The sequence below is a fragment of the Serratia sp. CY83965 genome, assembly GCF_052166375.1.
Lineage (GTDB): Bacteria > Pseudomonadota > Gammaproteobacteria > Enterobacterales > Enterobacteriaceae > Serratia > Serratia marcescens.
The window spans coordinates 449023-505665 of sequence record NZ_JBJNOV010000003.1 but is presented as its reverse complement, the minus strand read 5'-3'; the positions used below and the strand labels follow the sequence as shown (position 1 = coordinate 505665).

Below are 56643 nucleotides of genomic sequence, written 5' to 3'. Positions count from 1 at the left end.
TATTACAGCAAACGTTGATTGAGGGAGCTGCTCCCTCTAAAGGGCTTGAGATCTTACAAGCTATGACCCCTTTTTGGATTGAATATTCACTATACGATGAATGTCAGCGCCATATTTATCCTCTGCTTTATGAAAATACTTCGCAGGTAGTATTAACGCTACGCCAGAGAATGAATCTCAGCGCTGTAGCAGGTAAGGCGTCAACCTGGGCAAAAGGCCCCACGCCTGAAACACATTCAGCCTGGAAAACCGCGCTGACAATTGCAGAAAAGCTCGACGACAAAGAAATACGTTTACAGGCACACTACGGATTATGGTTGTATTATCTGCGTACTGGCGAGTTGGATAAAGCGCTTGAGCATGCGCAATCTATGTGCGAGCTAGCACGGTCCATTACCGACGAGGAGGCGATGGCAACCGGGCTGCGTATTCTCGGTGTATCCCTGCATTTTTTGGGCCGTCATGATGTAGGGCGTGATTATCTCCAGCAATCTCTTGATTGGTATGAACATGGTGAATTAAGCCACTCTTTCCGTTTTGGTCTTGATCAAGAGAGCGCCGGTCAGGCCTTTCTGTCTCGTTTACTCTGGTTACAGGGTGAGTATAAGGCCGCGAAACAGATGGCATGGCGCGGTGTTAAAAAAGCCGCTCGTTTGCAGCATGTCTGTTCTCTTTGCTGTGCACTGGCTGAAGGCGCTTGTATGACAGCAGCACTGGATCGTAATCCGCGTTGGGTTATAAAGGTCGCAAACTGGCTGATTCATCTGGCAAAAAGGCATGATTTATATTTCTGGAAGACATACGGCGAGCTGTTTCTTGTTTGGGCCAAACAGTTCAGTCATACCGATGTTAGTCAAACCACACTGTTTAGCTCGTTGCGGGCGATGGGATTAGACTGGCAATATTCCCCCTTGTTGTCAGAAATTGATACCGGGGTATCACTGAGAGCCACCCGCCAGGATCATGAAAACTGGTGCACGCCTGAGCTGATGCGTCTTTCTGCCACTCAATTACCTCCTCAGAAACAACGCCTGCTGTTGGAGAAGGCCCTGGACAAAGCGCGCCAGCAACAGGCTCATGGCTGGGCCCTCCGTATTGCTTATTCATTGGCGACATTGCAGGCTGAAGCTGGGGAAAAATGGGCTGCTAAGCAATTGATACAGGACGCTTTACATGATGTTGAAGACTCAGACAATGCGACGGATGTAAGAAGTGCTATTGCGCTATGTGCCCGAATAGGGGCCTGAATATTTACGTCTTACGGCTATCAACATCCCCATGATCACGAGTCCGCCCCCTGCTGAAGAAATCAGCGCCCAGCTATGAGTTGTCTCCCATAACCAGGTGGCAGTCAGTGAGCCACATGCTCCGCCAATAAACATAACGCACATAAATAATGTATTAAGACGGTTTCTGGCATCCGGACGCAAAGAATAAATCGTGTGCTGATTAGCTATCAGTACACATTGCTCACCCGTATCCAGTAGTAGAATGCCCACCACCATACCCACAATACTGTTCCATCTCCAAAAAACAGTCCAGGCTAGCAGCATGAGTATCACACCAAAAACAACCATTCGGAATGGTCCCTGCCGATCGCTGAAACTTCCCGCCAGAGGCGCACACAGAATACCGATTAACCCCAAAGCAGCTAGGGTGCCGTTATCCCTGCACCGTAATCGTAGCGATGAGCTAACCAGAAAGGGAGCACGGTCCACAGCACGCTGAAGGAGGCAAACAGCATTACTTGTGTAAGAGTTGCACCACGCACCTGCGGCTCGTTTTTCCACAGCAGTCCTAATGAACGTAATACCGCCAGATAGTTAAACTTTGGCGTTGACAACGACTGAGTAGGCAAAATGCGTAAGATGAAAAATATAGCCAGCAATGTCATGATCGCTCCGGATAAAAAGACGCCACGCCAGCCGACATACTGACCAATAAGGCCTCCGATAGCCCGGCCAGCAAGGATACCTGCCAGGACACCGCTCATCACCGTACAAACGGTTTTACCTCGTGCAGAAGTTCTTGAGAGCGAGGCGGCAAGCGGCACTATCTGTTGAGCTACTGTTGCAGCCATCCCGGTAAGGAAGGAGTAGAACACCAACACTGTCGCCGTTGGGGATAACATCATGCCGATCATTGCCAGGAAAAGCACCTGCGCTTGACGCAGGATAAGCCGCTGACGTTCAATATAATCGCCTAGGGGTATCAGAAAGAATAAGCCCACCGCATAGCCTACCTGGGTGACCATGGGGATCAAAGAAACAGCTCCCCATTCATTGGGAAATGATCCGGCAATTAAATTCAGGACAGATTGATTAAAATAAATATTAGCCACAACAATACAACAAATAATCCCCAGCATAAGAATCCTGGTAGAAGAAAGCTCGTGATTGTCCGAACGCATTGACCACTCCTGGCACTAAACTCAATATTGTCTGGAGTATAAGCAAAGGCGACACCCAACTCTTTGACCGCTTTTTTCAGACATCTGAATTCTGATGCACAAGCTCCTGAAAAAGAGATTTGTTACTAATACTGCTCATGTTATTGACTGTGCTTAACTTGAGGAGCAACAAATGGATTTAAAACTGACTGGAAAAGTGGCTCTGGTAACTGGAGCCCGTACCGGAATTGGTTTCAGCATGTGTGAAGAATTGGCCATGAATGGTGTGCATTTAATCATGGTGGCCAGACGAGAACCTGAGCTGATTCTTGCTGCGAAAAAAATTTCAGAGAAATACGGTGTTTCGGTGCTGCCTATTGCCGGGGATGTGACTGATCCCAAACTACCTTCTTTAGTGGTTGAACAAGCGGAAAAGGTTTTTCAGCGTATTGATTTACTGGTGAACAATGCCGGAAGAGCCCATGCGGGCACGCTGTTAACCACTTCGGAAGAAGACTGGCAGATAATGACTGAGACCAAATTCTCCGCCATGCGACGTTTTTGTAAGGTAATCATCCCCGGGATGCAGAGACGAAACTGGGGGCGTATTGTCAATATCTCATCCATTGGCGGTATCTACCCTAATCCGCAACTTACCGTCTCACACGCACTGAGCGCCGCTATCAACAACCTGACCCGTAGTTTAGCACTTAGCGTGGCTCCGGATGGCATTCTGGTCAATGCGATCGGAGTGGGTGCTGTCGCGACGGATAACTGGGCGCAGAACATGCTACCGAATGTTCGCAATCGTCGTCCTGAACTAGCTGACAGAACAGACGAAGAGGTAATGGCATTACTGGGTAAAGAGAAAACGCCTGTGGGCCGCTTTGGACTTCCTGAAGATATTACTGCAATTGCTGCGTTCCTACTTTCTGGGAGGAATCAGTTTGTTACTGGACAGACAATTGAAGCATCAGGCGGAGCAGACAGATTTATGTAATGTCTTCCATTCAACTTAAATAATGTTTGAGGATTGAATTAGTTTAACCTGATATTTGTTCTTCTTTTCAATCACTGCGAAATATGAGGCCGGACATGGGGGGCTGAAACGCTAAGAAGCCCCCGCGTCAATATAACCCAAATATTATAACGTAATAGATCCCGCACCATGAAATTAATCTCACTGGAAAATTCATGGTATTTTTTTAAAAAAATAGAAATAGAGGCAAACCACTATGTCAAAAAAACAAACACTATCAAATACAAACTATAGTTCGCCTGACTGGCTGACTATCCGTGAAGCAGTCGAAGTGATAAATAAAAAAGGACTGAAAATTAAAAAAAAGTGACATTTACAGGTATGCATTACATGGCAGCATTCATCTCTCTATTTACTTTCAGTCGCCAATTACATTACGAAAAATACAGAGGTCGGGCTACAAAGTAAGGCTCAGACCATCTGATACGTCATCAATAAATCGTTTATGCCTTCTTGACAAAAAAGCGTTTATTGAAGGACATAATTTTATTGTTAGCACTACTGGGAAATATATCATTCCCACAGAGAGAGTTATTGACACTCTATTGATTGGATATGAATATGTTCTAGTACAAAAATTACTTGCCCAATCTCTTAAAATACCATTACCTGTAACAGGAGCTATTGATTTTAATCATGGCATAACAGTTAGCTTACAAGGAGAACCATTTCAACTATTCGATAAAATGACATGGGAAGAAAGAATAACACAAAAAATTATGCAACTCCCTAAAAACATTTCACCAGATGTACATGAAGATATATTCTCAAAGAGGATAAATAACTACCTGGGGAAAGAGTATTTCCCGGCTCATATTTTACCTCGGGATGCCTGGTTTGTTATTCGACATGCTGAACTTGATAAAGTCATTGACATCATAACCAATAGCAGAGTGCCCCCATTATCTGCGACGCGAATATCAACACCACTATCTCGTTTTTTCTGGCTGGCCTGTAAAAACAATGAAGTCATCCGTCCATTAATTAGTAAACCGTACAAACTACTATCTATTTTCGAACAATGGGCATCTGACGAAGGCATTACCGACAGGCTCAGTGGTGATACGTTAAAAACTGCACTCGTACGCGGTTCCCCCACATCAATGTCGGATTGACGCAAGTGAATTTTACCAAACCCAAATGTCCGTATTAAGGACTCTAAAATCAGTAATACGGACATAATTAGTTTTTTTGACTCTTTTTTCCTTGTCACCTCAAGGGATATTATATTTCTGCATTACGGGTATAAATACATATCATCAATTACCAAGCATTAGAAATGTAAAAACAAAACAGTACTTAAATGCTCACAGCCCCACATATACATAAAAACCACTCCTTATTCAAGGAGGATTTAGCCGACCTGCATAGGTTCGATCGAATCCAAAATGCGCAAAATAGATTAACCTTATTTTATCCAACCATTAAATACACACATGGGTTCGTAATTACATTCCAATTAATGAATCCAAAACTTACTCACCAATACATTACACATGTAAAAACACGAAAACATACATTGCACAGAAAGACTTAGATTCATTTACAATGAAATAAATGAGTGATTTCATTTCGTTCAACAAATCTATAACTGAGGTACTAAGACCATGATTACTAGATGAACCCGTCCGTAATCCAGATAGTTACTAACGATTTAAAAACTCATCCTTATGATACGAGTAATTACCTTACTCCCTAGAAGACTTGCTTTTAATATTTACGGCATTTTTTCTATACCGGTGCGGTGGGACATTATACCTTTTCCGAAATGCCCTGGTTAATGATTGCTGAGAGTCAAAGCCAAATCGCATCGCGATATTTATCAAAGGTTCATTTGTTGTGATAACAGCCTCTAAAATAAGACATAATTTTTTCTCTCTGATAAAACCTCCCAGGCTCTGCCCTGTTTCAGAAAAAAACAGTCTCTGCAAATGCCATTTTGAATATCCGGACCTGATAGCCACATCATCAATTTTTAGTGGCATCTCTATATTTTTGCTTATCCAGATAATTAAGTCATTTACAAAATCTTTTCTGTTTTTCATAACCGAAACCTTAGAATTACTCTACTAGAAATACATTTTCATCAGGCATATAGTTCAAGAGCTGACAATCCCTAAGTTCTGCATAAATCCTCAATAGAAACCATACTTTTTATTATGGTGTGATGGATATACTCGCAGACAGTCCAGCCACCAATTCAACTCCCTCCGGCAATCTGTCAATATGAATCCGAACCGGGATACGCTGCGCGAGCCGCACCCAGCTAAAGGTTGGCTCGACATTAGGCAGGCCAAGCCCCCCGGTCTCGTCATTGTTATCATCTATTCCGCGCCCGATACTCTCAACATGCCCCGTGATCACCGGCTTAAATCCCATCAGCGTAATGTGTGCAGTATTTCCCGTGCGGATATGTTGCAACTTAGTCTCTTCAAAATAGCCAACCACCCAAAAACTATTGGCATCAATGATGGAAAGTTTAGTTTCTCCCGCTGTGGCATAGTCACCAGGGCGAAGCCGCAAATGTGTGACATAGCCCGTAACCGGAGAGCGAACAATAGCATGCGATAAGTTAAGCTCTGCAAGGTCCAGCGCAGCCAGTGCACCGTGGTAATTAGCCGCAGCGACGCTTGCTGCGCTGGCTGTTTGTTGTAAATCCTCGCTGGAAATCACCCCTTTAATCTGAGAGCGTCGCCTCGCCGCATCCTGGCGCATCAGCATTTCATGACGTTTCGCCTCAACATCAGCCTGGGCGCTGACCACTGCCAACCTCAACCAGTGCGGGTCAATGGAATAGAGCACATCGCCCCGATTAACCCACTGATTATCGCGGACGGCCACATTCAGAACCGGTCCAGAGACATCCGGCGCAATCTGGACCACATCCGCACGAACCCGACCATCGCGGGTCCAGGGAGTTTGCACATAATGTTTCCAGAGAATAAAAGCCAAAAGCGTAGCAACCGCCACAGCGCTGAGCGTCAGCAAATAGCGGCCCAGTAGAGAAAGTAACGATTTCATTTTAAAAACCCCAGTTCGGTCAGTCCCTGCAACAACAGGTAAAAAGTAATAATAAAGATGGAAAAATCGATCATCGGGCGAAACGGCAAGCGACGGTAACCCTTGCTTAGCGAGAAAAGCTGCACGAGTAATAGCGTACAGGTGAGCGCGACGAGGGAAATTAACAGTAGACCGGGTACAAAAACGCCCTCAATATTGAAATCATTGATCATCGGCATGCTCCATTTCCTGAGTGCTTAATGCGCAGTACAGATCAACCAGTTGATTAACATGATGCCGCGATAGTTCATCTGCTACGGACAGGCTACGCTCAGTCAGGCTGACAATCCGTTCAAGTAAGGTGTTAATATCCGTCGAGTGTGTAAGACAAGTGAGAACCTCTTTTATTTCTTTGTCTGCATGCGCATCCCATCGGCGTAATCGCATTACACACAGGCCTATACGCAGGGTGTGCAAAAGATGATTCAATGCCTGTTCTGATGACTGTCCGCTGCGCGGCAAACGCGGCAGTATCAACGCAGCCCGATCGATCATCAGGTTGATCCAGAGAGTTTCATCAGTATTCAACACACCTTTCACGCTGCGGTTAATATCGCGCTGGCATAATTTAAGCAGGCGTTTTATTGCCGCATCTGCCTGCACAGTCTGCAGAAAGCCCATGCTGAATACCGCAAAGCCAGTTGCAGAAAATAATGCGATAGAGGTATTCACCGCCACGGCAAAATCCCCGCTGTAATGAGCACCCAGCTCGCACAAAATAGGCAGCGTCAGTGTGATCCCCATCGCCATAAAAGTAGTGGGCGGCCGTGCCTGGAGCGATCCGGCAAGCAGATATACCGGAGCTAGAACCACTACCAGCACGATAAAATCACTGACTTGCGGTAGGAGAACGAAGCTGTAGATCAGGCTTATCACAACTCCCCAGAGGGAACCAATGATGTATTTCACAATATGCGGGGCAGGCGTATCGAAGCTGCCAAACAGTGTGCAACAAACGCCAAGGATAGATACTGCCGTACCGCCATCAGGCCATGCCGAGAAAATCCACACCATGCAGCCGCTCAAAATGATGGTGAAAGCGCCCAATGCGGTGCGGGCAGCAGTAAGAGGATCGCGGTGGAATACATACCCTTTCACGTCATTCATTTCTGAGTGCGCAGGCATCTGATTCGCGTGATGAATGGCATCCGAAAGACGATAGCACTGCTGCACGAGGACAATGGCCTCTGTCAGGTAGCGCATAAAACTTACATGCAGTGCTTCTACAAACGTCAACTCATGTACGACATAGCGCTGCAGTAATTTTTCACTGCGTTTTTTGAGCGCTTCCCCCTCGCTTTTAAATTTTCCTTCATCTTTGCAGGCCAGCCAGACCTCAACATCATCCATTAAAATTTGCACATCGAAAGGTATCTTCGCTATCAGCGCTAAACGGTCACGTAACTCACAGTTAACAATGACTAATCGCGCAAGCCTGTCATGAAGCCTTTTTCTCGCTTGCCGGACCGGTACAGAGAACGCAAAATCATAAGGGATATGATGGCTGATGCCCTGCAGGAACTGCAATGCCAGTGCCATATGCAGCGGCGAGGAAACAGGATCGGGTTTGCCTGTTAAAGTCTCTGCGATACGCTGTCGCGCCGCGAGCAGCGTCTGCGATAATTTACTGTTGAACTGACCTGAGATGCGCGCGGGCAATACATAGCGATGAATAAGTGCCGCGCAGAAGATACCGATCATGATTTCCTGTACCCGAGTGATAGCGATGTCAAAAATCGCGCCAGGATCGGATACAGCAGGGAAGCCAATCAGACTCGCAGTGTAACCAGCAAGGACAAAACCATAGGCCCGGGGCGTACGTTCCAGCAAGGACAGATAGAGGCAGAATGTAATCCAGCCTGCCAGTATCACGCTGCAAAATACGGGTGAATTCACGAACGTGGGTACAATTAATACCGTCATGCCAGCGCCAATTACCGTTCCCACCAGACGATACAAACTTCTGCTTAGCGATGCTCCGACGGAGGTTTGGGAAACAATATATACGGTGATAATTGCCCAGGAAGGCCGCTCTAGGCCAATTGATAATGCAATATAGTATGCGAGCATCGCAGCGGTAAAACTCTTCGCCGAATAGAGCAGAGCGTTCGCATCATTCAGTAGTGAAGGAGAAGCCATACCGCGAAGACGATGGCATATCGTGTGTAAAAAAATGAAAGTAACTCGCGTTAATTTTTTCATGCCGGAAATTATTACCGGCTTGCATATCCACTTAAATACTCTATTCTGTCAAAAAATACCTAAATGTTGCCAATCTATGTTGCCCCCACTCGCCAATACGCTGTTCGATCCGGATACCACCTCCTGCCCCGCAGTCGCGCGTCATTTGGATTTTGTCGATTACGCGGCCGAAGTGCCTGTGCATACGCACCGCAAAGGGCAATTGATTATTGCCCTCTATGGAGCGGTCATTTGTCGCGCCGAAAATGATATCTGGATCGTGCCGCCTGATTGTGCCGTCTGGATCCCTGGGGGAGTGCCGCACAGCGCAAAAGCTACTTGGAATGCGCATCTCAACTATCTTTTTATCGAGCCTGGAGCCGCCGAGCTGCCGGAGCGATGCTGCACTCTGGCCATTTCTGGTCTGATCAAAGAACTCATTGCCCGTTTAACCCACGAGGGCGTCGGATACCCACCAGAAAGCCATCTAGCCAGACTGACCAGAGTAACACTTGATGAATTAGCCACCATGCCTCAGCAGAAACTGAGCCTCCCTGTGTCGTCGCATCCTAAAATCCGCGCCATGGCCGATGCTCTGGTCAGTCAACCTGATGACCGAAGCACATTCAAAACATGGGCAAAAAGACTGGCGCTTAGCGAGCGTTCTCTCGCGCGTTTAATGCTGCGCGAAACCGGGTTGACGTTCGGACGCTGGCGTCAGCAACTGCAACTGATAATTGCTCTCCGGGAACTGGCCAGCGGCGTTTCGGTTCAGAATGTTGCAGCTAATCTGGGGTATGAATCGGTTAATGCGTTTATCACCATGTTCAAAAAAACCATGGGCAGTACACCAGCACACTATTTTGCCGAACGGAAAACAAGCGCACACTTAACCGATAATTAGCGACATCAAGTTTTCCAAGAAACCAGAGGTGAGTCATAGAGCTGCCATATCCGTCTTCCTGTGCGGGGGATCACACTACAGAATCTTTACCGCATGGAACCTCCAGCCAGGACTTTATTGCCTCAGCCGCCTTAACGATAACAAGAATCAAAGGACGGTATTATATCTGTTGGATCGGTCTATACATGATCGGGAAGCACAATCAATTCAGCATTGTGTTAAGGAAGTAGTTGAGCATATATGTTTCGACCACACAGAACACTTCTATGGCGATGCTTCATAGCGCATTACCACCAGAGTGGTAACGCCCCCCTGACTGAAATTCACAATGAATGTATTTAACCGCATCTTTTTATTGTCCTCATTATCACGCTAAGCCATGACACCATTGCAGCAGCGAAACGCTGAAAACTACACAGCAGCACAACTATCCTTCTCCACATCCTTATACAACTAATAACGTATTATTTATTCACTACAAAACCGTACTAAGGATCTTCCCATCAGTAATAAGGTGCTATCGGCTTTTCCTAAGCTTACTGCTGTGTTCTTTTATTTTCTCTGGACATGCACCAGTCATTCCACAATAGGAGAATACAATGACATCACATCAGTTATTACGTTTAAAACAGGTCGAAGAAAAAACCGGTTTGAAACGCTCTCAAATTTACTTGTATATGAAAAATGGTTCTTTCCCACGTTCAATAAAAATTGGCCCGGCCAGTGTGGCCTGGCTCGAATCGGAAATTGATGAATGGATCAATCTTAAGTTAGCCGGACGTTAGATCAGTTAAAAATGTCCGTTTATTTGCTCAACTTTTCCATATAGCTTGAGGAGATAACAGAATGATTCCATTAATTAATTACACCATCTTAACTGATGCATTGCACGCTCTGAAAGAAGGCAATATTCGTCACTGTGAGTCCCTCGGATTCACGTTCGAAGAAATGAATGCTCTTAATCAGTTATCACTCGATGAACTGTTTGCTGTCAGCCGGGCGGCGGCTCCCTTTGTTTCGGTCAGTGTCCGCCATGATGTTCTGCATCATTTATTGGCGCAGGCCCGACAGGAATACCGACAGCAGCAGCAGATTAACCGGGCTATCCGGCTGGGCGGTTCTATCGCGTTGCTCAACCACTACTTTGGCCTGACGTCTAATGATGTCTGCCTTCAGCGACGGTTGCTGGGTGTCAGCGTGCCATATGGACGTACACCTGAGCCGGATGAAGAGACAGATGCCGAGATCTGGCGGCAATGGCAGAAGTGCCGGGTGGGCAACCTCGAATCGCCTGACGCACTGATTGCCATGATGCAGGTAACGGAAGCCCTGAAGCGTAAGGTCGAAGGGCTATCACTCACCATGGTCTGGAAACGTATCGCACTGTGCGAACAGGACGCTGCCGCTGACAGGAGGACGCCACATGCCGGATGAGATCGACCGCGATCAGGAATTTAATGAGCAGCGACTGGAGGAGATGATTGAACAGAATCGTTTTAAACCTGGGTCAGAACCGTCATTACTCCACTGTCGTGTATGCGGTAAACCCATTCCTGAAAAGCGACGACAGACATTGCCGGGCGTAACCACGTGTACGGAATGTCAGGAAAAACTTGAGCGCCGTAAACGTTAATCATGGCAACAATGACGTGCGAAGATATTATTTCTCTGCACGTCCTTATCATTCTCATTAAATTTAAATGAGTCTCTATTTTCTTTTTTATACTTTTATACTTTTATACTTTTATACTTTTATACTTTTATACTTTTATACTTTTATCCTTCTCATAGCATCTTAAATTTTCCATTTATTAATCTCTCTTCTTTTTATTTTGAGTTTTTCGTTTATATCCTGTGCTAAATATCCGATCCTGAAATTGCCATTACAGCATGGTTGCCCAGATGGACGTTAATTCGTCCGGGCCGGGTATTGCTCTTTAACAAAATGGATCGGGCTGTCACGTAACCACAATTCAGGGTGCCGCTGAATGTTCTCGCTGACCCGTTAAAACCGGAATGCAGAACCGGGATGTGACTGGTTTATTTCATTTACTGTTTTTAATTAAAGGAAATTCCATGAGAAAACCCGTTTATCACGTCTTTGTTACCCAGGAAAGCCAGCCCGATGCTCAGGGCGAAAAAAACACGTACTGGACAAAAGTTGGCGTGGCCTTCGCACATAACGGCAAGCCCGGTCTGAATATCGTTTTGATACCCGGTATTGCCGTCTCCGGCAGACTGGTGCTACTTGAACCGAGAGAAGAAAGTGACATTTCACAGGATGCCTCTGCCGCTTAATCCATTTTCTCTTCTTCTCCCCCGGCGGCGTATTTTTCTATAAGCCGCCGGTCTCTCTGTTACGAGGCCAGCATGCTTTCCACCACTGCCTTTCTGGCACTGGCGGTGCAGTGCGCCGCCAGTATTCACCCGTCCACGTCGCTTGATGTCGCACGGGTCGAATCCGGTTTCCACCCTTACGCCATTGCTGAAATTCTGCCAGACAGCCGGGGCGTGATTTCACATTTCCCCACAAGTCTGCCGGAGGCGATCCGCCTCACCAGACAGCTGGCTGCACAGGGCCGACGCTATTCGGTCGGCCTTATGCAAATCACCAGCATCAATTTCCGCCATTACGGCGTCACGGCCAGCGACCTGCTTAACCCTTGCATCAATCTGTCGGTATTTGAGCGCATTCTCGCCGACTGTTACCGGCGCGGCGGAACACTGAAACGGGCGCTCAGTTGTTACTACTCCGGCAACTTTGAAACCGGCCAGCGGCCGGAATCCGCCTTTAACCAGACCAGCTACGTGCAGCGCATTGGCTATGTCGTCCCGTCCACGCGGAAAGACCGGCTGCGTGCCCCTGACCGGAACGCACAGCCGTCTGTCCGTTATCCCGCCGTTGTGCTGCGCGGCGAGCCTGCCGGTGCCACTGCGCCGATCCTGACTTCCCTGCATTATCCCGGTTCCGTCATTCGCGGCGCTATCCCTGTTATCCCTGATGAGGAGAAATGATCATGCGTAAACGCCGTTACTCCGCTGTTGCTTCCGTGCTGCTGTCTTCCCCGGTGCTGGCGGCGGACAGTGGTTTTAACAAGGCCAATGAAACACTGAGCAATACCTCGACCGGCCTGCTGGGACTGGCCGCCGTCACCATCACGCTGGCGACCATGTGGGTGGGCTACAAGGTGCTGTTCGACGGCAAGAGCCTGCACGACATGCGTAACGTCATCATCGGCGCGATCCTGATTGTCGGTGCATCCGGCTTCGGTGCCTACTGGGCGTCATAAGGGAGACAACGATGGCTACGCTGAATAAAGCGCTTACGCGGCCTGCCGCCATTATGGGTATTCCTCTGGTGCCGTTCGTTCTCGTCAGCGGGGCCATCGTCCTGCTGGCGGTCTATGTCAGCTATTACCTGGCGGTTCTGCTCATTCCTGCCTGGGCGGAAATGAAAAATAAAACCCGAAAGGACATTCATTATTTCAGTCTGCTCTGGCTGGCATTTAAAACCCGTGGACGGCTTTTCACCAACACCCATTTTGGCGCGAATGCCCTGCTGGCAAACCAGTACGATAACGTTGATATCTCGGAGTTTATTCAGAAAATGAAATTAAGCGAGCGTATTACGCTGGATAAATATATTCCGTATTCCTCCCATATTCACCTCTACGTCATCAGAAATCGTCACCGTGATTTGGTTGCCACCTGGGAGCTGGGCGGCACGGTCTTTGAATGTGAAGACGAACATCACCTGACCCTGATGGCTACGCACCTGAATAACGTTATTCGTTCGTATGAGGGTCTGCCGGTAACATTCTATATTCACCGGCTTCGTGAAAAATACCATGATGCTTTTGAAGCCTGTTCGGGTATTCCCTTTTCCGATGACGTGACCCGGCGGTATTACCAGCCGGTAAAAGAAAAACCGTTCTGGCGGCACCGACTGTTTTTCACCGTCTGCTACGCGCCGTTCTCTCAGATTGAGAAGAAAACCATGAAAGCGCAGTCGTACGGTAAACGCCAGGCAGCACTGGATGACGCGCTCAAAATCATGCTGGAATACCGCGAAGCACTGGAATCTTCATTATCCCGCTATATGGCAACGCCGCTGGGGATATATGAAGAAAACGGGCGGGTGTATTCCTCACAACTGGCGTTCTTCCATCGTCTGCTTACCGGCCAGTGGCAGAAAGTGGCCGTAACGCGCTCACCATTTTATGAAACGCTCAGTACGCCAGACGTCTTTTTCACCACCGACACCGGTGAATGCCAGACGGTCAGCGGTTCCCGCTTCTTCCGCAGCCTGGAGATTAAGGATTATTCCCCGGAAACCCATACTGGTATGCTGGATGCGCTGCTGTACGCCGAAAGCGAGTATGTTCTGACGCAGTCCTTTACCTGCATGGCACGGGATGAGACGCAGAATCATATCCGGCTGGCGGAAAAACGACTTAACTCCACGGACGACGACGCGACTTCCCAGCGCGAAGAGCTGATTGTCCTGCGCGACCTGCTCCAGTCCGGGCATGTGTCGTGCGGTAAATTCCACTTTTCCCTGCTGATCTCCTCAGACAGTGCCGGACAGGTGGTGAAGGACACTAACGTTCTGGCCCAGCCCTTCGCCGATCTGGGTATTATGACGACGCTCTCCACCCTGTCACTGCCCGCCGCATATCTGGCGCAACTGCCGGGCGTCTATACGCTGCGTCCCCGACTGGTAGCCGTCAGCAGCCAGAATTTTGCCGATATGGCCTGCCTGCATAACTTCCATCCCCACAAACGCAGCGGCAATCCGTGGGGGGAAGCCATCGCCATCCTCACATCGCCCGGCGGTGGCGGGTATTACCTGAACCTTCACGACAGCCAGGCCGGGCGGGATGACACCGGTGAGAAAACGCCAGGGAATACGGCAATTATCGGGAAAACCGGCTCCGGCAAAACCCTGCTGATGACGGTCGTGCAACAACTGATGCAGAAGTACCGCAACCCGGCGACATTCGCGCCTTCTGCCACCCTCAAACGGCTGACCACGGTGTATTTCGATAAGGACCGGGCGGCGGAGATGGCGATCCGCCAGGCGGGCGGGCGTTATTTCCGCATCCGTACCGGCGAGCCCACCGGATTCAACCCGTTTGCGCTGGAGCCAACCCGCCGGAACATCAGTTTCATCAAACGGCTGGTGCGCATGCTGTGCCGCCGTAACGGTAAGCCGCTCGATCCACGCGATGAGGAACGGATCAGTGCCGCCGTTGACACCATCATGCTGGGCTATCCGCCGGAGTACCGCCGGTTCGGGATCACCCGGCTGCTGGAAGTGCTGCCGGAGCCGCCGACCACAGACGCCCGCACCAACGGGCTGCGTATTCGCCTGAAACAGTGGGCGCAGGGGGGCGAGTTCGGCTGGGTGTTTGATAACGAGGCTGATACTTTCACCATCAGCGATGTCGATAACTTTGGTATCGACGGCACCGAATTTCTGGATGATGACGATATACGCGGCCCCGTGACCTTTTACCTGCTGTATCGCGTGACCAGCCTGCTGGACGGTCGCCGCCTGGTGATGTTTATGGATGAGTTCTGGCGCTGGCTGTCCGATGTCGAATTTTCCCGTTTCTCGCTCAATATGCTGAAAGTTATCCGCAAGCTGAACGGCATATTCGTCCCCGCAACACAGTCACCGGATGAAATCGTCAGACATCCCATCGCCCCGGCGATTATTGAACAGTGCGGCACCCAGATTTTCCTCGCCAACCCGAAGGCCAGTCATGCGGATTACGTGGAAAAAATGAAAGTGCCGGACAGCGTTTATGACACGGTCAGGAATCTGGATCCGGGCGAGCATTACATGGTCATCCTGAAAACACCGTTGCGGGCCGGGGAAACCCGCCCGTTTGTGGCGATGGCAAAAATGGATCTGTCCGGGCTGGGTAAACTCACCCGGCTCCTCAGCGGCAGTGAGGACAACCTGAAAATATTCGATGCCATTTATCAGGACGGCATGCGACCTGATGAATGGAAAGAAACCTTCCTTGAGCGGGCAATCTGATATTCATACGGAGGTCATTGATATGCGTACCAGATACACCTTTCTGGCATTATCGTTATTTTTCCCGACGCAGGCGTTCAGCGCCGGAATACCGGTTTTCGACGCCGTGCAGAATACCGAATCCAGTAACCAGTGGATGCAGAAATTACAGCAATGGGAGGATACAGTTACCCATTATAAAAGTGAACTTGATGCGTATAAAAAACAGTTAGCTACTGCAACCGGCGTGCGGGATATTCAGGGTTTTCTCAGCGATGCCCGAAGCCTGAAAACCGATATTGATAATCTCCGTAAGAGCGGTATTTCACTGGATGATCTGCTGACCACGCAAAACAGCTCATATTCTGCTGAACTGCAAAACCTTTACAATAAATACAAATCATTCAGCGTATGCAGCGAGGAACAGGAAGGAATAAAGTCTCAGGCCCTGGCCGACAGTTGCAAACAGATGATCCTCAATCAGGCAATGGCGATTGAGAATACCACTGACGTTGAAAACAGGATAAACAACACACTCAGCGATATATCAGACTTATCTGACCGTATATCGAATGCGCAGGACTCGAAAGAGTCTCAGGATCTGGCTAACGCCATCGCGGCGAAAAGCGTACAGTTAAATGCGCTGACGAATCAGTGGGAGATGTCTGTCAGACAGGCTGAACAGCGAACGACATTGCTGGAACAGCAAAGACAGAAAGCCTTTGAACAGCAGCAGCTAACGGCTCCTGTTGCTGACCTTAATAATTTATAAGGAGGTTATCCGTGCTCAGATCATTGTTCACCTTATACACACTCTCAGGCGTGATATTACTGTCCGGCTGCCAGGAAACCAAATCCGAAGCCTGGTATAAGCAGCATCCTGACGAAACTTATGTGGTTTATACGCAATGCCTGAAGGATGGTGAGGCAAGCGATAACTGCGAATTTGCCCACCGGGCAGCACTTATGTTTGCACAGGAAGGCCAGCCCGGGGTTAAGGAGAAATTCGAGGCGATATTTCAGCAGGAAGCTGAAAAACGAAATGCAGTGACACAGTAATTTTTCCTCCAGCAAAACAGGGAGTCCTCCCTGTTTTCTATATCCTTTCTTTATATATCAGGTGAGGCACCATGTCCGGTGGCATTTTTGTTGGTATGGACAAAAACATCATGGATGGACTGAATGCCGTACTGGAAGGTCAATCTTCCACTTACGGCACGATGATCAGCGTCATCATCGTCAGCTCTTTTACCCTGTTTATACTGTTTCGCGGTTATCAGACGCTGGCTGGCAAACTCCGGACCCCGGTTGAAGATGTCGCCTGGGATGTGGGCCGCATGTTGCTGATCACCACCTTTGCGTTAAATCTTGATGGCTGGCTGGATATGGCGGTAGCGGCTATCCAGGGACTCAAAGACGGTATCAGCGGCGATGATAACGTCTGGGCGCTGCTCGATACCGTCTGGGAAAAGGCACAGGCGCTGGGGCAAAAGTTATTTAATATGGACACCTCAACTTACGTCAAACTGAATGGTGGCCTTGCCGAAGTCCTGGTATGGGGCGGCTCTATTGTCCTGCTAATGGCAGCCACCTTTGTCAATCTGCTCGCCGAAATCACCATCCTGTTAATGACGACCACCGCGCCGCTCTTTATTTTCTGCCTGCTGTACGGTTTTCTTAAGCCGATGTTCGATAACTGGCTGAGAACAATTTTCGCGGCAATGTTAACGATCATGTTTTCTGCCTTATCCATCCGTATCGCCATTAATTACCTGCATAAGATACTGGATGCTGCAACAAAAACATCCGCTGAAACCAATATGGTAACACTGGCGGCGCAGTGCCTGCTGGCCGGGATTGCGGCGGGTGTGGTGGTCTGGTTCTCCGCGAAGCTCGCCAGCGCACTCAGCGGGGCCGCCGTACAGGCAGTGCTGCAGGGTGCCGCCATGAGTGGCCTGAGCGGACTGGCGAACAAATCCGCCGACCTCGCCGGGCCGGGGGTAAAGGGCGGAGCCCGCCTGGCTGCGAAAGGCGGCATGGCCGCCGCCGCGGCGGCCGGCAGGCTCGCCGGCGCAGGCGCGGGTAAAACCGTGAGCGCCTGGCAGAAACGCGCCGCCGCCATCGAAAGCATGAAACGCCTGAACCGGCAGCGTCACCGTTAATCTTCCCGACCCTTAATTTCCTTTCCCCGTCAAGCCATGGCCTGCGCCACCGGTGCGGCATTCCTGCATCCATACGATAAGGGGTTCCATGAAATTCAGCATCTTCCTTCTGATGCTGTGCGCGCTCACGGGCTGCGCACGGCATCAGGGCAACCTCCCGCCGGTATCCGGCGAACCCGAGCCGGTAAATTCCCCCACCATCATTCAGGAGCTCACTCACCATGTCTGATATTCAGAACATTGTTAATGTTTCCCGCTCTTTTGAATCCATCCTGCTGGAAAAGGAAGAGCGTTCCCGAAAAACCGCCTGGCGGGTGGCCGCTGCCGGACTGATTCTGGCCGCAATGCCGATTGCGGCCATTATTATTCTGCTGCCACTGAAAACCACCGACACTGAATTATGGTCAGTGGATAAACAGACCGGGCGCTATGAATATATGACCCGCGTGAAGGAGCGGGATATTTCGTCTGAAAAGGCACTGGCGCATTCACTGGCAGCACACTATGTCAGACTCCGCGAGGGATATAATTATTTCTCCCTCCAGCGTGATTATGACGACGTGCAGTTATTTAACAGCGACAGTGTGAACCGGGACTATCTGGACGGGTTTAACGGTGACCAGGCACCGGACGTGATTTTTAACAAGGCGGAATATGTTGTTGATATCGACATTATTTCCAATGTGCATGCGCCTGCCACCGGGCCGGATAATCTGGCAACCCTGCGTATCAAGCGCACTATCCGCCGTATTGCTGATAATTCCGTGAAAACGGATGTCTGGAATATCCGCCTCACATACCGCTACGTCCCGCACCGGCAACTGACCGACAGCCAGCGCGAAGTGAACCCGCTGGGCTTTATCGTCACCAGCTACCAGCGCGACAAAGAGTTGAGGGGGGAATGATGCTGAAATACATTCTGCTCCTCACGGGTTTACTGGTGTCATGTGTGGCATGGAGCTCCGCGACACCGCGCGGCAGCGCGTATGACAGCCGGATGCAGAACGTCACGTACAACAGCCAGAACGCCACGGTCGTCAGTACCCGCCCCGGCTACGTCACCATGCTGGTGTTTGACGATGATGAAACCGTTATCGATGCGCAGGCGGGTTTTCCCAGAGGCTGGACCGTGACGAAAAGCGATAACCGGGTGGGCGTCAGCCCGAACCCGATTACCCAGCCGGTCACGGATGCCAGCGGCAACACCGTCAGCCAGGTGTTTCTGCCGACGGCAAAAGACTGGAAAACCAATCTGTTCGTGGTGACCTCGAAGCGCGATTACAGCCTGGAGCTGAACGTGCTGGATAAAGACTCGCCCGTTCAGGCATTTGTTATCCGCTACCGCTATCCCGATGAGCAGAGGAAAAAGTCAGCCGCTGCCAGCGCCACCCGTCAGCAACGACAGCAGGAAACACTGGACCGCAAGCGGATAGCGGCGGCATTCGGGAAGGCTACCACTCCGCGCAACTGGCGCTATACAAAACGGGTGGCAGCAGGCTCAGCCTTCATCGCCCCGGACTTTACCTGGGATGACGGTCGTTTCGCGTATATCGGTTTTTCCCCCACGAAGACCCTGCCTTCCGTTTTCCGGGTGGTTAACGGCCAGGAGCAGGCGGTCACGCCCGGAACGGTTAAACGGGGCAGTTACACCGTGGTGGTGGTTCCGGCATCGACGCAGCTGGTTCTGCGTTACGGCACCTCGGTGGTGGGGGTCGAAAACGACGGATCCGGGCGTATCCCGCTGACCAACAGTGACACTGTTTCACCCTCCGTTACGCTGGAGGCAAAATGACCGACAAATTTTTCCCGGACGAACCGAAAAAAACCACCGCAGAACGTGAAGCAGAAGCCCGCGAACGCGCCCGCGCGGCAATGGCATATCAGGAGTCGGAGCAGAAAACGCCGCCCGGCCAGCCGGAAGTGACCCGTTTCCGTAAGACGTCCGGTCGCCGCACGCTGATCGTCAGCCTGCTGAGTCTGGTCCTGGTCATCGCGCTGGCATCCGGTGGCGATCGTCTTCTCAGCGCCCTGAAAAGGGGTGATGAGAAAGAATCTGACACCGCGCCGCCGCCCTCCTCCGGGGCGGTGCAGCAGGAGCGTAAGAATCTGGGCATGGACAGTAACCCGTTTGGCCTGTTCGGGCCAGGGAGGCAGAAAAGCGCAGACCCGGCCCGTCAGACCGTCACTACCGGACCAGCCCTGCCAGCGGAACCGCCCGCCCTGAACAAGGCTGCAGCGCTTGCAGACGGGCTGAACAGCAGCACAACGGCTGGCGGCAATGCCTACACGTCCCGTAGCGAACCGCGCAACAGCGCGGGAACGTCGGACAGCCTGTCTGCCTCCACGGCGTACACATCCTGTCAGTCGGTACTGGTCAGTGGCGAAGATGGACGCCTGCGCTGCCCGGATACGACAGCACCGGCAGGCAGCAATAACAACGACAATCCGGGCGTTGCCCGCGTCACCGGTGTCAGGCGGCTGGGCCTTGATCCCGATCTCTATATCCCGGTGGATCACTATATTCCGTGTTCGATGATGCGGCGCTTCGTGTCCGATGTTGGCGGTCATATCTCCTGCCTGATCGGTGAAAATGTCTGGAGCGCCAGTAACCATGTGAAACTGATCCCGGCAGGAACGGTCGCCCGTGGTGTCTACCGCACCGGCGCACTGCAACATGGGCGCAGCCGGATGTTTGTGCTGTGGACGGAGCTGCGCACGCCAGAGCCCGGCAGCCTGCAAATCCCGCTCACCGATACGCAGGCCACCGGCCCGCTCGGTGAGGCGGGGATCGCGGGCTGGATCGACAGCCATTTCTGGGAGCGTTTCGGCAACGCCCTGATGCTGAGTACCGTGCAGGACGTGGCGGCAGCGGCATCAGAGGCCGCGCCGGGTAAAGACCGCAATACCGACTATACCGAAAACACCCGTGCCGCCACGGCGGAAATGGCGAAAACGACGCTGGAAAACAGCATCAGTATCCCGCCCACGATGTACCTGAACCAGGGCGATGTGATCGGCATCATGACCGGTACGGATATTGATTTTTCCTCTGTTTATCAACTACGGCTGAAAAAGAAATGGTATGAGCGCTGAAAACCTGTCACTGGATTTTATGAAAAATCAGCTGTTCGGTGATTATCTGCCAGTCGAAGGGCTGACCGAAATCGCGATTAACCGACCGGGGGAACTGCACACCAAAATAAAGGGGGCATGGCAGCGGCATGAATCCCCGGTCACGCTGCGTCAGTGTCATGCTTTTGCCAGAGCGCTGGCGTCCTGGCAGGACGATAATATTGACGATACGTCACCGATACTGTCGGCCACTCTCGAATCCGGCGAACGTATTCAGACGATTATTCCCCCGGCCTGTGAGCGTAATACGGTATCCATTACGCTGCGCAAGCCTTCGTTTGAGCAGAAAACACATCAGTCATGGATTGATGCAGGATTTTATCAGCGTGTGGCTGGTCAGGAGAAAACGGAAAGCCAGGATGATGCACTGGTTCAGTTATATCAAAGCGGGAACATCCCCCGTTTTATGGAAAAGGCGGTGGAATACGGCAAAACGATTTTTATTGTGGGTGAAACCGGCTCCGGCAAAACCACCTATATGAAAACGCTGCTGCATTATATTCCGCTGCATCTCCGGTTGATAACGATTGAGGATAATCCTGAAATCCGTTTTCATCACCACGCCAATTATGTTCATCTTTTTTACCCGGCGGATGCCGGGGACAACGCCATTGTCACGCCCGGCAGACTGATCCGTGCTAATTATCGCATGAACCCTGACCGGATATTGCTGGCGGAAATTCGCGGGCGAGAGGCATGGGACGCGCTGAAAATTATTGGTTCCGGGCATGAGGGATTAATCACCTCCCTGCATGCGGGCAGCCCGGAAGAATGTATTGAAGGGATCATTGACCGCTGCTATGAAAACCCCGACTGCCGGAATATTCCTTTTGATGTGCTGTTACGCAAGGTACTAAAAAGCATTGATGTCATCGTCAGCATTGATATACACGGCGATATTCGCCGGATGCATGATATTTATTTTAAGCCAGTTCATTTAAATGGCATGAAAGAGACATTCAGAAAATAACTCTGGTAAATAACATTACCCTAAATACGCAACCTTTCATTAATCATACTGGTCACTGAAATGAAGAAAGTCATACTCTCCTTATTATTTCTCGGCGTTATGGCGTCATGTTCAACATCCGCAATGGCCGCTGATGCATGCGAAGTGGTTTTATGCATGTACGGTAAAACAACGGGAAACAGCGGCGGCAGTGAATGTCACTCCGCTGAACGGGCATTCTTTAATATCGTGAAAAAGAATAAACACGGCTTTCTTCCTGACCATACGGCTGATGCCAGAAAATCGTTTTTACTTGAATGTGATTCAGCAAACCCGGCAGCTATCAGCCAGATTATCAGTAAATATGGCCGCGTTCGTGGTTAATACTGGCGGACCGGGCGCAAGGGCGTGACGGTTTTCAGGTTTTTACGGCTTCTGTTTTTCGCGGATTAAGGAGCGAAGAAACAGGGGCCGTAAAAATGAGGCAGCGGACAGAAATATTTTCGCGGGTTAAGGAGCGAAAATAATTCAGGCACCGCGCCTCACCTGCAAACAGCCGCGCCCACGCGGATTTTGCAGGCCGGGGGGAGCCGGATAAATTTCGCCGCCCCGGCGAGCGAAAAGCTGTCGCCCACGACAGCGGTTTACCCGGGGGGCACAGCCCCGCACACCGTCGCGGCTAAGTCTCCGGCCCAAAGCCGGTAGCGTGGCGCGACCACCCTCTTTAAAGGTCAGCTTCCCTTTTATTCCCGCTGCGAGGAACAAGCAAAGGGAAGAAAAAGGCGAAAGCGACCGTCTTAAAGGGGGTGGTCGCGCGTAGCGTGCGACGGTGTGCCGCCCTTGACCTTGGGGGATTTGACGCAGCGTTCAGCGAAGACATTGCCCCCATGTTTTCGGCTGTCAGGGCGTACAGCCAGGACAAAGGAAACACGCTGTTGCCCGTCATGCGGGCGTTTCAGGGGACTGACGACCACGGGTCGGCTGGTATCTGAAGGCGCGGATAACGGGCATGAGCGCCGGAGGCGTTCAGTGCTTTTCATCCTTTTATGGGCGTCATCGATGAGCGTCGCGTATGGGCGTGGGGTTTTACGTCCATCGGTGACGCCCATATGATGCGCCCGCCACACCGAAATCAGACCGGAGATCACTGCAATGGAAACTCATCTGATGCAAAGGCTGAATGCCTTTTCGGATGCCTTTTCTGTTTTTCTGCTGTGGCTGCAACACAACCCGGTAATATTGTCCATATTTGCCGGGCTGACGCTGCCATTTATATTTCACCTGCCAATAGAAGAAAGAAAAAATGCCCCCTTCTGGTTAAAATCAGTAGTGGGTGTATCCACCTTCTTTTTCATATTCGGTACTCTGTCACCGCTGACCATTCAGGGGCTGAGTTTTTTCTTTAAAGCGCTCGATAATGACATCCTGCTCAGATTATCACTCTGGATACTGACTGTCGGATTTACGCTTGCCGGTCTGGCTTTTCATATTACTGCCCGAAGGCTGCTGGCCGGAGAAGTCGACAGTCTGAAACACCGGATGATTAAAAAAAGTAAACTGGAAAGAAATGTCAGAACGGATGTTCGTGAAGTCAGGGACATGTTGCCTAACAGCATTGCGTATAATCCGCTGGATTATATTGACCTGAATAACGGTATCTTTATCGGGCTGGACAAAGATGATCAGCCGCAATATATCACCCCCGAAGAATTTCAAACTCAGCACGCAGACCTTATCGGCACCACTGGCTCTGGTAAAGGAGTCAGTGCCTGTGTACTGCTTTATCAGGCAATACTTTCAGGTGAAGGCGTATTTGTCGAAGATCCTAAAAATGATGAGTGGGCACCACATGTTTTGCGGGAAACCTGTCAGAAAGCGGGAAAACAATTTGTTCTTATTAACCTGAATGATCTTAATTTTCAGCTTGATTTACTGGCTGATATTTCTCATGAACAACTGGAGGAGCTGTTTAACGCCGGTTTCAGCCTGGGTAAAAAAGGCGAAGGTGCTGACTTTTACCGTATCGCCGACCGTCGCGCAGCCAGAAATGCGGCAGCTATTTATGAAAAGGGAATGACGTTACGCGACTTATTTAACACTGACTTTGTGAAATCCCTCAGTGAAGATGTGCCTGCTTTTTATGGCGAGCTTGAAGAAATCGCTTTAGTGAATTCCATTAATGCCAATAAGGGATTTTCACTAAAGAAAATATTTGATGAGGGCGGTTGCTGTTACATCATCGGCTCGATGCGTAATCAGAAAATCATATCGGCTCAGCGAATGATTTTAACCCGCCTGATTCAGATAGCCGAAACGCGTGACCGGATAAAAGGCAAACCTCGTCCTGTCGCTATTTTCCTTGATGAACTCAAGTATCACCTGTCCCGCCCTGCACTTGAGGGACTTGGCGCAGCGCGGGACAAAGGTGTACATATCATCATGGCTCACCAGTCGGTAAAAGATCTATATGACTGTCCGGCAGATCTGGAGGGTGATGCCGTTGCCGGTTCGGTGATTGAGAACTGCAAGTTTATGCTTGTTTATCGCCTTCGCGATCCGGACACCGCCGACTGGGTGGCAAGGATGACAGGCTCTATTCTGGTTGACGATGAAATGAGAAAAGTTAAAACAGATATATCCCTGACGGAGAAGATGGAAACGGACAGGATGATCCGCCAGGCTGAACGATATTATATAGACAGCAACATGTTGCTTAACCTCCCCAAATTTGTTGGTTTTGTTTTTACCCAGAACGATCTGGCGAAGGCAACCAAGCTATTCCACATTCCAGCTAATAAGCAATATATCGACCTGTTTTCATTTGAACATAAAAACCCGCCGCATACCGAAAAAGAAAATCAGATTCATAAACCCTCCATTAACCTGTGAGGCTATCAATGCTTATTCATAACGTTGCTGAAAGAAATGAAGCCGCTAAACGGAGAATGCGGGCATTGCTGTATTTTCTCAAGGAGGAAACGTTCTCTGATTTCCAGACCTTAAAAAGAGTTGTTGGCTATAAAGGGAAACATAACCATGCGATGTATAACCTGCTGAATAAAGCGGTTTCAATGGGTCTCCTGAATAAACATGAGTATCCAGTATTGACCGGGAAAAAATCATTGTGGGGGATCACCATGCAGGGACTGGCAATGGTGGTTAGCGCTAATGACAGGGTTTTCCCCGCCTATTTTGAGCCGGGCAAACTCAAAAACTCGACGCTGGAACATCGACTGTTAAACCAGCGGGTAAGGATCGCCCTTGAGGAAAAAGGTGGCACAGGCTGGCTTAACGGCGACCGGGGAGAATTTATGTCGCGATACCCAGGCGTCCGGCACCGACCGGACGGCATTATTACCTTAAGCAGCGGTGCCATCGTTGCAGTGGAAACAGAGCGAACGATGAAAACCCGCGCCCGTTACATCAGCATCATTAACAGTCATCTGACCGCCAGCGACGCCGGACGCTGGCATTACGTGATATATGTTATGCCGGATGATAAAACTAAGGAGTCGCTGGTCAGGCTGTTTGGCAGCATCAGGACGGTGATGAGAAAGAGCGTTCCTGTTCCATTTGATGTGAAGAACCGAGAAATGTTTATCTTCCGCGCCCTCGATGAACTGGAAAATAGTGTCAAGGATAAACAAGGGCCCCCCTCCCCATCTGTCGGTGATGATGAAGGGAGGGAACGCCATGCATGATATTCTGACTCATGGCGACTGCCTTGACGTACTGCGCAATATGCCGGGCAACTCTGTGGACAGCATCGTGACCGACCCGCCTTATGGTATTAAATTCATGGGTAAGACATGGGACTAAGATGTTCCCTCACAAGCCATCTGGGAAGAATGTCTGCGCGTACTCAAGCCCGGTGGTCATCTACTGTCCTTCTCGGGATCCCGAACTCAACACCGGATGGCAGCGCGTATTGAGGATGCGGGCTTTGAAATACGTGACATGATCGTATTTCTCTACGAAACCAGCAACATTGCTCAGGCCCTCATTGAAAGTTTGTCGCCGGATCAGCTCAAATTACTGGACGCGACATTTGGACGTGACGGAATGTTGGGCTGGGTATACGGTTCGGGCTTTCCTAAATCTCACCATGCGTTAAAACCGGCACTGGAGCCGATTACCCTTGCCCGTAAGTCATTCAACTGGTCTATAGAATCGAATCTATGCGCGCATGGTACCGGCGTTCTGAACATCAGTGAATGCAGGATCCCTCTGGCAGAAGGAGAATCACCCTATGATTATCCAAATGGCCCGGGAGGTTCCGATCCTAACCACATGTGGCAAGGCAGAAATAAAGGTGCTGGGGATATCGCCAGGCAAGGAAACCCTGATGGCCGATGGCCTGCCAATCTTATCCATGATGGCAGTGATGCAGTACTTGCCTGGTTCCGGGATAACCCTCAGCAGGTAGAAATTAGCAGCGCCAGTTGGTTCTTTTATTGTGCAAAATCCAGCAAAAAAGACCGTGGTGAGGGTAACAATCATCCATGTGTAAAGCCCACCGAGCTGATGCGTTACCTTTGCCGCCTGGTTACTCCCCCAGGCGGCACTGTACTTGATCCCTTTATGGGGAGTGGAAGTACCGGTAAAGCTGCGGCGATGGAAGGTTTCTGTTTCATCGGTATTGAGCGCGAAGCGGATTATGTGGAAATTGCTCGCAGGCGTATTGCGGCAGCACGTAGCACCATGGCTCGTTCTGGCGATGCAGGAATACACATTGACAATTGAATTCGGGTAAAATGCCTCTAAAAATGTTAGCGAAGATTTGAGCTAACATTTTTATGGCTCAAGGCCATAACCTAACCTAACAGACAGCTTTGTGCCAGAAGCAGATCTTGAACAAAGTAAAGTTACCATTTACCCTGAAAACTTGTTAAGAACTTGGGATGCTGCTCTGTTTGTCGTATTTAAGCCTGTCTTCCCTGAAACGATCCGCATTCTCGACAATCCAGGTCCATAGCGGAATCATACGAACAAGCAGCTCCATCCCCGTATCAGAAAGCTCGTACTCGACTTTCGGAGGAACCTCACCGAAATCATGGCGGATAACCAGTCCGTCACGCTCAAGCTGCCGTAATGTGCGCGTCAGCATACGCTGAGTCACTCCATGCATACGCCTGCCAATCTCGGCATGACGCAGTCTGCCATAAACGCCAAGCGTGTTGACGATACCCAGCGACCAGCGACTTCCTGCATGAGTCAGCACTTCCCGCCGCAAACCATCATCATCGTCTCTCAGACCCTTACATACAGCCTGCGAATACTGAAGAATCTCTTCCCGAACCATCTCACTAGCTCCCAGTATCATGCATGTACCTTCTTTTTTAGCCTGTTATGAATTGCTAGAGTGGCTCAACAATTCCTGTAAGGCCAGATTATGAACAAAACTGCTCTTAACACTACGTCTGAAAATATCCTCGTGCTCGGTGCCGGTGAGCTGGGCCTCCCCGTTCTGCGAAATCTTGCCCTTCGGGCAAAAGATGTGGAGGGAACGAAAATCAGCGTGTTGCTGCGCGAAAGCACCGTAACGTCAGATGAACCTGGAAAACAATTCGTTATCACGGAAATCAGAAACCTCGGTATCAATATAGTCACGGGCGATCTCGTCATGAGTTCTGTCGACGATTTGGCCAGCCTCTTTGCGCAATTTGACACAGTCGTTGGCTGCACGGGGTACGCGGCCGGCATAAATACACCGATGAAACTGGCGCAGGCGGCCCTGCAGGCGCGGATTCCACGCTATTTCCCATGGCAGTTTGGTGCCGATTTTGATGCCATCGGACGCGGCAGTCCACAAGACATCTTCGACGCGCAGATTGACGTGCGTGACTTACTACGCAGCCAGCATGAAACTGAGTGGGTCATCATTTCGACCGGCATCTTTATGAGCTATTTGTTCGAACCAGACTTCGGTGTGGTCGATCTGCAGAACGATACTGTTCACGCACTCGGCAGTATTGACAACACCATGACACTGACAACTCCCGATGATATCGGGATGCTGACGGCAGCGATCGTATTTAAAACTCCTCGCATCCGGAATGAAATTGTGTATATCGCCGGTGATACACTGACCTACGCAGAGGTAGCAGATAAGCTGCAATCAGCGCTTGGCCGTCCTTTCAGCTGCACGGAATGGAGCGAACAATATCTGATGGATAAACTCGCGCTCAACCCGCAAGACATGATGTCTAAGTATCGTGCCGTTTTTGCACAGGGGCGGGGAGTTGCATGGGATAAAAAGCAGACATTCAATGAACGCCATAACATTCCGGTTACCGACGTGGCAGCCTGGATAAATGCAAACCTGACCCCGGGCAGCTCATTATAAACGTATTTAAGCTGCTGTAATAAATACCAGAGTCTTTTTCCTACCTACCCGAATATGGTGAAGAGAAAGACTCTGTTCCCCCTGTTGGCACTGATAGCAAAGCGGTTACGCTGTGTGAGCTGAAAACCGGCTCTCCGGTAAACCGGGGAATACGGCTGATTCCGCTCTTAGCAACGCTCCATCATGCCTTGACGGCACAGAAAGACCCACGCTGGCACTGGTACAATACAGCGTTGTGAATGCTTCTCCCGCGAGTGTCGGGCAAGTGCTCTGAACTCCTGGAGAGGGCAGGATACTCTCCGTCGTTCCGTCCGGACGATAACGTACAACACGGCTTCCTCCCCATTCGGCATTCCAGACATAGCCCATTGCGTCCACGCAGGAGCCGTCAGGCGCCCCCTTTCCTTCTGTTGCAGTGAACACGCGCTGGTTATTCATAGAGGGGTAATCACAGCACATTATACGGCCCTGCATCGAGTCACAGTAATACATCGTGCTGCCGTCCGGACTGAAACAGATGCTGTTCGGGATGGCCACCTCAGGCAGGGGTAGCGTCTCAATGCTGAGTGTCGCTGCATTTAGCCTGTGAAATCTTCCTATGACTTTCGCGGGGTATCCGTCATCCATGGTCCCGAAGACGAAATTACCCTCGCGGTCGCACCGACCATCCCCTGTCCGTGTTCCCGGTCCTCCCGGTGACGCCACAACCGGCGTAAAGATACCCGTATTCAGATCGCAGAAGGCGAATCGGGACGCCAGTCCCATCAGTAAAACGTCAGAATGTTCAGTAAGTGCAAACGATCCGAGGCGCTCAGGCAGGGACCAGCGCATCACAACACTGGTGTCTTCTTCAAGGGCAAGCAGCTCGCTGCCTTCAATGTCAGTCCAGTAAATCCTGCGTGTCCTCTCGCACCAGATTGGGCACTCTCCCAGCAAATTTCTGGCATCAGCAGCCACTGAAAACATGTTATTTCTCCCGCATATAAAAGTTTCGCATCGCGCCTGACCAAAAGCGTAAGGCCATCTGCACTATGGCAGACGGCAGTAACAAGCTATTCCCACCCTGTCAGGGCAAAAAACGCGCTGAAAGTTTGTCACCAAAAAGCATGATGGCGAGTCCTGCCAGCATGACCAGCATGCCCCCCAGTTTGAGCAGCGAAACCGGTCGCCGTACAGCACCCAGCAGACCGAAATGGTCAATCATCTGCGACGAGAGTAACTGCCCAACGATTGCCAGCCCGAGCAGGGCTGAAAAACCGATTTTCGGTGCCAGCACCACGTAGCTGAACAACGCACAGGCACCGATCAGGCCGCCCGCCAGACTCCATGCTGGCTGCGAAGGAATAGCAGCGAGAGAGCTAAATAACCCTCCACGTAGCAGCGAGTAAATCCCGAGGCTCAACGCCCCGGCCGTAAAGGAAAAGAACGCGGCGGTGACCGGATCGCCCCCGAGTCCTTTTGCGAGCTGACTGTTCAGGGTCGTCTGCAAAGTAATACCAAGACCCGCTGCAAAAGCTATTACGTAATAAATCGCGCTCATGCTGTTATTCCCTGTCAGCTTGCCTGTACCAGCGGCAGGAATTTCTCCGCAAAGATGTCCGGCTCATACCCGGCGGCGGCGAAAAGGTGTTCGCGTGATTCATCGATGGCAGCACGAAGACGCTCGCTGTCCACGCCCAGAACTTTGCCGTTCTGCTTGACGATGCGCCCGCCAATCATGACGGTATCGATGTTGCTGCGTTCAGTTGCATGCACCACCGTCCCGAAGGCATTCCCGTTCGGATAGAGATTGAGATCAGCAGCGTTAATCAGGATCAGGTCGGCCTGTTTGCCTGGCGTCAGGCTACCCACTTTATCCTGTAGTCCAGCACAGGTCGCACCATCGACGGTTGCCGACTTCAGCAGCTGCGCTGCCGGGAGCGTTGTCAGAGAATGCCCTGAATCACAGCAGTGCTGCTTATGCATACCCATTACTCGCTGCAGATAGAACGCCACGCGCATTTCCATAAACATATCTGTGCTGTAAGACGTTTCGTTATCCACGCTCAGGCCAGGATTGATGCCATGGCGCTGCGCGGCCTCAATGGCAAACATCCCGCTTTCAATGCCATAGTGCGAATCTGAGCGCGGACAGACGTTCACCCGTACGCCGGCTTCACGCAGGATTTCCCAGCCCTCATCAGGCAGTGCTGTGCAGTGGTTGAAGATATTGTCCGGGCCCAGCAGGCCCTGCTGATGCAGTGATTTAAGCTCTGAAGCCATTTCAGCGCCAAAGAATTCGGTCACGATTGGCAGCCCGAGCCGGCGGGCCTCGGCCCACAATTCCGGCTCCAGCTGGGCCATGACGCCCAGAGAAACCAGTCCCTCAGGATTGTCTTTGAAATATTTTTCCTGCAGACGCTGCCAGTTACCCGGCCAGTGCGCTTTATCCCATTCGCCTGCTACCGGCGCGCCGGAAGCATGAATAGCGCGAATTCCGGCATCAAGCAGGGCTTCAACGGCGGCGTCTGCATGTGCTGCGGTACGGCTGTTGTGCGAGTTATCAATCATGGTAGTGATACCCGCATCAATCGCGCCCAGCGCCGTCAGGAGATTACCGACATAGATATCTGCGGGCCGATAGTATTTCGCAAACGAGAAGTGCGTGGCATTGCTATAGTCGTCCAGACAGGTGGCGTTGGGGTTGATGCGGCGCAGCTGGCCTTCCCAGGCGTGACGATGAGAATCGACCATCCCCGGCATAGCAATCATATTTGTGGCATCAATGACGTGAGCACCCTCGGCGTTCAGGTCCTTACCGATGGCGGTGATGGTTGACCCTGTGACAAGAATATCGCCACGTTCATAGTTACCAACATTCTCATCCATACTCAGTATGGTTGCACCGCGGATCAGCGTTACCGGCGCATTTGCCGTCTGATTGTTAACAATATTTCTGCTGTAATCGGTCATTTGAATTGTCTCTTTCAGGTTCAGAAGGAAAACAATACGCCTCCTATTTAAGCTGAAAAAGATGACTAACGTGTTTTCATCATTCAGAATTTGCGAATAATGATGGTTATCACCGTCACATGCTATTCAGGAGCGCAATCAGGTGGATCGAATTCAGGCTATGCAGGTTTTTATAAGGGTGGCTGAGGCCGGAAGCTTTGTCCGGGCAGCGGAAACACTGTCCCTGCCTTCTTCTACTGTTACCAGCACCATCAAAAACCTGGAGAAATATCTGCAGGTGCGTCTGCTGAACCGGACCACAAGACGGGTCAGCCTTACTCCGGAAGGTATGCAGTATCTGGCGCAGTGCCGGGAAATTCTGGCCTTAATTGAGCATACGGAAGCCAGTCTGGCCGATTCGAACAGGCGCCCCCGTGGCCGTTTACGCGTTGATATGCCCGGCGGTATAGCGCACTTCCTCGTGATGCCAAACCTGAAAGAGTTCTACAGCCGTTATCCTGATATTTACCTGATGATCGGCGTCAGCGACCGGCAGGTTGACCTGGTTCAGGAGGGCGTGGACTGCGTGATCAGAACCGGAGAGTTACTTAACTCCACGCTTGTAGCCCGTTCGCTCGGAGAATTTCGCTGGATCACCTGCGCCTCTCCCGATTATCTCAGGGAGTACGGTATTCCGCAGTCACCTGAAGATTTATCTCATCACCGGGCTATTCATTATTTTTCCGGACAAAGCCGGCGTACAGACGAATTGCGTTTTGTAAAGGGAACAGAAACGCTGTCCGTACCCGTCAGGGGGCAGGCAGCCGTCAACGAGACGGGACTCTATATAAAAATGTGCCTCGAAGGATTCGGGCTGGCGCAGCTTGCTGAGAACGTTGTGGCAGAACACCTTCAGAAAGGAACGCTGGTTGAAGTCCTGGCCGACTGGCAGCCGTCGTCTGTTCCTGTCGCATTGCTTTATCCCCATCAGCGTTTTCTTTCACCCGCCGTACGTGCATTTGCAGACTGGATAGATGAAATATTCAGTTGATACGTCTGTCACAGCTCCCCGTTGCACACTAAAAGTCAGTCATAAGGCTTGCTTATTATATTATTACTGACCGCGATCGCCCTGAGCGGCCTTTTCACCGAAAAGTCCGCTCATCGGGATAGTACAGATGGCTCCGGTACCATTAAGACGCTTCAGAACCTCGATGGAAAGTGATCTTACCCAGCAATAGTGGACACGAGACTAAGTGAGTAAACTCTTAACCAGAGGTGACTCATATGGCAAAACCAACGGCGACCAAAAAGCCCCGTAAACAACACACGCCGGAGTTCCGCCAGGAAGCCATCAAGCTTGCTGAACATATCGGCGTGGCCGCTGCAGCTCGCGAGCTCAGCCTGTACGAATCGCAGCTCTACAACTGGCGCAGCAAGCAGAAAAATCAGGCAACGTCCTCTGAGCGCGAGAGTGAACAGGCAGCTGAAATTGCTCGCCTCAAACGCCAGCTGGCTGAAAAGGACGAGGAGCTGGCCATTCTCCAAAAGGCCGCGACATACTTCGCGAAGCGCCTGAAATGAAGTATGTCTTCATCGAAAACCATCAGGCTGAGTTCAGTATTAAAGGCATGTGCCGGGTGCTGCGTGTGGCCCGCAGCGGCTGGTATGCCTGGCGGAGCCGTTGCACAGTTATCAGTGCACGCCAGCGCTTCCGACAGAACTGCGACAGCCTGGTCTGTAGCGCCTTCAGCCTGGCTAAACAGCGCTACGGAGCACCCCGCCTGGCAGAAGAGCTGCGTGCGCAGGGCCTGACATACAACGTGAAAACGATAGCCTCCAGCCTGCGGCGTCAGGGTCTGCGGGCAAAAGCTTCACGCCGGTTCAGTCCGGTAAGCTACCGTGAACACGGTCTGCCGGTCTCAGAAAACCTGCTGAAGCAGGATTTTAACGCCAGCGGCCCGAACCAGAAGTGGTCGGGAGACATCACATACTTACGTACGGCTGAAGGCTGGCTGTACCTGGCCGTGGTCATCGACCTCTAGTCGCGGGCCATTATCGGCTGGTCGATGTCATCGCGGATGACGGCAAACCTGGCCTGCGATGCGCTTCAGATGGCGTTATGGCGGCGCAGGCGGCCAAAATACGTTATCGTTCATACGGATCGGGGCGGGCAATACTGCTCAGCGGACTATCAGGCGCTACTGAAGCGGCATAATCTGCACGGGAGCATGAGCGCCAGGGGGAACTGCTATGATAACGCCTGCGCGGAGAGCTTCTTCCACTCGCTGAAGGTGGAATGCATCCATGGAGAACGTTTTACCAGCCGTGAAATGATGCGGGCAACGGTGTTTAATTATATAGAGTGTGATTACAATCGCTGGCGTCGTCACAGTGCCTGCGGCGGCCTCAGCCCGGAACAGTTCGAAAACCAGACCCTCGCTTAGGGACGTGTCCACTTCACGTGGGTAAGATCAAAGCATCCGCCGCAGAGGATCAGCTGGTACCCTGTTGTGTAAACCCATTCAGCCCGGCTGCTGTACAGGTTCCAGGTGCGCATCTCGTCCGGCAGCCATTCCGGTGCAGGCTCCTGCAACTGAGATTGCTGTGGTCATCAGTAATGGCACCGTCCAACCTCCGGACAACTCCTGTACTTTACCCAGCAACAGCGGTCCCATCGCCGCCATCAGATAACCGATACTCTGCGCCATACCTGACAGCGCGGCAGCATCACCAGCGTTTGTAGTGCGCAACCCGATGAAGGTCAGACCCAGCATCATGCTGGCACCCGAGCCGAAGCCGAGGAGTGCAGCCCACAGCATCGCCAGATTTGGCAAATAAAGGATGCCAATAAAGGACACTGCGGTTAACAGGCTGACGCCAGCAGCGGCTAATTTCTGATCGTTAAGACGACGCAGCGTGGCTGCCAGAATCAAGCCGGGAATGGCGGTGGTAAGCTGAAGGATACCATGTACCTCACCAGCCTGAGCTGAGGAGAGCCCACTGCCTGTCAGAATGGCTGGCAGCCAGCCGACCGCAACATAAAACGGCATCGCATTCAGGCCCATAAACAAGGTGACCTGCCACGCCAGAGACGAGCGCCAGACCGCAACGGTCGCTGCTTTTTTCTCACCTGCTACTGGCAGTTGATGCTTTTTCTTAAACTGCGGCAACCATAAAAGCAACGCAAGGAGCGGTGCAATAACCAACATGGCTAACGCGATGTTCCAGCCCCAGCTCTGCGTCAGAGGAATGACAATGGCAGAGCCAATGGCGCCAGCGGCGCCCATGGTGATGGAATATGCTCCCGTCACGGAAGCCACGTTGCCGGAAAAGTCACGCTTGATCAGGCCAGGCAGCAGGACATTGCCCAGGGCAATCCCGATACCAATTAACACTGTTCCGCCATAAAGCGCCCAGACGCTGTCTGTTGAGCGAAGCAGAATCCCCGCTGAAATCACGACCAGGGCACCAAAAAGGGTGCGTTCCAGGCCGTACTTGCGGGAAATCGATGCGCTCATTGGAGAAAAGGCGCCAAAGGCCAGTAAAGGCAGCGAGTTAAGCAGCCCAACGGCCGTGATACTTAGGTCAAAATCATGGCGAATAGACTCTAAAACGGGTGCGATAGCGGTAAAAGGAACACGCAGGTTAATGGCGATAAAAAGGATGCCGGTCACTAGTAGGATTGAAGACCACTTGTTCGTAGTGTGGGACATAAGTTTTGCTTTCTCTGAAAAAAGAAAGACTTTAAAGGACGCATGAGTTACAGAATATAGATAACCTGACAACATATAGCTAAATCATGCCAGTTAATAAAAAATCCGTGACCTCGCCGGAAGAGTTTAATGCCGATGATTTCAGTCAGGCCGCTATCGCCCTGCATGTATCATCGTCAGGCGAGTATGCCGGGCAGAGTCCGCACGCTCATCGCAAGGGGCAACTTATTCTCTCTTTGCGCGGTGCAGTGCGCTGTGAGGTTGAGGATGCGCTGTGGCTTGTTCCACCGGGACATGCCGTCTGGGTTCCGGGAGAAATCCCCCACCGTTGCCGGATCACGAAGAATGCAGACACGTGCTTTTTATTCATCGAGCCCGGCACGGCAGCGATGCCAGAAGTCTGCTGTACCATAGCGATTACACCTCTGGTCCGCGAGCTTGTTCTGTATCTTGCAGAGCAGGAACATGCTTATTCGCCTGACAGTAAGACCGCAAGGCTGGCAGCGGTGCTGCTGGAACATATACCGGATGTGCCGGTTAAAACGCTCCACCTGCCGAGATCCGACCATCCTAAAATCCGGACTATGGCTGAGGCACTTTTTAATGATCCTGATGACCGGAGGACGTTAAAACAGTGGGCTGCTCATCTTGCTACCAGCGAACGATCTCTGGCCAGGCTGATAAAAGAGGCGACAGGAATGAGCTTTGGTCGCTGGCGTCAGCAACTGCATTTGATGATTGCCCTGAGCCATCTGTCTGAAGGTCAGCCCGTGCAGTGCGTAGCCGGAACGCTGGGATATGATTCGGTCAGTGCGTTTATTACGATGTTCAGAAAAGCGCTGGGTAAATCACCGACGCAATATTTTTCTTCCCTGGATTAGTACACAAGCACAGAAGGCGGATTTATTCAAAGAACACCAGCGTCCGCTTTTCGCTCGTTGCCGACCGTCATGCTGAATCGTGTTATAACAAAGAACACGGCCAGATCAAGTCTGAGCCTATACATCTAAAGTGATGAGCGGGCTCTTTGCCGCCCGCCCCCGCAGCCTGCGAATTTTTCCTGACACACAGTGCCACGAAAAATTCGTAGGGAGGTTATACCTTTAACACCACCACGACTCTGCCCACAAGAATATATTGTCAAAGCCACATTCCTTTGCGGCTTCTTGCCCCTGCCCTCAGGCTTTATCCATCAAATAACGATGTGCTTTTGATGCCGCACTGGCGGCTTTGAAAATATAGCGTTTGTCGTTTTTCAGTGCTTTCAGCCAGGAAGCGATATAGCTTTCGTGCTGAACCTCTCCGAGAATCCCCAGATCCGCCATAAGGAACGCGCTTCCCAGCTCGGCGATCAACTCCTCATAAGCATAATCCTCACTACCAAATTTTCCTTTAATCTCGCGATTCAGGCGGCTTTTACCACCACTCCAGTGCACCAGTTCATGCAGTCCAGTGGCGTAGAAATTGGCTGCATCTGAAAACAGATAGCGCTCTGGTAGCCAGACTTCATCAGTTGAGGGTCTGAAAAAGGCGTTTTGTCCTTTCTCAATAATGTTTGCGCCGCTCTTCTGGAACAGATTTTCAGCCTTCGGCAATGGGTCAAAGGTTGCTTCCGGGCTGACTGTTTCAGTTGTCAGAGGCAAGCCGTCAATTTGCTGAACGTTAAACACGGTGAAAGTTTTCAGCATCGGGATCTGGTCGATTCCACCATATTCGTTTTCTTTCTCTAAGGTTGTATAGAAAATGGCTGTCGTGCCGTGCTCGCCTTTGCGAACCTGCCCACCTACTGCCTGTGCTTGTTTGTAGGTCATCCAGCGTGAATCACCGAAGCCCTGTTTTGACGCACTGCACCACAGCAGCATGATATTCATTCCGCTATACGAGATACCGGTTGCGAAGTTGCAAGGCAACCCAGACATGCCCGGCACCCGTTGCCACGGGCAAGACCATGGTTTTACACCGACTTCAAGCGCTGCAATGATGTTGTCGGTGACGGTCTGATAAATATCTGTTCTGGTTTGAGAAAACTTCGTTTTTGAGGAGCCTGACTGCTCCAGCGGGGATAAGCTGGTCGCCGCTGCGGTGTTAGGGGCGCTAGTCTGGGTGGTATGCAGGGAAATGGTCATGTTTTTTCTCCGTCAGTGGTGTGATTTTCGTCTTCGTATCGCCTGACGATTCGCTTTCCCGGCATCGTTCCGTCCCGCAAGGGCGCAGAATGCGTGCCATTTACCCTTGCGGGACGGGTTGTGTTGGGAAACGATTAACCGGAAGCTGATACGGGAACGAAAATCACGCTGGAGAAAAACTGCTCCTGCATAGGCGGGCGTAGCGCCCCTTGTTCCAGAGTGGTGAAAGGGGGTTGGGGGTTGGGGTTGGGGGTTGGGGTTTGGGTTTGGGGTTTCCTGATAGAATCACATAGTGGGTGATAATATGTTTATCAACCGAGTTAGGCATTCATGTTCGCTGGAGATGGTTTTTTCTGTAAAGTCTCGCTCCGCCATTCTGATTCATATATATGATAGCTAAATTAAAATTTATTCAGAAAAATCAATCCAAACAACAAGTCGGCATAAAAATAATATAAAAAATGAATTAATTAATAATTAACAGTCACTCCAAGCCAGTAAAAATTAAAATCCCTCTCCTAGATTGATCTCCCGACTAGCCATATCATTATATATAAGCACCTCCCATGTGCTAGGCAGTTGTGGTTACAACATTAAGGCGATTGCAGTTATATTTCCGGCCTTGTTGTGTCAGCCTAAGCTGACGCGAGCCCTAATGAACTTCGCTGGCTTATGTCTCGTTACTTGTACGAACTCAGAGTTCGATAATTTTTCAGGTTTAGTACGCCTGGACCTTACCTATTTTGTCATTACTTACGACTAGTTGAGCAATCGCAGGAGACTTACTGATTTTGAGTCCTTAACAGCTACATCGTTTCCGGCTGGTTTAAATACTACTTATCGTGAGGCAGAATAGAGCAAATGGTTCTGGCCATTTTATTGTCCAGCACCGCCGATGCAAGTTTTACTGGCCGCTTTTTAAGGAGTTCTATTACCTAGGGCCCCGCCTGTTCACCTTTTGAGCTTGCGTTTTGCAAAAAATTTATTAACCATACATCCATATTTAATTTAAAAAAATTACAATAAAATATTAGGGAGGAGCAATCTAATTGCCCCCATGAATACTTCAAAAACCCAAATCTTATAAGCCAAGTTTATCTTTAATCCACAACCAAATTTTATTAAACACGCTCTGCTTGGAGTAAATGCGATTATAATGGTCAATTCGGGCTTGTTGCTCTCTATACCTTCCCTCTTGGATTTGCTTTTCAGTCCAAGCGCCGCACCATACTATCTTACCCTTTCTAATATAATAGTGAGATTTACATTCTTTTTGCCAATTACCTACAGAGGGATGTAAAGTTGGCCCCTGCTCAGTTTTAACAATACTCCACTCGTTGACATCTATTGGGGTTCTAATCTTTGCTCCGCATCCACATGCACATAAATGAGATGCCGTACCAAATCTTTCCGAGTAATAAAGGGTATTTGGCTCAAGATCTCTAGGCATACTATCAACTTCAACTAGCTTTATAGTAAAAGTTTTCATGATATTGACTCAGATACAATTTTCAAATCAGATATGTTGAATAATGTATGGTAAAAGTCTTCTTCACTCGAGTAAAATCCTTTATATTGCTTGAATTTTATAACTGCCAAGCAGGCATTCAATGCATTGAGCTCGCCGATTTGAATATTAGTGCGATATAAATTATCCCTTTGTTTAGATAAGTCAGAAAGATTTTTATCCAACACTTCTTGGGCGCTCCCCTCCGGATAGTAAGTAGTTCTTATCATTCCGCTTAAGGTTCCTGATTTCTTAGATAAGCCCATGCCAACATCAATGTAAGGTATTCCTAAACTAATTAATGCTTCAAATATCTCTGCTCTTGACTCCCCATTATCTACACAGACAAAAGCAAAAGTCACTCCCTGTAGTAACTCTAATGATTCTGTACCAATCTTCTGTGTTTTAAGGAAAACTCCATGTCTGAAATTATCATATCGCTCCTGATATACAGTGCTTTTCTTTTTCTTAAACTCGGTATTTTCCGTTTTCCCAGGAGACCTGAAAGCATTATGAATGAAGAAATCGTCGAAATCGAACCCCCTTATTTCCTTGACTGGAGTCTTGACCAAAAAATCAAGAATATAAGAACCAGTGCCCCCTAGCCCTATAATTGCTACAATTTCACTTTTAAATTTATTCGACAACTCAACTATTTCGGCTCTGCTCGTTAAAGTATCTTGGAATTTAAAAACGCTATTTTCTTCTATATCAATTTTATGATTAAAGGTATAAGGATCAACATTGTATAATTCCATAGCTGGTCCAGATATTATTGATGTATAGCTTTCAATTTTTTTAAAAAAATTTTCAAAGTTGCCAGGTACCCCTTTTACATAGGGTTTATTTGAAAATTGTCTTTGAACTATTAAATCTGTACAATTTTCGCTTAATGTTAATGTAGCAGGACGGTCTGCTAAATTCGGGATCAACATGCCGTTTACATCACAAGGAGATTCTCCGGTAAAAAAAACCTGATGATCTTCTTGCATAACAGTTTCTGCGTCTTTATATACGATTTTGCATATAAATGCAGCGTACAATAATTCCTTACTTTCATTTAAGTAAGGAATATCTCTAATTATCAGATAATTACTATCGAAGCTTACCGCATAACCTTTTTCAACTAACAAGTTTAAGTCTTGATTATGACTGACCAGTTTCTGAAACATTGAATTCCATCCCGTTTTTTACATTAATGATAGCGCCTTTAGTGAGAATGCCTTCAGGCTTTACCCCTGGACCTTTTTTATATTTAACAGAATACGTTATTTCAGGGTGGGTAGCGTAATCAGGCACTTCCAATGTGACTACCTCTTCATAACTAATTTCTTTTTTGTACCACTTATGTAAAATTCCTTCTACAAAAATATCAAATGATAAGTCAGGCTTCTTTTTAGTATAAAAGCGTTCAACACTGGGTTGGGTAATATCTATAAGCCTATCATCATTAACTATTTGATCAGCCTCATCCTTATACTCTAAAAATAGATCGAAATCGCTTGAGTTTTTTTTGATAAGTTTCTTTATATCCCCCCCCCTGATTGCCCTCGGCCAAACCAAGTTGAGACCATCAACAGTAAAATTATAACTAGCATCGCCTTCTATGATATAAATATCGCTAGGGCTGGAAATATCTATTTTTTCATTAGGCCTTAATTCTTCCAGCTCTAAATTTTTTACCTGCTGATAAACCCTATAATTTTCAACTGGGTGCACACCAAAAACATCAGCCAACTCTCCACCTGTAACTTTGGCATCGTCAAAGGTGAAATCACTAAATTCAAATTTATCATCGGAAATTTTAACAACGTAGTTATTGTTACTCATTTTTCACCTATCTTTTTTAGGAGGAATCATCATTGACTTTTTAAATCGAATTCATGTTTCAATTTATTACCGAAAATTACGACAGTCAAGTAAACATGAAATAATTAAGATTATTTTTATAAGCAATTGTTTTTTAACAATTATTTTTGAAGAATGAAGATTAAAAATCGAATTTCGATTAGTATTTACATCTTGCTGACAAATAATTTTTCTAAGAGAGGATTTAGGTGGGGGTTCGGGCTGCTAAAAATAGACTGCCCTACTCAGTGATAACTTCCTGCATGCCCGGCAGATGCTCATGCCAAATTTTTGCGATCAGATAGCCCATAAGTTCACGTTTTATCGTTGGTTTTAAAGCTTTTTTCGATGACATCTTTCAGTGCCCCATATTCACGACCAAGCTCGGCAAACATCCTTTTGAGACGACGGTTTTCATCCTCAAGGCCTTTCATCTTTTTGATATCAGAGGCTTCCATCCCACTGTACTTAGCTTCCCAGTTGTAGTTCGAGGCCACAGATATGCCTGCTTCACAGCAGAAATACTTGACAGCACGTACGGCTTTGACGTACTTCAAAACGGCGATGATCTGGTGTTCCGTGAATAGGGTTCAACGCATAGCGATGTCCTCAGGGAACATAATCCGGCTGTCGGAAGATCTCTAAAAGTGGATGATTCGTTTTGCAGGGATGCTTAAGGAGGTGCTCATATCATTATATATAACTTGCCATAATAAAATGACACATGCCGTAATAAACGGCATGAAAAAATTAAACTAGTATCTTCTTAAAAACATTTCATGCTGTTCACCAGGATATTTTGGTGTAAGCAAAATATCATTTTCATCACCTAAATACTTATACTCTGTGGAAGAGAATATAAATTGAAAATTAAACTTTTGAGATAACTTCTTCAAATTAAAAATGAAATTATTGATATCTTCGTAATGTATCTCATGCTGTTTAGGCGTATCGAATATTGCAAACATGAACGATTTATTTTCTAATTCAAGCATGCTTTCAATTAATGCACTACGATAAGCAAGTATAGCTCTTACTTTTGTACTTCCTTTGAGTTGCTCTAAAGTTTCAAAACCTAGAACAGGGCTAAAATCTTGCTCAAATGATATATTAAAATCTATGTTTGGGGTTTTTAAAACTTTTAGCCAACTGATGTACTTTTCTCTCAATGTAGATTTAACCCGCGTTAGCCGTGGTATTGACTGTCTATTTTTACCTAACCCCTCCAGTTTATCTAGCGCATTTTCCCGCTTATTAAGCATTTCGACATACTTATCCTCCAAAATTGATATTTTATGTAACTCACTTTTTTCTAACTGTAATTTAAACAACATAGATGTTATTGAAGAAATTGCATCAATTACTGATGAGAGGTCCTCTTCTTCTATGATTCCATTTCTCATAGAGTTGAGGTCTTCGACAGTTTTATTAACATAAGCTATTTCTTGTGTGATTTGATCATATCGTCCTCCATCCAAATTCAAGCTTCTTTCAATATCCTTGATTTGATCTTTAAGATATAAGAGATGTTTTGCATAACTTTCCGAACTACGCGAAAACATTTTACAATCAAGAGACGGACATATTTCTTCAAAAGAACGAAATATTCTTTTAGCTTCTTCGTTAAGGTTTAACGTATTGATCTCTGTATTAATTTCTTTCATTATCTGAACTAATGAAGACTCTCTTCTAGCGATAAAACTCAGTTCTTCGTTTAAATCCCTCAAGTTTTCTTTTTGTCTTCTTATAATTTCATCAATGCTATGAAGGGAATCATTCTTCAATGACTTACTATTTTTCAATACTGAAAGTTCATTTTTTAGATCTATAATTGAATTATCGATAGATTCTATATCTTTATCTTTATTAGCCTCTTTAGCTATTTCAATATCTCTTCTTTGTATAGCTAACGAGTTATCTAGGTATTTAATTTCCTCCATTATATTAATGGATTTTTTCTTAACATCGAAGGAATGTTTTTCGGGCAAAAAGAATACAATTCTAAGCATTTCAGAGAATTGATCTTTTATAAAATTATTTGGTGAATAATAAAACTTTGAATATCCGAAATCCTGATCTAAATAAAAAATTGGTAAAATAGTTGCTAAATACGGGTATGATTGCTTATTTTGGGTTGTAAGAAGAGATGGATATGCTAGTGATAGCTTTTCTAGGATATATTTAGAGTAATCCGCTTGATTATAAAACATTGATTTTTTGCTATTACATACTAATGATAAAATGAACTCAGTATGTTCAAAATCTCTTGTCGCCCTAAAATTATCATTTCCTATGGTAAAAGTAAGGGTGGCCGATTTGCATAGTTTATAAATATCCTCTCTGAACTTACATGGATACCCTAAGCAATAGGAGATAGATTGTAATAATGGAGTTTTGCCACATCCATTTGGGCCATAAAGCTCAGTTATATGCTCCCCAAAAATAAGCTCATCTGATTCAAGACCTGAAAAATCTCTTCCATTTATTTTGAGACTTAATAATTTCATAAAATTTCACCGTCCAATTTTGAATCAACGCAGTAATTCCTGTATGCTCTATCTATCAAGGCTAGATTATAAGACAAATCACTTTCATATATAAACACTTCGTCAATAACTTTCTTCCCCAATTTCGTAATGTTTAACTTGTTATTTCTTTCGTCTATTATAATTAGACATACTGACTCAAGGAAATTCAAAGCGGTAACGGTTCGTATCCTAAGATTTGCTGACCATCCTAATAATTGTGATGATCCTTTAAAACCTAGCATGACATCCTCTAAAAGTTTCCCTACCAAACCTCCAACTTCATTTACTCTTGGTTTCACTCTATTTTTAGATATTAAAAGTATTATCATGGCTATTAAAGGAAGTTGAAAAAGAGCTTCGTTATTAAGGCCAACACTTTCTTGTCTTTCAATATTTTTTATATCTATTCTAATATCTTTTTGAGATATACTATCGAAAAATTCATCGTAATTCATTTTGAACGCTCTACAAGTCTCGCAAAGAGGCTTCCAGTCAAAGCTTCTTTATCTAAAGAATTAAGTAAATTATTTTCAAATAACGAATCATGTAATTCATTAACAACCGATCTTAAGCCTGAGAGAAATAAAACACCATGCATAAATGTCAGCTTATCTAATGTTGAATTTATTTCACTATCTATAGTAATGTAATCTAAGTCAGAAATTACATGTCTGTTTTTTCTTAACCACTGATCCCATTTTATTTTACACCTTGCAAAAAAATCAATTTGACTTTCACTAGCTCCAGCCTTTCTTAACAATCTCTCAATCACAGATGCTGATTTCAATGCATGCTCATCCCCATTATAAAGAAACTCATAATAAGCATTTTTGGAGATACTCAGTACATCCAATAAATCATCTATGTCTATTCCAGACAGATCCTTAATATTGCCCCTTGAGCAATCGTTGATTTTTACGCTTGACTTATTATTAACAAGAGCTAAAAGAGAAAGTAATATCTCCTTAGCTTCAATATGTGATAAATCTATTTCGCTGTATTTAAAAATTTTTTCCTTTGCAAGAATCTCAAATGTTTCATGTTTGCTTTTTATATATTCAACATCGGTTTTAAATTTTAATTTCTTGAGGTTTTCTTTTATTTCTTCAATTTCGAGATTTTTCTTCCCGTCTCTGATAGAAATGAAGCAGTTATTAAACGAATCAATAATCAGTTTACAATGTACACTGGAAAACGCATCGGTTTTAATATCATCAATGACATTCTCAATATCTTCGTCAATATGGGTATTTGTAAGAAAAATGACTTCCTTACAGGTATCTTCAAAATTTATAGTGTGTTGTAATAGTTTACCGACAAAACTATCTCTAATCATCTCATCTGTTTGAGGGTTTTTTTTAGTTTTTCTTTTTAATATTCCAAATACTTCTCGAAGTTTCCATATTTCACGTAATTTCTCCTTAGTTTTGACTTGCACAAAGGTATAATGGATATCATTAGCGACAACTCTCTCGACCACAAAATCGTCGTGAAATTCACAAAACACACGTTTTACATCTTTACCTTCTAAAATTGATAAACACGCGATACTGGCCGCTCGAATTTGAGCGTTATATCGTTCTAATGTGTCTCTGCCTGCTTGTTCTCTCGGTTTAACCTCATGTAACTCAGCCATAACATTCCACATTGGTCCAAAAAAACATATAGATAATGTAAATGCTGAAATCATTTTTTGAAACAAAAAATTCAGAAAATCAATCACAAACATCTTAATTCAACACTGTTTTTTTATCCAGTTAAAAATGCAAATTATCCATGCTTCAAGATCTGTCAATTCATTTTATGCGAATGTCCGAACTTAATTTCACAGAAAAGGGAACTCTTAGACAATCCACTGTAGAGTTGATTTGGTTGAATTAGCCTTACTCCGTACGTTGAATGTGGTTAAGCGCATGATCAAAATGGGGTCACTTTGGTGGTCTTGACAACTCGAGAATTATGGATCACTATTTTTATCAGCCAGTTACTGGCGAAGGCGATCCCAGTCAGAGGAGCCATATTTAGAGAAGCCCGCTTAAGGAAACTTAAGCGGGCTTTTTGCTGTTGGGCGGTCATAATCGGTGATCCCTACGCCCTCCCTACCCGACACCGTTCAGCCATCCGTTGAACGGGTCAGTTTCTCCCATTGTGCAATTTCCTGACCTAACGCCTCGAGCTTTTGCCGCACCAAACTTAATGCGTCACTGCCTAACAACAGATGCGTGGGTGGGGTCTGGCTCTCGATCAATGCCAGTATGGCGTGAGCCGCCTTCACAGGATCGCCGAGTTGCTTGCCGCTTTTTTCCTGGCGCGCCTGACGAACAGGTTCAAATAACGCGTCATAGTCCGGGAGACGGCGAGGGCTGCGTACCATTGAACGCCCGGCCCAGTCCGTTCGAAACGAACCGGGCGCCACTGCGGTCACGCGTATGTTGAACGGGGTAAGCTCCTGACTTAACGCTTCTGATATCCCTTCCAGTGCAAATTTGCTGCCGCAGTAATAGCTGATACCGGGCAAGGTAATGAAACTGCCCATTGAGGTGATATTGATAATGTGGCCGCGACGGCGCTGGCGCATGCCCGGCAGCGCGGCTTTGATCATCGCCACCGCGCCAAACACATTGACGTCAAACTGGCGGCGCAGCTCTGCGAGCGGAGATTCTTCCAGAATGCCTTCATGACCGTAACCGGCATTGTTCACCAGCACATCTATCGGACCGACGGCGGACTCAATCTCTCCAACCACCTCATCAATACGCTCAACGTCCGTGACATCAAGCAGATAGCCAAAAGCCCGCTGCGTATCGAGCGCGCCGAAAGCCTGTAGCGCTTCGCTGTTGCGCACCGTCCCTATAACCCGATGCCCCACGGCGAGGGCTTCCCGCGCCAGCGCCTGACCAAAGCCACTGCTGACGCCGGTAATTAAAATCGTTTTTGCAGATGCCATAAAAAGAACTCCCATGAACCATGAAGGTTGCATGGTATTCTCTGCTCTGCCGCATTTTTAGGCCGTATCTTCTCTTTTTCTTGCCTGATTTTATGAGGTGGTGGGATGTCCGACATGATTGCCCTGATGAATAGACTTGCGGTGCAAGAGGGATACAACCTCACTGCCCTACCTGACGTGCGAATTTTGCGTTCCGATCGCCCGCTTGCCAGAACGCCGGTGCTGTACGATCCGGGGATCGTGATTGTCTGCCAGGGCAGCAAACGCGGCTATTTCGGTCAACAGACCTATTTATATGATGAGCAGCACTACCTGGCGGTTTCGGTGCCGGTGCCGTTTGTGATGGAAACCGACGCGTCGGCAGCGCATCCGCTGCTGGCGATTTACATGCATCTGGATTTTCAGCTTGCCGCTGAACTGATGTTGCAGATTGAACAGCATGGCGCCCCGCATCTTCCCGCCGCGCCGCAAAGCATGATGTCGAGCCCCATGGACGGCGCGGTAAAAATGGCCGTACTTCGCTTACTTGACGTCCTGGCCAACCCGCTTGAGGCGGCAATCCTCGGTCCGGCGCGGGTACGTGAACTCTATTTCCGCGTGCTGACAGGCGCACAGGGCAACGCAATGCGTGCCGCGCTAGCCTTACAGGGCCAGTTTGGCAAAATCGGTAAAGCGTTGCAGCACATCCACGCCACTTACGCGGAGCCGTTAACGCTGACGCAGCTGGCGATGATGGCCGGCATGAGCGTGCCGACCTTTCATAGCCATTTCAAAGCAATAACGCAGATGCCGCCGATGCAGTATGTGAAATCGGTACGCCTGCACCAGGCACGGATGCTGATGGTGCGCCAACAAATCACCGCCGCCGCCGCGAGTTACGCCGTTGGCTATGAAAGCCCATCGCAATTTAATCGCGAATTCAAGCGTCTGTTTGGCCTGCCACCGGCAGAGGAGATAAAACGCATGCAGCGTCACTTCGCCATTCCGCCCGCGCAGCCTGCGTCGGAATTTGTTTCATCGCACTGAGGCTTATTCAGTATGGCGAACGCGACCTTGAGGTATAGAGTACTAACGTTTTTGGTGACCGATACCAGCAGCTTAGCTATCAAGCAACGCGCGCCCTTTTGCAGTTCACCAGCCGCAAGGAAGTGGAAGAATTGCATACCCTTTGCCGAGGACGGTTGCGTCTTTATCAAAGTACGCGCCGCCGATACCGAATCGCTGGAGAATTTCCTGATGGAGATCCAGAGCTTTGAGGGCGTACGCTCTGTGCGCAGCGACATCTCGCTTTCCACGTTTCTGGCGCGCGGGCCTTCGCCGGATTAAGGCGCACTGCTCTTCTGGCGTGAGGTGAAAAACGTCAACACTCCGGCGCAAAGCAGCAGCATGCTACTGATGGCAAAGGCGCTCTGCCAGCCGAGATGGTCAAACACCATGCCTCCTGTCGTTGAACCAAGCGCAATCGAGAGCTGAATCACCGCAACCATCAGTCCGCCTCCGGCTTCCGCATTGTCGGGAAGCGTGCGGGCAATCCATGTCCACCATCCCGTTGGGGCGGCGGTGGCCAGCATGCCCCAGAGACCTAACAGCAGCGAGACAGCCCAAACGTGATGCCCGGTAAGAATCAGGGCGACGGCAATGACGGCCATCAGCCCAGGGATAACCATCAACGTTAGGTAGAATTTCCTGTTGAGGAATGCCGAGACAACCAGCGTGCCAATAAAACCGGCCATGCCGATAATCAGTAAAATCAACGACAAGCCAGAGGAATCAACACGCGTCACCGTCTCCAGGAATGGGCGCACATAGGTAAATAGCGCAAACTGCCCCATAAAGAACAGGCCACAGGCCAGCATGCCAAGAGAGACAACAGGACGAGCGAACAGGCGGAGTACGGTTCCACGTGATGCAGGAGCTTTATTGCCGTTCATACCAGGCAAACTAACGCACTGCCAGATAAAGGCCACCACCGCGATAGGAACCAGGCACAAGAAAGCGCCTCGCCATCCGACAGTGGCGCCAAGGTAGCTCCCCAGCGGGGCTGCCACTACCGTCGCCAGCGCATTGCCGGCGTTGAAAATAGCCAGGGCACGCGCGACTTGATGTTGTGGCACCAGACGAATCGCCGTTGCCGCAGACATCGACCAGAATCCCCCGATCGCAATACCTATCATCGCGCGACCGGCCATATACACCAGATAACTGGAGGCCAGTGCGATAACGAGCCCCGACACGGCCATCAGAAACGTCATCCCCAGTAACAGGGACTTGCGATCCCTGTTTCCAGCCAGCGCCGAAAGCGTCAGGCTGGTCAGGACGGCCAGCGCGCCGGAGATGGCAATCCCCTGTCCTGCCAGTCCCTCCGTCACGCCTAAATCACGGGCAATCGGCGTAAGCAGGCTGACGGGCATAAATTCCGATGCAATCAGCACAAAGACGCACAGGGTCATGGCAAAAATGCCGCTCCAGTGAGCGTGCTGATTATTCGGTGATGGTGTTTGGCTAAGTATAGACATAGTCAGATTTCACAAAAGTCAGAATAAAGCCACCGCGTAGACAGGTGGCTTTTAATGTTGTCAGTAGAGGGTTTATTTCAGATTGGCTTTGAAAAATTGTTCGAACTTAGCGAAAGGTATTTTTCCGGCAACGTTATCGTACAGGTCCACATGATTTGCACCGGGGACAATCACCAGCTCTTTGTCTTTACTGCCGACCGCCTTATAAGCATCTTCGGCAAAATAGCGTGAATGCGCTTTCTCGCCGGTCACGATAAGCGTCGGGATGGTGATTTCACTGGCGTAGCTCAGCAGCGGCATATTCATAAACGACAGCGGCATCGTTGCCGTCCACGCTCCCGTAGAGTTAACGGAACGCGCGTGGAAACCGCGCGGCATGCGGTAGTAATCAAAGAACTCCTTCAGCACCGGATGCGGATCGGCCGGCAGGGTTTCTGGCAGAATGCGCTGACCCGCGCTGACCTTGCCATTTCTGTCGACGTTAATATCATGAGCGCCGTGAGCGAACGTTCCACTTTCCGCATCCTTCCAGCGCTGTTCATTCAGATACTGCAGAACGGCACGACGGTCAGCGGTGGAGTAACGGTCTTTGCCATCTCCCACGCCATGGCCCATCGCCCGACTCATATCGTACATTACGCTTGTTGCCACTGCTTTAACGCGGGTATCCATCGCGGCGTCGTTTAACGCCATGCCACCCCAGCCGCAAATGCCGAGCAGCCCGATACGGTTGCGGTCCACCTCTTTTTGCAGCCCTAAGAAATCCACCGCCGCGCTGAAATCTTCCGTATTGATATCCGGTGAGGCGACGTTTCGCGGATAGCCGCCGCTTTCCCCCGTGTAAGAGGGATCAAACGCCAGGGTAATAAACCCTTGTTCCGCCAGCGTCTGCGCATACAGTCCGCTGGATTGCTCTTTCACCGCGCCAAAAGGCCCACTGACCGCAATCGCCGCCAGCTTGCGATCGCCGCGATCTTTGGGCAGGTAAAGATCGCCCACTAAGGTGATGCCATATCGATTCTGGAACGAGACTTTACGATGATCGACTTTCTGGCTCTCGGCGAACGTTTTATCCCATTTATCTGTCATGGATACAGGGGCGTTCGGATTGGTTGAATCAGCATAACTCATTGTCGTGACTCCACTTAATGATGCGAATAACAGCATGGCCGGCATCGCGGTTTTTAGCGTTCGGGTGAAGGTTTTCATAAAAATCCCCATGAGAAACAAGAGAGATACAGGTTTCCTACGGACAACGCTGCGGTGCTTTGTTTTGATGGGGTCATTATAGTGAGCAGAATTAGTGCTGATTAGAGGGGTATTACTGCTAAGATTGATACCATATTGTTATAAATTAATGCTGAGTTTGCTGTCGTTCAGGAGGGATTATTCAATGGCGAAAAGGGAGAACTACAACGAGTTGTACCTATTTATGCAGGTGGTACGGGAAGGCAGTTTTACCGCGGCGGCTCAACGGCTGGGGCTTGCTCAATCAGGGGTCAGCCGTTCCGTTCGTGAGCTTGAGGAAAGGCTGGGTGTCCAGCTACTGGTGCGCACCACGCGTAAACTGTCGCTGACGCAAGCGGGCGAGCAGCTCTACCAGAAGACGGCATCTGGATTTGATACGCTAGATCTAGGGCTTGCCGCGCTGGCACATTATCGCGAGACCCCTTCCGGCACGGTTCGTATCAATGCCAGCCAGCACGCGATTGATAAATGCCTGCTGCCAAAGCTTGCGATATTTAAACAGCGCTATCCTGATATCAGGCTGGAACTCATAAACGAGAGCAGGTTCGTCGATATTATCGAAGAAAGATTCGATGCGGGCGTTCGCCTGGGGCCCGAAGTAAGCACTGGCATGGTTGCTGTACGCATTACGCCCGATATGGAGATGGCCATTGTGGGTACCCCTGAGCATTTTCGTCGCTACGGTTTTCCGCAAACCCCGGCGGATTTAACAACGCATCCCTGTATCGCCTATCAGTTTGCCGACGGCAGCGTGTACCAGTGGGAACTCAATCAGGATGATAAAAAAATTACTCATCGGCCTGAAGGACAATGGGCCTTATCTGACAGTTATATGGAAGCAGAAGCCGCCCGGCTGGGCTTGGGGCTGGCCTATGTTCCTGTCGAACTGGTCACAGATGATCTGGAACGCGGGGCGCTTATCAGAGTTTTACAGCGTTACAGCCTGCGAATGGAGGGGTTGTTTCTCTATTACCCTCATCGCAATGTATCCCCCGCTCTGCGAATGGTCATTGAAACATTGAAAATCTGAGCGTTTAGCGATGACCGAGCCTTCACTGTGCAGAATGGTGTTAGGTCGTATTTTTGCACTTTCAATCCTAAGGGCTGCTATACGAAGAGCGGACGTCCCATCCAGCGAAAGAACGTAAAAAAACCGCCTCGCGGCGGTTTAGTTATCCAGTTAGGAAGTTGCGCTTGCAAGCCGTGCTGCAAATCCAATGAAGAACATACCTACCAGCGCGTTTCCGGTGGCAGATAACCTACGGTTGCCTTTCAGACGACTGAGCAGATAAGAGCCGCAGAAAACGAGGAAGCCGAAATAAACGAGAGTAATCGCGAACATCACTGCAGCAAGAATGATAAACGCCATCCAGGAGTGCTCAGCCTGAACATTGATGAACTGGGCGAAGAAAGAGATATAGAACAGCAGCGTCTTTGGATTCAATAGCGTAACCAGCATTCCGCGCCCGATGATCCCCTTAGCATCAGCTGAAGATTTCTTTTCCTCACTCGTTTCGACCGCTGGCTTAAAGATAGCGCGTATCGTCTGGACTCCGAGATAGAACAGATAAGCAGCACCTGCGTATTTGATGGCGTTAAACAAGGCTGGTGTTGAGCTGATAACTGCCGCCAGCCCGCACCAGGCCAAAAGAACCAGGATAACGTCGCTCAGGAGGATGGAAAATATTGCAGCAAAGCCTCGCTTGATGCCGCTGGTAATGCTCGTTTTAATCACGAACAGGGTTTCAGGGCCTGGCACAAGGACTATCAGCGTCGCACCAAGCAGGTACGTCCAGAAATTCACGACACCAAAATCAGCAAACATTTTCACTCCAGTTCTCTCGTTTTCAACGAGGCCATTCTAACTAAAGTTACGTTAATGGAAACACATCGCCACGGCTTTCAATTCACAATCAATGTCTGCTCCTGGTACAAAGCCGGCCGTCAGATTGCTAACCCTACCAATCCCCACAAACACCAAAAGGCCCGCCCCCAGGCAGGCCTTTATCCCTCCGCAATGTCTCAGGCCCCATCCTGCTCCGCAACCCGCGCCATCAATGCCCCCAGCAACGCCAGGTCGACCAGCAACGCCAGCGCGAAACAGGCTCCCTTTATCCCCGGTGCGGCATAGGTTTGCACCAGCGAAGCGGCAATCACTACGGCCACGATAGTCACCACCGTCGTCAGCCTGCACGCCACGGCGAACGCCGCTTTCTCCCCCACTGTCGTGCGGTAGGCGACGCCCTGCCCCAGGCCGCCGAGGGCGATGCCCAGCAGCAGGGCCGGCCAATCATGGCCGCCGAACAGCATCAGCAGCGTCAATAGCCACCCCACCGCTGCCAGTAAAAAGCCGTAGCGAAGAATCGCCAGCGCAGGCCGGTTCCGCAGCGGCCGTAGACGGGCCAGTGCGGCGCCGCCGAGAAACGCCAGCGCCAATGCCGTTAGCAGCATCAGGGTCGCGCCGATGCCCAGCAGATTTTCGGTCTTCAGCAGCAAGGCGCCTGCCGCGGCCGGCACGCTGAGCGCCAGGGCGCTCGCCGCCGCTCCCGTGTGTGCCATGGCGCCCAGGGCACCGTTGTTGATATAAAGGCTCATCGTTCACTCCCGACATGATGGAAATGATGAAATAAATTCATTTCCCTGTTCACATGTCAGTAGCCTATCTCTTGTATAATCGCTCAGACAAACTCATAGTTTTCAGCCTTGGATGAGAATAATTCAGCCATGAGAAAAACCCGTTTGCCGCCGCTGGGCGCGCTGCGCGCTTTCCACGCCGTGGCCGGCTGCCGCAGCTTTAAACATGCCGCCGAGGAGCTGGGCGTCAGCGCGACGGCAGTCAGCCACCAGATCAAGCTGCTGGAGTCGGTGCTGGAATGCCGGGTGTGCGAGCGCAGCGCGCAGGGCGTCAGCCTGACCGAGACCGGCGAGATCCTGTATGCCGGCACCCAGCGCGCCTTTGCCGCGCTGGCGCAGTCCGTCGCCCAAATCACCCGCGCCCAGCAGCCGCCGGCGCTGACCGTCACCACCACCTCCAACTTTCTCACCCACTGGCTGGTGCCTCGCCTGGCGGATTTCAAGGCGGAGTTTCCCGCCATCGATCTGCGCCTGCACACCAGCGTCGAGCGCGTCGATCTCAGCCAGCGCACCGTGGACGTCGCCATCCGCTACCGCGAAATGCCGGAAAGCGATCTGCACTGCACCCTGCTGCATGAGGATCGTTTTATCGTGGTGGCCAGCCCGGCGCTGGCGCTGGAGCGCATCGAAGATTTGCAGCGGGTGACGCTGTTTCACGTGGAGCATCGGCAGGTGCCCGCCGACTCGCCGACCTGGGAGAACTGGCGACGGCGCTACGGGCCGGAAGGATTGAACGTGGAAGCCGGGCTGACCTTCAGTGACGAAACCCATGCGCTGCAGGCGGCGGTGGCGGGCCAGGGGGTGGTGATCGCCAGCCGGCTGCTGGCGCGCGATTTGTTGCAGCGCGGCGTGCTGGCCGCGCCGTTCGAGATGTCGTTGCCCGGCGCCAACTACTATCTGATGGCCACCGAAGAAACTGCGCAGCGCCCCGATATCATTGCGCTACGCGAGTGGTTGCTGCGGCAAATGGCGGCGGGCTAACGGCTCTCGGGGGCGATCTCCCCCAGGCGGATCGCCACGCTGATCGCCTGCGCGGTGGTGGCGGCGCCAAGGCGTTGGCGAATGCGGCGCAGGTGGTTTTCCACCGTGCGTTCAGACAGGCCGAGCATCGCGGCGATATCCGCCTGCCGCCGGCCAATGGCGGTCCAGCTAAGCACCTCGCGCTCGCGCGCCGACAGCCGGCTCCCCCCCTCACCGGCTGCCGGTTCGAACAGCCGCCGCGCCGCCAGAAAGGCCGCCGAACCCACGAGCGACAGCGCCAGCCGCACCGGCGGCGAGGTGTCGATGCGCTCGCCCCCCAGGCTGACGGCGCCCTCCAGGCCGGCGGGGCCGAACACCGGGATCTGCACGCCGTGCAGACCGGCGCCGCGCGGCGTGCGCACAATCCGGTAACGCTCGCCCTGCCGCGCCCGGGTCTTGGTCCAGAAGAACGGCTCGCTGGCCCGCAGCATGTGCCGGGTCACCGGGCAGTGCCGCACGTAGGTCAGCGCATCGACCGCCTCCCCCTCGCCGAACCAGTCGCCTTCGACCCAATAGATATGCTCGATCCCCGCTTCCGCCATGGCGGAAGCGGAAAACAGCACAAAGCGATCGAAACCGAACGGCGCGGCGAAGGCGCGAACCCGCCCCTGAATGGCGGACAGGGTTCGCTCGTGGTCCATCGCCAGCGCCGTCTGGAAAGCGCGCTGCGCGATCTCGTCGCTCATCGCGTGGCGACGTCGGCCAGCAGCGTCTCTGCCGCCAGTTTGCCGAGGTTGTTGGAAGCCAGCGGGCTGTCGCCGGTCAGCAGGCGCCGATCTTTATGCACCTTGCCGGTGATGTCGGCGTTGACGATCTTCACGCCCCGCTCGCGCAGGCGTTCACCCACCAGCCAGGGCATCGGGCCGGGGATATAGCCGATATCGATGTTGGCGCCGGTATCGAGCGAGTCCGGGAACACGCACATCTCATAGCCGCGATACAGGAAATCCTCTTTGTTCTCGCCGATGCCCGCCGCCAGCAAACCGGCCGGCCCGTGGCACAGCGAAATCACGTAGCGATCGTTGTCATGCGCCCAGTGCAGGGTCTTTTTCACCTCTTCGCTGAACGGGATATCATTGAGCACGCCGTGGCCGCCGGGAATGAAAACGCCGAGGTAGTTGCCGCCATCCAGATCCTTCACCACTTCCGTCAACTTTTTCGGCTGCTTGAGCTGGCTGCGGTACTTCTCGTAGGTGGCCTTGACTGCTTCATCTTCATGCGGGAACGCCCACATCTCCAGCTTCACCGGATCGCCGGACGGCGTGGCGATGTCGATCTCGAAACCGGCCAGATCCAGGTGATACATCGGCAACAGCATCTCGACCGGGTGGTTGCCGGTAGAGAAGAACTTGCCGTTTTGCATCAGCAGGTAGCGCTCCTGCGAGGCGATCATCAGCACCTTCCACTTGCCGCCGCGATAGGCGTTCGGGTAGCTGGCGCCCGTGAAGTCGGTTTTGGACGAGGTGTACTGGCTGAGGGAGTAAGGCGATGGGAAGAACGCGTTGTCTTCCGCCACATCCGGGGTGGGATTACGATCGTTGAACACTGAATCAGTCATGATTATCTCCATATTCACCGTTGCATTTCTCTTTCAGCTTAAATAACCGCCAGCGGGGCCGCAATGAGGGATATCCCTCAATCACCCTCGCGCTGGCGGCGCTCAAGCATGATGCCGTAGCGCGACAATGAACGTTTCTTCGCTGACGCCGGCATATTCGTACCGGCACTTTCTCACCGGTACCTGGAAGTAGCGCTCCAGGATATCCTCTTGCAGCAAGGCGTTTTTATCGCCAAACATGCACTGTCGCTTATTTATCAGCAGGCACTTGTCGGAGATGCGATCGGCATAATGCAGAAAATGCGTATTCAGCACGATCGTCATCTGCCGCTCTTTGGCGAGGCGCCAGAGCATCTCGATCATTTTAGCCTGATTGTAAAAATCCAGGTTCGATTCCGGTTCGTCGAGGATCATGACGTCGGGATCCGCCGCCAGCGCCTTGGCGAAATAACACATCTGCAGTTCCCCGCCGCTGATCTGGTTGATATTTTTCTGCGCCAGCGGCGCGATCTCCAGCGCATGCAACACCGCCTGCGCCTTGGCGACATCTTGCCGCCGCGGCCTGGCGAACCACCCCGCCTGGCGGGCACAGCCGAAAGTGACAAAATCGAGTACCCCATAAGCGAAATGCGGCGTTTTCGCCTGCGGCACATAGGCCAACCGGGCGGGCCGATTGTCGACCAGGCCGATCTTGCACCCGCCAGACAGGGGCCGGCACAGGCCCGCGATGTGTCTCAGCAACGTGGTTTTACCGGCGCCGTTCGGCCCGAGCACGCTGAGGATCTCGCCCCGCGCCAGATGAAAACTGACGTTGTCGAGAAGGGGTTCTCGCCCCTTGAAACCCAGGGTCAGCTGGTTAACTGTGATCATGTTTGCTGCTCGTAATAAAAAGGAGAGCGAAAAGCGGCGCGCCGATCAGCGCGGTCAGGATGCCGATCGGGATTTCAGCATAGGTGGCCCCTCTGGCGATATTGTCGATCACCAGCAAAAACAGCGCCCCGCTCAGCGCCGAAGCGGGGATCAGGCGGCCGTGGTTATACCCCAACACGCTTCTCACCAAATGCGGGATCACCAAGCCGACCCACCCCACCACGCCGGCCAAGCTCACCGAGGCGGAAACCAGCAGAGAGGCGGCGATCAGCAACAGGATCTTCAGCCGAGGCGGATTCAGGCCGGCGATGCGCGCCTCGTCGTCCCCAAGAGAGAGAATGTTCATATTCCACCTGAGCCGGTAGATAGTCAGGTAACACGCCGCAAACAGCGGGATCAGCCAATAAACCTGCGCTTTCGCTACCGAAGCGAAACTGCCCATCAGCCAGAAGACGATCGCCGGCAAGGTATCCTGCGGATCGGCGACATATTTTATGACCGAGACAAACGCGATAAACAGCGACGCGATAATCATGCCGGACAAAATCGTGGTGAGTGCATCCTGCCGGCGTTTGAGGCGGCAGATGCCCAGCACCAGCAGCAAGCTCACCACGCCGAAAAGAAACGACAGCAGGGAACTCAGGGCAAAAGGCAAACTCAACAAAATGCCCAGCGCAGCGCCAAAAGCGGAGGCGGAAGAGGTGCCCAGCACGTCCGGGCTGGCCAGCGCGTTTTTCAGCACCGCCTGAAAGGTCGCGCCGGCAACCGCCAACCCGCCGCCCACCAGCATCACCGCCACCACCCGCGGCGCGCGCAGGTTAAAAATCACCGAATAGCGGGCCTGGTTTTCCCCCGGCATGTTCCCCCGCCATACAATCTGCACCACGTCATGGGCCGACAAGGCATAGCGGCCGGCAAACAGTGATGCGAAGGCGACCACACAAAGCGAAATAAACAATCCCGCCATGATCGCCACATATTTTCCTCTGCCCGGCATCCCCAAG

At 50.1% G+C, this 56643-nt stretch carries 57 protein-coding genes and 3 pseudogenes (1 of these 60 only partly in view); 32 read left to right on the top strand and 28 right to left on the bottom strand.

Annotation, left to right across the window (positions count from 1 at the left end):
- Positions 1 to 1247, top strand: the end of a protein-coding gene (locus tag ACJ8PL_RS10395) for a winged helix-turn-helix domain-containing protein (protein ID WP_047740687.1). Its footprint begins 1528 nt before the window's first position; only the last 1247 of its 2775 coding nucleotides appear in the window; its start codon lies off the left edge, out of view; it ends in the stop codon at positions 1245 to 1247.
- Here ACJ8PL_RS10395 and ACJ8PL_RS10390 read toward each other — a convergent pair.
- Together ACJ8PL_RS10390 and ACJ8PL_RS10385 are read right to left on the bottom strand one after the other, a co-directional pair.
- Positions 1224 to 1718: an MFS transporter gene (locus tag ACJ8PL_RS10390; RefSeq protein WP_323808333.1), complete on the bottom strand. Its 495-nt coding sequence runs from the start codon at positions 1716 to 1718 to the stop codon at positions 1224 to 1226. The genes ACJ8PL_RS10395 and ACJ8PL_RS10390 overlap by 24 nt on opposite strands.
- A complete protein-coding gene (locus ACJ8PL_RS10385) occupies positions 1652 to 2410 on the bottom strand; it encodes an MFS transporter (protein ID WP_227505319.1) in 759 nt (252 codons plus the stop codon). Before ACJ8PL_RS10385 ends, ACJ8PL_RS10390 begins: the two co-directional genes overlap by 67 nt.
- Before the next feature lie 172 nt (positions 2411 to 2582).
- On the opposite strand from ACJ8PL_RS10385, the gene ACJ8PL_RS10380 reads away from it, so the two are divergent.
- Both ACJ8PL_RS10380 and ACJ8PL_RS10375 read left to right on the top strand, forming a co-directional pair.
- Positions 2583 to 3389, top strand: coding sequence for an SDR family NAD(P)-dependent oxidoreductase (locus ACJ8PL_RS10380; protein ID WP_099817082.1), 807 nt, complete (start codon positions 2583 to 2585; stop codon positions 3387 to 3389).
- Between the two features lie 235 nt (positions 3390 to 3624).
- Positions 3625 to 4543 (top strand): annotated as a pseudogene (locus tag ACJ8PL_RS10375) (hypothetical protein).
- Positions 4544 to 5116: 573 nt separating this feature from the next.
- Here the strand turns inward: ACJ8PL_RS10375 and ACJ8PL_RS10370 are convergent.
- The 4 genes from ACJ8PL_RS10370 to ACJ8PL_RS10355 form a co-directional block, all read right to left on the bottom strand.
- Positions 5117 to 5473 carry a helix-turn-helix domain-containing protein gene (locus tag ACJ8PL_RS10370; protein WP_040206012.1) on the bottom strand — a complete coding sequence of 119 codons (357 nt, stop codon included), beginning with the start codon at positions 5471 to 5473 and terminating at the stop codon, positions 5117 to 5119.
- Positions 5474 to 5585: 112 nt separating this feature from the next.
- The gene (locus ACJ8PL_RS10365; RefSeq protein WP_012539941.1) at positions 5586 to 6449 is read right to left on the bottom strand and encodes an efflux RND transporter periplasmic adaptor subunit; all 864 of its coding nucleotides are present in this window, start codon (positions 6447 to 6449) and stop codon (positions 5586 to 5588) included.
- Entirely contained in the window at positions 6446 to 6661 is a 216-nt protein-coding gene (locus ACJ8PL_RS10360; RefSeq protein ID WP_004899298.1) for a DUF1656 domain-containing protein, read from the bottom strand. Before ACJ8PL_RS10360 ends, ACJ8PL_RS10365 begins: the two co-directional genes overlap by 4 nt.
- Positions 6651 to 8690 (bottom strand): FUSC family protein, encoded by a 2040-nt coding sequence (locus tag ACJ8PL_RS10355; protein ID WP_047740681.1) that lies wholly within the window; start codon positions 8688 to 8690, stop codon positions 6651 to 6653. The genes ACJ8PL_RS10360 and ACJ8PL_RS10355 overlap by 11 nt, the downstream gene beginning before the upstream one ends.
- 76 nt (positions 8691 to 8766) lie before the next feature.
- Between ACJ8PL_RS10355 and ACJ8PL_RS10350 the strand changes: the two genes are divergently transcribed.
- The 21 genes from ACJ8PL_RS10350 (at position 8767) to ACJ8PL_RS10250 (ending at position 26587) form a co-directional block, all read left to right on the top strand.
- Positions 8767 to 9573 (top strand): AraC family transcriptional regulator, encoded by an 807-nt coding sequence (locus ACJ8PL_RS10350; protein WP_040206914.1) that lies wholly within the window; start codon positions 8767 to 8769, stop codon positions 9571 to 9573.
- A 599-nt stretch (positions 9574 to 10172) separates the two neighbouring features.
- Positions 10173 to 10358: an AlpA family transcriptional regulator gene (locus ACJ8PL_RS10345; protein ID WP_032936812.1), complete on the top strand. Its 186-nt coding sequence runs from the start codon at positions 10173 to 10175 to the stop codon at positions 10356 to 10358.
- Positions 10359 to 10419: 61 nt separating this feature from the next.
- Positions 10420 to 11007, top strand: a complete 588-nt coding sequence (locus ACJ8PL_RS10340) for a DUF2857 domain-containing protein (RefSeq protein ID WP_047740678.1) — start codon at positions 10420 to 10422, stop codon at positions 11005 to 11007.
- Complete coding sequence (locus ACJ8PL_RS10335) at positions 10997 to 11206, top strand: TraR/DksA family transcriptional regulator (RefSeq protein WP_047740676.1); 210 nt, start codon at positions 10997 to 10999, stop codon at positions 11204 to 11206. The genes ACJ8PL_RS10340 and ACJ8PL_RS10335 overlap by 11 nt, the downstream gene beginning before the upstream one ends.
- 443 nt (positions 11207 to 11649) lie before the next feature.
- Positions 11650 to 11871 (top strand): hypothetical protein, encoded by a 222-nt coding sequence (locus ACJ8PL_RS10330; RefSeq protein ID WP_040206867.1) that lies wholly within the window; start codon positions 11650 to 11652, stop codon positions 11869 to 11871.
- A 72-nt stretch (positions 11872 to 11943) separates the two neighbouring features.
- Complete coding sequence (locus tag ACJ8PL_RS10325; protein WP_047740672.1) at positions 11944 to 12588, top strand: lytic transglycosylase domain-containing protein; 645 nt, start codon at positions 11944 to 11946, stop codon at positions 12586 to 12588.
- Complete coding sequence (locus ACJ8PL_RS10320) at positions 12585 to 12863, top strand: TrbC/VirB2 family protein (RefSeq protein WP_047740671.1); 279 nt, start codon at positions 12585 to 12587, stop codon at positions 12861 to 12863. The genes ACJ8PL_RS10325 and ACJ8PL_RS10320 overlap by 4 nt, the downstream gene beginning before the upstream one ends.
- Positions 12864 to 12874: 11 nt before the next feature.
- Positions 12875 to 15622 (top strand): VirB3 family type IV secretion system protein, encoded by a 2748-nt coding sequence (locus ACJ8PL_RS10315; RefSeq protein WP_047740669.1) that lies wholly within the window; start codon positions 12875 to 12877, stop codon positions 15620 to 15622.
- Between the two features lie 22 nt (positions 15623 to 15644).
- Complete coding sequence (locus ACJ8PL_RS10310) at positions 15645 to 16373, top strand: type IV secretion system protein (RefSeq protein WP_047740824.1); 729 nt, start codon at positions 15645 to 15647, stop codon at positions 16371 to 16373.
- 11 nt (positions 16374 to 16384) lie between these two features.
- Complete coding sequence (locus tag ACJ8PL_RS10305; protein WP_047740666.1) at positions 16385 to 16660, top strand: EexN family lipoprotein; 276 nt, start codon at positions 16385 to 16387, stop codon at positions 16658 to 16660.
- A 71-nt stretch (positions 16661 to 16731) separates the two neighbouring features.
- Entirely contained in the window at positions 16732 to 17763 is a 1032-nt protein-coding gene (locus ACJ8PL_RS10300) for a type IV secretion system protein (RefSeq protein WP_047740665.1), read from the top strand.
- Between the two features lie 88 nt (positions 17764 to 17851).
- Positions 17852 to 17992: a hypothetical protein gene (locus ACJ8PL_RS10295; protein WP_047740663.1), complete on the top strand. Its 141-nt coding sequence runs from the start codon at positions 17852 to 17854 to the stop codon at positions 17990 to 17992.
- A complete protein-coding gene (locus ACJ8PL_RS10290) occupies positions 17985 to 18668 on the top strand; it encodes a virB8 family protein (protein WP_047740661.1) in 684 nt (227 codons plus the stop codon). The genes ACJ8PL_RS10295 and ACJ8PL_RS10290 overlap by 8 nt, the downstream gene beginning before the upstream one ends.
- The gene (virB9, locus tag ACJ8PL_RS10285; RefSeq protein WP_187143591.1) at positions 18665 to 19555 is read left to right on the top strand and encodes a P-type conjugative transfer protein VirB9; all 891 of its coding nucleotides are present in this window, start codon (positions 18665 to 18667) and stop codon (positions 19553 to 19555) included. Before ACJ8PL_RS10290 ends, virB9 begins: the two co-directional genes overlap by 4 nt.
- Entirely contained in the window at positions 19552 to 20856 is a 1305-nt protein-coding gene (gene virB10, locus ACJ8PL_RS10280) for a VirB10/TraB/TrbI family type IV secretion system protein (protein WP_047740658.1), read from the top strand. Before virB9 ends, virB10 begins: the two co-directional genes overlap by 4 nt.
- The gene (gene virB11, locus ACJ8PL_RS10275; protein WP_047740656.1) at positions 20846 to 21865 is read left to right on the top strand and encodes a P-type DNA transfer ATPase VirB11; all 1020 of its coding nucleotides are present in this window, start codon (positions 20846 to 20848) and stop codon (positions 21863 to 21865) included. Before virB10 ends, virB11 begins: the two co-directional genes overlap by 11 nt.
- A 60-nt stretch (positions 21866 to 21925) precedes the next feature.
- Complete coding sequence (locus ACJ8PL_RS10270) at positions 21926 to 22228, top strand: TrbM/KikA/MpfK family conjugal transfer protein (RefSeq protein WP_071844520.1); 303 nt, start codon at positions 21926 to 21928, stop codon at positions 22226 to 22228.
- Between the two features lie 768 nt (positions 22229 to 22996).
- Positions 22997 to 24733, top strand: coding sequence for a type IV secretory system conjugative DNA transfer family protein (locus tag ACJ8PL_RS10265; RefSeq protein ID WP_099817080.1), 1737 nt, complete (start codon positions 22997 to 22999; stop codon positions 24731 to 24733).
- An 8-nt stretch (positions 24734 to 24741) separates the two neighbouring features.
- Positions 24742 to 25545 carry a MobC family replication-relaxation protein gene (gene mobC / locus ACJ8PL_RS10260; RefSeq protein WP_047740652.1) on the top strand — a complete coding sequence of 268 codons (804 nt, stop codon included), beginning with the start codon at positions 24742 to 24744 and terminating at the stop codon, positions 25543 to 25545.
- On the top strand, positions 25538 to 25663 hold the full coding sequence (locus ACJ8PL_RS10255; protein ID WP_256376340.1) for a hypothetical protein: 126 nt from the start codon (positions 25538 to 25540) through the stop codon (positions 25661 to 25663). The genes mobC and ACJ8PL_RS10255 overlap by 8 nt, the downstream gene beginning before the upstream one ends.
- Before the next feature lie 18 nt (positions 25664 to 25681).
- On the top strand, positions 25682 to 26587 hold the full coding sequence (locus tag ACJ8PL_RS10250; RefSeq protein WP_224251940.1) for a DNA-methyltransferase: 906 nt from the start codon (positions 25682 to 25684) through the stop codon (positions 26585 to 26587).
- Positions 26588 to 26732: 145 nt separating this feature from the next.
- Here the strand turns inward: ACJ8PL_RS10250 and ACJ8PL_RS10245 are convergent, their stop codons facing one another.
- Entirely contained in the window at positions 26733 to 27167 is a 435-nt protein-coding gene (locus tag ACJ8PL_RS10245) for a winged helix-turn-helix transcriptional regulator (protein ID WP_197769050.1), read from the bottom strand.
- 69 nt (positions 27168 to 27236) lie between these two features.
- Between ACJ8PL_RS10245 and ACJ8PL_RS10240 the strand changes: the two genes are divergently transcribed.
- Complete coding sequence (locus tag ACJ8PL_RS10240) at positions 27237 to 28190, top strand: aromatic alcohol reductase (RefSeq protein ID WP_047740651.1); 954 nt, start codon at positions 27237 to 27239, stop codon at positions 28188 to 28190.
- A gap of 105 nt (positions 28191 to 28295) precedes the next feature.
- On the opposite strand, the gene ACJ8PL_RS10235 is transcribed toward ACJ8PL_RS10240, so the two are convergent.
- From ACJ8PL_RS10235 to ACJ8PL_RS10225, 3 genes are all read right to left on the bottom strand, one after another.
- Complete coding sequence (locus ACJ8PL_RS10235; RefSeq protein ID WP_047740649.1) at positions 28296 to 29156, bottom strand: SMP-30/gluconolactonase/LRE family protein; 861 nt, start codon at positions 29154 to 29156, stop codon at positions 28296 to 28298.
- Positions 29157 to 29256: 100 nt separating this feature from the next.
- Positions 29257 to 29730 carry a DMT family transporter gene (locus ACJ8PL_RS10230; protein WP_012539997.1) on the bottom strand — a complete coding sequence of 158 codons (474 nt, stop codon included), beginning with the start codon at positions 29728 to 29730 and terminating at the stop codon, positions 29257 to 29259.
- 14 nt (positions 29731 to 29744) lie between these two features.
- Positions 29745 to 31142 carry an amidohydrolase family protein gene (locus ACJ8PL_RS10225; RefSeq protein ID WP_047740647.1) on the bottom strand — a complete coding sequence of 466 codons (1398 nt, stop codon included), beginning with the start codon at positions 31140 to 31142 and terminating at the stop codon, positions 29745 to 29747.
- Between the two features lie 142 nt (positions 31143 to 31284).
- Between ACJ8PL_RS10225 and ACJ8PL_RS10220 the strand changes: the two genes are divergently transcribed.
- Positions 31285 to 32172, top strand: a complete 888-nt coding sequence (locus ACJ8PL_RS10220) for a LysR family transcriptional regulator (RefSeq protein WP_047740646.1) — start codon at positions 31285 to 31287, stop codon at positions 32170 to 32172.
- 236 nt (positions 32173 to 32408) lie between these two features.
- Positions 32409 to 33568 (top strand): annotated as a pseudogene (locus tag ACJ8PL_RS10215) (IS3 family transposase).
- A 78-nt stretch (positions 33569 to 33646) separates the two neighbouring features.
- Here the strand turns inward: ACJ8PL_RS10215 and ACJ8PL_RS10210 are convergent.
- Entirely contained in the window at positions 33647 to 34837 is a 1191-nt protein-coding gene (locus ACJ8PL_RS10210; RefSeq protein ID WP_442531170.1) for a CynX/NimT family MFS transporter, read from the bottom strand.
- Between the two features lie 86 nt (positions 34838 to 34923).
- Between ACJ8PL_RS10210 and ACJ8PL_RS10205 the strand changes: the two genes are divergently transcribed.
- Positions 34924 to 35718: an AraC family transcriptional regulator gene (locus ACJ8PL_RS10205; protein WP_047740638.1), complete on the top strand. Its 795-nt coding sequence runs from the start codon at positions 34924 to 34926 to the stop codon at positions 35716 to 35718.
- 297 nt (positions 35719 to 36015) lie between these two features.
- Here the strand turns inward: ACJ8PL_RS10205 and ACJ8PL_RS10200 are convergent, their stop codons facing one another.
- From ACJ8PL_RS10200 to ACJ8PL_RS10160, 9 genes and pseudogenes are all read right to left on the bottom strand, one after another.
- A complete protein-coding gene (locus ACJ8PL_RS10200) occupies positions 36016 to 36963 on the bottom strand; it encodes an ArdC family protein (protein ID WP_047740636.1) in 948 nt (315 codons plus the stop codon).
- A gap of 1081 nt (positions 36964 to 38044) precedes the next feature.
- Positions 38045 to 38452: a DUF6527 family protein gene (locus ACJ8PL_RS10195; RefSeq protein WP_071844519.1), complete on the bottom strand. Its 408-nt coding sequence runs from the start codon at positions 38450 to 38452 to the stop codon at positions 38045 to 38047.
- Positions 38449 to 39642: a ThiF family adenylyltransferase gene (locus tag ACJ8PL_RS10190; RefSeq protein ID WP_047740634.1), complete on the bottom strand. Its 1194-nt coding sequence runs from the start codon at positions 39640 to 39642 to the stop codon at positions 38449 to 38451. The genes ACJ8PL_RS10195 and ACJ8PL_RS10190 overlap by 4 nt, the downstream gene beginning before the upstream one ends.
- Positions 39617 to 40300 carry a multiubiquitin domain-containing protein gene (locus ACJ8PL_RS10185; RefSeq protein WP_080962815.1) on the bottom strand — a complete coding sequence of 228 codons (684 nt, stop codon included), beginning with the start codon at positions 40298 to 40300 and terminating at the stop codon, positions 39617 to 39619. Before ACJ8PL_RS10185 ends, ACJ8PL_RS10190 begins: the two co-directional genes overlap by 26 nt.
- A gap of 249 nt (positions 40301 to 40549) precedes the next feature.
- Positions 40550 to 40887: pseudogene (locus ACJ8PL_RS10180) on the bottom strand (transposase); the annotation flags it as partial.
- Between the two features lie 186 nt (positions 40888 to 41073).
- Positions 41074 to 42825, bottom strand: a complete 1752-nt coding sequence (locus tag ACJ8PL_RS10175) for a hypothetical protein (RefSeq protein ID WP_047740633.1) — start codon at positions 42823 to 42825, stop codon at positions 41074 to 41076.
- Positions 42822 to 43301 carry a hypothetical protein gene (locus ACJ8PL_RS10170; protein ID WP_039356835.1) on the bottom strand — a complete coding sequence of 160 codons (480 nt, stop codon included), beginning with the start codon at positions 43299 to 43301 and terminating at the stop codon, positions 42822 to 42824. The genes ACJ8PL_RS10175 and ACJ8PL_RS10170 overlap by 4 nt, the downstream gene beginning before the upstream one ends.
- Positions 43298 to 44575, bottom strand: a complete 1278-nt coding sequence (locus tag ACJ8PL_RS10165; RefSeq protein ID WP_227505318.1) for a dsDNA nuclease domain-containing protein — start codon at positions 44573 to 44575, stop codon at positions 43298 to 43300. The genes ACJ8PL_RS10170 and ACJ8PL_RS10165 overlap by 4 nt, the downstream gene beginning before the upstream one ends.
- Positions 44576 to 44959: 384 nt before the next feature.
- Positions 44960 to 45793: an oxidoreductase gene (locus ACJ8PL_RS10160; protein WP_079452258.1), complete on the bottom strand. Its 834-nt coding sequence runs from the start codon at positions 45791 to 45793 to the stop codon at positions 44960 to 44962.
- Between the two features lie 105 nt (positions 45794 to 45898).
- Between ACJ8PL_RS10160 and ACJ8PL_RS10155 the strand changes: the two genes are divergently transcribed.
- Positions 45899 to 46819: an AraC family transcriptional regulator gene (locus ACJ8PL_RS10155; RefSeq protein ID WP_234212963.1), complete on the top strand. Its 921-nt coding sequence runs from the start codon at positions 45899 to 45901 to the stop codon at positions 46817 to 46819.
- A 12-nt stretch (positions 46820 to 46831) separates the two neighbouring features.
- Positions 46832 to 47119, top strand: a complete 288-nt coding sequence (locus ACJ8PL_RS10150; RefSeq protein WP_234212964.1) for an Lrp/AsnC ligand binding domain-containing protein — start codon at positions 46832 to 46834, stop codon at positions 47117 to 47119.
- On the opposite strand, the gene ACJ8PL_RS10145 is transcribed toward ACJ8PL_RS10150, so the two are convergent.
- Both ACJ8PL_RS10145 and ACJ8PL_RS10140 read right to left on the bottom strand, forming a co-directional pair.
- Positions 47116 to 48243: an MFS transporter gene (locus ACJ8PL_RS10145; protein ID WP_123867417.1), complete on the bottom strand. Its 1128-nt coding sequence runs from the start codon at positions 48241 to 48243 to the stop codon at positions 47116 to 47118. The genes ACJ8PL_RS10150 and ACJ8PL_RS10145 overlap by 4 nt on opposite strands.
- Positions 48244 to 48381: 138 nt before the next feature.
- Positions 48382 to 49440, bottom strand: coding sequence for an alpha/beta hydrolase (locus ACJ8PL_RS10140; protein ID WP_123867415.1), 1059 nt, complete (start codon positions 49438 to 49440; stop codon positions 48382 to 48384).
- A gap of 262 nt (positions 49441 to 49702) precedes the next feature.
- On the opposite strand from ACJ8PL_RS10140, the gene ACJ8PL_RS10135 reads away from it, so the two are divergent.
- Positions 49703 to 50587: a LysR family transcriptional regulator gene (locus tag ACJ8PL_RS10135; protein WP_016927075.1), complete on the top strand. Its 885-nt coding sequence runs from the start codon at positions 49703 to 49705 to the stop codon at positions 50585 to 50587.
- 150 nt (positions 50588 to 50737) lie between these two features.
- Here the strand turns inward: ACJ8PL_RS10135 and leuE are convergent, their stop codons facing one another.
- Together leuE and ACJ8PL_RS10125 are read right to left on the bottom strand one after the other, a co-directional pair.
- Complete coding sequence (gene leuE / locus ACJ8PL_RS10130; RefSeq protein ID WP_016927074.1) at positions 50738 to 51382, bottom strand: leucine efflux protein LeuE; 645 nt, start codon at positions 51380 to 51382, stop codon at positions 50738 to 50740.
- A gap of 197 nt (positions 51383 to 51579) precedes the next feature.
- Entirely contained in the window at positions 51580 to 52152 is a 573-nt protein-coding gene (locus ACJ8PL_RS10125) for a hypothetical protein (RefSeq protein ID WP_079452242.1), read from the bottom strand.
- Positions 52153 to 52281: 129 nt separating this feature from the next.
- On the opposite strand from ACJ8PL_RS10125, the gene ACJ8PL_RS10120 reads away from it, so the two are divergent.
- Positions 52282 to 53172, top strand: coding sequence for a LysR substrate-binding domain-containing protein (locus ACJ8PL_RS10120; RefSeq protein WP_016927072.1), 891 nt, complete (start codon positions 52282 to 52284; stop codon positions 53170 to 53172).
- On the opposite strand, the gene ACJ8PL_RS10115 is transcribed toward ACJ8PL_RS10120, so the two are convergent.
- From ACJ8PL_RS10115 to ACJ8PL_RS10100, 4 genes are all read right to left on the bottom strand, one after another.
- Positions 53169 to 53897: a PA1136 family autoinducer-binding transcriptional regulator gene (locus tag ACJ8PL_RS10115; RefSeq protein ID WP_016927071.1), complete on the bottom strand. Its 729-nt coding sequence runs from the start codon at positions 53895 to 53897 to the stop codon at positions 53169 to 53171. The genes ACJ8PL_RS10120 and ACJ8PL_RS10115 overlap by 4 nt on opposite strands.
- Positions 53894 to 54769 carry a glyoxalase III HchA gene (gene hchA, locus ACJ8PL_RS10110; protein WP_442531149.1) on the bottom strand — a complete coding sequence of 292 codons (876 nt, stop codon included), beginning with the start codon at positions 54767 to 54769 and terminating at the stop codon, positions 53894 to 53896. Before hchA ends, ACJ8PL_RS10115 begins: the two co-directional genes overlap by 4 nt.
- 102 nt (positions 54770 to 54871) lie before the next feature.
- Positions 54872 to 55639, bottom strand: a complete 768-nt coding sequence (locus ACJ8PL_RS10105) for an ABC transporter ATP-binding protein (protein ID WP_079449926.1) — start codon at positions 55637 to 55639, stop codon at positions 54872 to 54874.
- Positions 55626 to 56636 (bottom strand): FecCD family ABC transporter permease, encoded by a 1011-nt coding sequence (locus ACJ8PL_RS10100; protein WP_079452241.1) that lies wholly within the window; start codon positions 56634 to 56636, stop codon positions 55626 to 55628. The genes ACJ8PL_RS10105 and ACJ8PL_RS10100 overlap by 14 nt, the downstream gene beginning before the upstream one ends.
- Positions 56637 to 56643: the final 7 nt, after the last annotated feature.

Coding starts and splice junctions, on each gene's coding strand:
- ACJ8PL_RS10385 (WP_227505319.1), bottom strand. CDS start 2,410: ATGCGTTCGGACAATCACGAGCTTTCTTCTACCAGGATTCTTATGCTG.
- ACJ8PL_RS10380 (WP_099817082.1), top strand. CDS start 2,583: ATGGATTTAAAACTGACTGGAAAAGTGGCTCTGGTAACTGGAGCCCGT.
- ACJ8PL_RS10370 (WP_040206012.1), bottom strand. CDS start 5,473: ATGAAAAACAGAAAAGATTTTGTAAATGACTTAATTATCTGGATAAGC.
- ACJ8PL_RS10365 (WP_012539941.1), bottom strand. CDS start 6,449: ATGAAATCGTTACTTTCTCTACTGGGCCGCTATTTGCTGACGCTCAGC.
- ACJ8PL_RS10360 (WP_004899298.1), bottom strand. CDS start 6,661: ATGATCAATGATTTCAATATTGAGGGCGTTTTTGTACCCGGTCTACTG.
- ACJ8PL_RS10355 (WP_047740681.1), bottom strand. CDS start 8,690: ATGAAAAAATTAACGCGAGTTACTTTCATTTTTTTACACACGATATGC.
- ACJ8PL_RS10350 (WP_040206914.1), top strand. CDS start 8,767: ATGTTGCCCCCACTCGCCAATACGCTGTTCGATCCGGATACCACCTCC.
- ACJ8PL_RS10345 (WP_032936812.1), top strand. CDS start 10,173: ATGACATCACATCAGTTATTACGTTTAAAACAGGTCGAAGAAAAAACC.
- ACJ8PL_RS10340 (WP_047740678.1), top strand. CDS start 10,420: ATGATTCCATTAATTAATTACACCATCTTAACTGATGCATTGCACGCT.
- ACJ8PL_RS10335 (WP_047740676.1), top strand. CDS start 10,997: ATGCCGGATGAGATCGACCGCGATCAGGAATTTAATGAGCAGCGACTG.
- ACJ8PL_RS10330 (WP_040206867.1), top strand. CDS start 11,650: ATGAGAAAACCCGTTTATCACGTCTTTGTTACCCAGGAAAGCCAGCCC.
- ACJ8PL_RS10325 (WP_047740672.1), top strand. CDS start 11,944: ATGCTTTCCACCACTGCCTTTCTGGCACTGGCGGTGCAGTGCGCCGCC.
- ACJ8PL_RS10320 (WP_047740671.1), top strand. CDS start 12,585: ATGATCATGCGTAAACGCCGTTACTCCGCTGTTGCTTCCGTGCTGCTG.
- ACJ8PL_RS10315 (WP_047740669.1), top strand. CDS start 12,875: ATGGCTACGCTGAATAAAGCGCTTACGCGGCCTGCCGCCATTATGGGT.
- ACJ8PL_RS10310 (WP_047740824.1), top strand. CDS start 15,645: ATGCGTACCAGATACACCTTTCTGGCATTATCGTTATTTTTCCCGACG.
- ACJ8PL_RS10300 (WP_047740665.1), top strand. CDS start 16,732: ATGTCCGGTGGCATTTTTGTTGGTATGGACAAAAACATCATGGATGGA.
- ACJ8PL_RS10295 (WP_047740663.1), top strand. CDS start 17,852: ATGAAATTCAGCATCTTCCTTCTGATGCTGTGCGCGCTCACGGGCTGC.
- ACJ8PL_RS10290 (WP_047740661.1), top strand. CDS start 17,985: ATGTCTGATATTCAGAACATTGTTAATGTTTCCCGCTCTTTTGAATCC.
- virB9 (WP_187143591.1), top strand. CDS start 18,665: ATGATGCTGAAATACATTCTGCTCCTCACGGGTTTACTGGTGTCATGT.
- virB10 (WP_047740658.1), top strand. CDS start 19,552: ATGACCGACAAATTTTTCCCGGACGAACCGAAAAAAACCACCGCAGAA.
- virB11 (WP_047740656.1), top strand. CDS start 20,846: ATGAGCGCTGAAAACCTGTCACTGGATTTTATGAAAAATCAGCTGTTC.
- ACJ8PL_RS10270 (WP_071844520.1), top strand. CDS start 21,926: ATGAAGAAAGTCATACTCTCCTTATTATTTCTCGGCGTTATGGCGTCA.
- ACJ8PL_RS10265 (WP_099817080.1), top strand. CDS start 22,997: ATGGAAACTCATCTGATGCAAAGGCTGAATGCCTTTTCGGATGCCTTT.
- mobC (WP_047740652.1), top strand. CDS start 24,742: ATGCTTATTCATAACGTTGCTGAAAGAAATGAAGCCGCTAAACGGAGA.
- ACJ8PL_RS10255 (WP_256376340.1), top strand. CDS start 25,538: ATGCATGATATTCTGACTCATGGCGACTGCCTTGACGTACTGCGCAAT.
- ACJ8PL_RS10245 (WP_197769050.1), bottom strand. CDS start 27,167: ATGATACTGGGAGCTAGTGAGATGGTTCGGGAAGAGATTCTTCAGTAT.
- ACJ8PL_RS10240 (WP_047740651.1), top strand. CDS start 27,237: ATGAACAAAACTGCTCTTAACACTACGTCTGAAAATATCCTCGTGCTC.
- ACJ8PL_RS10235 (WP_047740649.1), bottom strand. CDS start 29,156: ATGTTTTCAGTGGCTGCTGATGCCAGAAATTTGCTGGGAGAGTGCCCA.
- ACJ8PL_RS10230 (WP_012539997.1), bottom strand. CDS start 29,730: ATGAGCGCGATTTATTACGTAATAGCTTTTGCAGCGGGTCTTGGTATT.
- ACJ8PL_RS10225 (WP_047740647.1), bottom strand. CDS start 31,142: ATGACCGATTACAGCAGAAATATTGTTAACAATCAGACGGCAAATGCG.
- ACJ8PL_RS10210 (WP_442531170.1), bottom strand. CDS start 34,837: ATGTCCCACACTACGAACAAGTGGTCTTCAATCCTACTAGTGACCGGC.
- ACJ8PL_RS10205 (WP_047740638.1), top strand. CDS start 34,924: ATGCCAGTTAATAAAAAATCCGTGACCTCGCCGGAAGAGTTTAATGCC.
- ACJ8PL_RS10200 (WP_047740636.1), bottom strand. CDS start 36,963: ATGACCATTTCCCTGCATACCACCCAGACTAGCGCCCCTAACACCGCA.
- ACJ8PL_RS10195 (WP_071844519.1), bottom strand. CDS start 38,452: ATGAAAACTTTTACTATAAAGCTAGTTGAAGTTGATAGTATGCCTAGA.
- ACJ8PL_RS10190 (WP_047740634.1), bottom strand. CDS start 39,642: ATGTTTCAGAAACTGGTCAGTCATAATCAAGACTTAAACTTGTTAGTT.
- ACJ8PL_RS10185 (WP_080962815.1), bottom strand. CDS start 40,300: ATGAGTAACAATAACTACGTTGTTAAAATTTCCGATGATAAATTTGAA.
- ACJ8PL_RS10175 (WP_047740633.1), bottom strand. CDS start 42,825: ATGAAATTATTAAGTCTCAAAATAAATGGAAGAGATTTTTCAGGTCTT.
- ACJ8PL_RS10170 (WP_039356835.1), bottom strand. CDS start 43,301: ATGAATTACGATGAATTTTTCGATAGTATATCTCAAAAAGATATTAGA.
- ACJ8PL_RS10165 (WP_227505318.1), bottom strand. CDS start 44,575: ATGTTTGTGATTGATTTTCTGAATTTTTTGTTTCAAAAAATGATTTCA.
- ACJ8PL_RS10160 (WP_079452258.1), bottom strand. CDS start 45,793: ATGGCATCTGCAAAAACGATTTTAATTACCGGCGTCAGCAGTGGCTTT.
- ACJ8PL_RS10155 (WP_234212963.1), top strand. CDS start 45,899: ATGTCCGACATGATTGCCCTGATGAATAGACTTGCGGTGCAAGAGGGA.
- ACJ8PL_RS10150 (WP_234212964.1), top strand. CDS start 46,832: ATGGCGAACGCGACCTTGAGGTATAGAGTACTAACGTTTTTGGTGACC.
- ACJ8PL_RS10145 (WP_123867417.1), bottom strand. CDS start 48,243: ATGACCCTGTGCGTCTTTGTGCTGATTGCATCGGAATTTATGCCCGTC.
- ACJ8PL_RS10140 (WP_123867415.1), bottom strand. CDS start 49,440: ATGAGTTATGCTGATTCAACCAATCCGAACGCCCCTGTATCCATGACA.
- ACJ8PL_RS10135 (WP_016927075.1), top strand. CDS start 49,703: ATGGCGAAAAGGGAGAACTACAACGAGTTGTACCTATTTATGCAGGTG.
- leuE (WP_016927074.1), bottom strand. CDS start 51,382: ATGTTTGCTGATTTTGGTGTCGTGAATTTCTGGACGTACCTGCTTGGT.
- ACJ8PL_RS10125 (WP_079452242.1), bottom strand. CDS start 52,152: ATGAGCCTTTATATCAACAACGGTGCCCTGGGCGCCATGGCACACACG.
- ACJ8PL_RS10120 (WP_016927072.1), top strand. CDS start 52,282: ATGAGAAAAACCCGTTTGCCGCCGCTGGGCGCGCTGCGCGCTTTCCAC.
- ACJ8PL_RS10115 (WP_016927071.1), bottom strand. CDS start 53,897: ATGAGCGACGAGATCGCGCAGCGCGCTTTCCAGACGGCGCTGGCGATG.
- hchA (WP_442531149.1), bottom strand. CDS start 54,769: ATGACTGATTCAGTGTTCAACGATCGTAATCCCACCCCGGATGTGGCG.
- ACJ8PL_RS10105 (WP_079449926.1), bottom strand. CDS start 55,639: ATGATCACAGTTAACCAGCTGACCCTGGGTTTCAAGGGGCGAGAACCC.
- ACJ8PL_RS10100 (WP_079452241.1), bottom strand. CDS start 56,636: ATGCCGGGCAGAGGAAAATATGTGGCGATCATGGCGGGATTGTTTATT.